This window comes from Oribacterium sp. C9 (assembly GCF_002007235.1).
In the GTDB taxonomy this organism is placed as follows: domain Bacteria; phylum Bacillota; class Clostridia; order Lachnospirales; family Lachnospiraceae; genus Oribacterium.
Map to the genome: position 1 here is coordinate 57,672 of NZ_MUHW01000013.1, position 57,671 is coordinate 115,342.

42 protein-coding genes and 1 tRNA gene (1 of these 43 only partly in view) are annotated in these 57,671 nt (G+C 45.8%); 2 read left to right on the top strand and 41 right to left on the bottom strand.

Features of this window, described 5'->3' with window-relative positions; translation table 11 throughout:
• From BXO88_RS09400 to BXO88_RS09525, 26 genes are all read right to left on the bottom strand, one after another.
• Positions 1-845: the 5' portion of an MBL fold metallo-hydrolase RNA specificity domain-containing protein gene (locus BXO88_RS09400; RefSeq protein ID WP_078037483.1), read on the bottom strand. The gene continues 784 nt to the left of window position 1, outside the view; only the first 845 of its 1,629 coding nucleotides appear in the window; the start codon lies at positions 843-845; its stop codon lies beyond the left edge, outside the window.
• A gap of 207 nt (positions 846-1,052) precedes the next feature.
• Complete coding sequence (locus tag BXO88_RS09405) at positions 1,053-1,766, bottom strand: ABC transporter ATP-binding protein (RefSeq protein ID WP_078037484.1); 714 nt, start codon at positions 1,764-1,766, stop codon at positions 1,053-1,055.
• Between the two features lie 12 nt (positions 1,767-1,778).
• Positions 1,779-2,540, bottom strand: a complete 762-nt coding sequence (locus BXO88_RS09410) for an ABC transporter ATP-binding protein (RefSeq protein ID WP_078037485.1) — start codon at positions 2,538-2,540, stop codon at positions 1,779-1,781.
• 1 nt (position 2,541) lies between these two features.
• Positions 2,542-3,621 (bottom strand): branched-chain amino acid ABC transporter permease, encoded by a 1,080-nt coding sequence (locus BXO88_RS09415; protein WP_078037486.1) that lies wholly within the window; start codon positions 3,619-3,621, stop codon positions 2,542-2,544.
• A gap of 6 nt (positions 3,622-3,627) precedes the next feature.
• Entirely contained in the window at positions 3,628-4,509 is an 882-nt protein-coding gene (locus BXO88_RS09420) for a branched-chain amino acid ABC transporter permease (protein ID WP_206099983.1), read from the bottom strand.
• Positions 4,510-4,731: 222 nt separating this feature from the next.
• Positions 4,732-5,958: an ABC transporter substrate-binding protein gene (locus tag BXO88_RS09425; protein WP_078037488.1), complete on the bottom strand. Its 1,227-nt coding sequence runs from the start codon at positions 5,956-5,958 to the stop codon at positions 4,732-4,734.
• Positions 5,959-6,347: 389 nt separating this feature from the next.
• A complete protein-coding gene (locus tag BXO88_RS09430; RefSeq protein ID WP_078037489.1) occupies positions 6,348-7,355 on the bottom strand; it encodes an NAD(P)H-dependent glycerol-3-phosphate dehydrogenase in 1,008 nt (335 codons plus the stop codon).
• 71 nt (positions 7,356-7,426) lie between these two features.
• Positions 7,427-8,071 carry a glycerol-3-phosphate acyltransferase gene (locus tag BXO88_RS09435; RefSeq protein WP_078037490.1) on the bottom strand — a complete coding sequence of 215 codons (645 nt, stop codon included), beginning with the start codon at positions 8,069-8,071 and terminating at the stop codon, positions 7,427-7,429.
• On the bottom strand, positions 8,071-9,405 hold the full coding sequence (gene der / locus BXO88_RS09440) for a ribosome biogenesis GTPase Der (protein WP_078037491.1): 1,335 nt from the start codon (positions 9,403-9,405) through the stop codon (positions 8,071-8,073). Before der ends, BXO88_RS09435 begins: the two co-directional genes overlap by 1 nt.
• Before the next feature lie 189 nt (positions 9,406-9,594).
• A complete protein-coding gene (gene nifJ, locus BXO88_RS09445) occupies positions 9,595-13,122 on the bottom strand; it encodes a pyruvate:ferredoxin (flavodoxin) oxidoreductase (RefSeq protein ID WP_078037492.1) in 3,528 nt (1,175 codons plus the stop codon).
• 469 nt (positions 13,123-13,591) lie between these two features.
• Entirely contained in the window at positions 13,592-15,634 is a 2,043-nt protein-coding gene (locus BXO88_RS09450; protein ID WP_078037493.1) for a VanW family protein, read from the bottom strand.
• A gap of 199 nt (positions 15,635-15,833) precedes the next feature.
• Complete coding sequence (gene uvrC, locus BXO88_RS09455; protein ID WP_078037494.1) at positions 15,834-17,753, bottom strand: excinuclease ABC subunit UvrC; 1,920 nt, start codon at positions 17,751-17,753, stop codon at positions 15,834-15,836.
• A gap of 204 nt (positions 17,754-17,957) precedes the next feature.
• A complete protein-coding gene (gene leuS, locus BXO88_RS09460) occupies positions 17,958-20,372 on the bottom strand; it encodes a leucine--tRNA ligase (protein ID WP_078037495.1) in 2,415 nt (804 codons plus the stop codon).
• Positions 20,373-20,682: 310 nt separating this feature from the next.
• Positions 20,683-21,924 carry a putative glycoside hydrolase gene (locus tag BXO88_RS09465; RefSeq protein WP_078037496.1) on the bottom strand — a complete coding sequence of 414 codons (1,242 nt, stop codon included), beginning with the start codon at positions 21,922-21,924 and terminating at the stop codon, positions 20,683-20,685.
• Between the two features lie 213 nt (positions 21,925-22,137).
• Complete coding sequence (gene rpmF, locus BXO88_RS09470; RefSeq protein ID WP_029200168.1) at positions 22,138-22,320, bottom strand: 50S ribosomal protein L32; 183 nt, start codon at positions 22,318-22,320, stop codon at positions 22,138-22,140.
• A gap of 311 nt (positions 22,321-22,631) precedes the next feature.
• Complete coding sequence (locus BXO88_RS09475) at positions 22,632-23,831, bottom strand: acetate kinase (RefSeq protein WP_078037497.1); 1,200 nt, start codon at positions 23,829-23,831, stop codon at positions 22,632-22,634.
• A 139-nt stretch (positions 23,832-23,970) separates the two neighbouring features.
• The gene (gene pta / locus BXO88_RS09480; RefSeq protein ID WP_078037498.1) at positions 23,971-24,966 is read right to left on the bottom strand and encodes a phosphate acetyltransferase; all 996 of its coding nucleotides are present in this window, start codon (positions 24,964-24,966) and stop codon (positions 23,971-23,973) included.
• Positions 24,967-25,269: 303 nt separating this feature from the next.
• Positions 25,270-25,602, bottom strand: coding sequence for a cyclic-di-AMP receptor (locus tag BXO88_RS09485; protein ID WP_078037499.1), 333 nt, complete (start codon positions 25,600-25,602; stop codon positions 25,270-25,272).
• A 56-nt stretch (positions 25,603-25,658) separates the two neighbouring features.
• Complete coding sequence (locus tag BXO88_RS09490) at positions 25,659-27,023, bottom strand: nucleotidyltransferase family protein (RefSeq protein WP_168171670.1); 1,365 nt, start codon at positions 27,021-27,023, stop codon at positions 25,659-25,661.
• Positions 27,024-27,227: 204 nt separating this feature from the next.
• Entirely contained in the window at positions 27,228-28,610 is a 1,383-nt protein-coding gene (locus BXO88_RS09495; protein WP_078037501.1) for a PFL family protein, read from the bottom strand.
• Between the two features lie 12 nt (positions 28,611-28,622).
• Positions 28,623-28,898, bottom strand: coding sequence for an ACT domain-containing protein (locus tag BXO88_RS09500; protein WP_036609193.1), 276 nt, complete (start codon positions 28,896-28,898; stop codon positions 28,623-28,625).
• 237 nt (positions 28,899-29,135) lie between these two features.
• The gene (locus tag BXO88_RS09505; RefSeq protein ID WP_078037502.1) at positions 29,136-29,957 is read right to left on the bottom strand and encodes an MBL fold metallo-hydrolase; all 822 of its coding nucleotides are present in this window, start codon (positions 29,955-29,957) and stop codon (positions 29,136-29,138) included.
• Positions 29,954-30,553 (bottom strand): dephospho-CoA kinase, encoded by a 600-nt coding sequence (gene coaE, locus BXO88_RS09510; RefSeq protein WP_078037503.1) that lies wholly within the window; start codon positions 30,551-30,553, stop codon positions 29,954-29,956. Before coaE ends, BXO88_RS09505 begins: the two co-directional genes overlap by 4 nt.
• An 82-nt stretch (positions 30,554-30,635) precedes the next feature.
• Positions 30,636-31,040 (bottom strand): hypothetical protein, encoded by a 405-nt coding sequence (locus tag BXO88_RS09515; protein ID WP_078037504.1) that lies wholly within the window; start codon positions 31,038-31,040, stop codon positions 30,636-30,638.
• Positions 31,041-31,159: 119 nt separating this feature from the next.
• Positions 31,160-33,940, bottom strand: a complete 2,781-nt coding sequence (gene polA, locus BXO88_RS09520) for a DNA polymerase I (protein ID WP_139355564.1) — start codon at positions 33,938-33,940, stop codon at positions 31,160-31,162.
• Between the two features lie 93 nt (positions 33,941-34,033).
• Positions 34,034-34,432, bottom strand: a complete 399-nt coding sequence (locus BXO88_RS09525; RefSeq protein WP_139355562.1) for a zf-HC2 domain-containing protein — start codon at positions 34,430-34,432, stop codon at positions 34,034-34,036.
• A gap of 62 nt (positions 34,433-34,494) precedes the next feature.
• Here BXO88_RS09525 and BXO88_RS09530 point away from each other — a divergent pair.
• Positions 34,495-34,575: transfer RNA gene (locus tag BXO88_RS09530), tRNA-Leu, on the top strand.
• 123 nt (positions 34,576-34,698) lie between these two features.
• On the opposite strand, the gene upp is transcribed toward BXO88_RS09530, so the two are convergent.
• From upp to BXO88_RS09600, 14 genes are all read right to left on the bottom strand, one after another.
• On the bottom strand, positions 34,699-35,343 hold the full coding sequence (gene upp, locus BXO88_RS09535) for a uracil phosphoribosyltransferase (RefSeq protein WP_078037506.1): 645 nt from the start codon (positions 35,341-35,343) through the stop codon (positions 34,699-34,701).
• Between the two features lie 109 nt (positions 35,344-35,452).
• On the bottom strand, positions 35,453-36,130 hold the full coding sequence (locus BXO88_RS09540; RefSeq protein ID WP_078037507.1) for a UDP-N-acetylglucosamine pyrophosphorylase: 678 nt from the start codon (positions 36,128-36,130) through the stop codon (positions 35,453-35,455).
• 65 nt (positions 36,131-36,195) lie between these two features.
• Positions 36,196-38,178, bottom strand: a complete 1,983-nt coding sequence (locus tag BXO88_RS09545) for a DNA topoisomerase (RefSeq protein ID WP_139355563.1) — start codon at positions 38,176-38,178, stop codon at positions 36,196-36,198.
• Positions 38,179-38,233: 55 nt separating this feature from the next.
• Entirely contained in the window at positions 38,234-39,295 is a 1,062-nt protein-coding gene (locus tag BXO88_RS09550) for an aldose epimerase family protein (RefSeq protein WP_078037508.1), read from the bottom strand.
• Between the two features lie 218 nt (positions 39,296-39,513).
• The gene (asd, locus tag BXO88_RS09555) at positions 39,514-40,596 is read right to left on the bottom strand and encodes an aspartate-semialdehyde dehydrogenase (protein WP_078037509.1); all 1,083 of its coding nucleotides are present in this window, start codon (positions 40,594-40,596) and stop codon (positions 39,514-39,516) included.
• A gap of 148 nt (positions 40,597-40,744) precedes the next feature.
• Complete coding sequence (locus BXO88_RS09560) at positions 40,745-42,982, bottom strand: DNA gyrase/topoisomerase IV subunit A (RefSeq protein WP_078037510.1); 2,238 nt, start codon at positions 42,980-42,982, stop codon at positions 40,745-40,747.
• A 133-nt stretch (positions 42,983-43,115) separates the two neighbouring features.
• Positions 43,116-45,041: a DNA gyrase/topoisomerase IV subunit B gene (locus BXO88_RS09565; protein WP_044995214.1), complete on the bottom strand. Its 1,926-nt coding sequence runs from the start codon at positions 45,039-45,041 to the stop codon at positions 43,116-43,118.
• A 322-nt stretch (positions 45,042-45,363) separates the two neighbouring features.
• Positions 45,364-46,002 (bottom strand): phosphoribosyltransferase family protein, encoded by a 639-nt coding sequence (locus tag BXO88_RS09570; protein WP_078037528.1) that lies wholly within the window; start codon positions 46,000-46,002, stop codon positions 45,364-45,366.
• Positions 46,003-46,190: 188 nt separating this feature from the next.
• Entirely contained in the window at positions 46,191-47,780 is a 1,590-nt protein-coding gene (locus tag BXO88_RS09575) for a UDP-glucose--hexose-1-phosphate uridylyltransferase (protein ID WP_078037511.1), read from the bottom strand.
• A 310-nt stretch (positions 47,781-48,090) separates the two neighbouring features.
• Entirely contained in the window at positions 48,091-49,107 is a 1,017-nt protein-coding gene (gene galE, locus BXO88_RS09580) for a UDP-glucose 4-epimerase GalE (RefSeq protein WP_078037512.1), read from the bottom strand.
• Between the two features lie 102 nt (positions 49,108-49,209).
• Complete coding sequence (locus tag BXO88_RS09585; RefSeq protein WP_078037513.1) at positions 49,210-50,391, bottom strand: galactokinase; 1,182 nt, start codon at positions 50,389-50,391, stop codon at positions 49,210-49,212.
• Between the two features lie 130 nt (positions 50,392-50,521).
• A complete protein-coding gene (locus BXO88_RS09590; RefSeq protein WP_168171671.1) occupies positions 50,522-51,469 on the bottom strand; it encodes an AEC family transporter in 948 nt (315 codons plus the stop codon).
• Between the two features lie 96 nt (positions 51,470-51,565).
• Positions 51,566-52,288 (bottom strand): sce7726 family protein, encoded by a 723-nt coding sequence (locus tag BXO88_RS09595; RefSeq protein ID WP_078037515.1) that lies wholly within the window; start codon positions 52,286-52,288, stop codon positions 51,566-51,568.
• Positions 52,289-52,311: 23 nt separating this feature from the next.
• Positions 52,312-54,105: an SGNH/GDSL hydrolase family protein gene (locus tag BXO88_RS09600; RefSeq protein ID WP_078037516.1), complete on the bottom strand. Its 1,794-nt coding sequence runs from the start codon at positions 54,103-54,105 to the stop codon at positions 52,312-52,314.
• Positions 54,106-54,320: 215 nt separating this feature from the next.
• On the opposite strand from BXO88_RS09600, the gene BXO88_RS09605 reads away from it, so the two are divergent.
• Positions 54,321-56,027 (top strand): SGNH/GDSL hydrolase family protein, encoded by a 1,707-nt coding sequence (locus BXO88_RS09605; RefSeq protein ID WP_168171672.1) that lies wholly within the window; start codon positions 54,321-54,323, stop codon positions 56,025-56,027.
• A 100-nt stretch (positions 56,028-56,127) separates the two neighbouring features.
• On the opposite strand, the gene BXO88_RS09610 is transcribed toward BXO88_RS09605, so the two are convergent.
• Positions 56,128-57,582, bottom strand: coding sequence for a hypothetical protein (locus BXO88_RS09610; RefSeq protein WP_078037518.1), 1,455 nt, complete (start codon positions 57,580-57,582; stop codon positions 56,128-56,130).
• Positions 57,583-57,671: the final 89 nt, after the last annotated feature.

Below are 57,671 nucleotides of genomic sequence, written 5' to 3' on the forward strand. Positions count from 1 at the left end.
ACCGCCAAAGGACTGTCCACATAAACCGGAAAATCTCCGTGACCCTTTATCAGCTTGTTGCACTTTATCTGCCTGTAAAGGTAAAGAAGCTCCTGAGTCCTGCCCACAGCAAAGGCAGGGATAACTACATTACCACCTCTGTCCAGAGTCCTCTGAGTGATATTGACAAGATCTGCCACATGGTCAACATTTTTATCATGAAATCTGTCGCCATAGGTAGATTCCATGACCACATAATCCGCATCTCTTATATACTGCGGATCTCTTATGAGCGGTTTGTCCGAATTTCCCAGATCTCCAGAAAAAACTATCTTCTTTGAAACCCCGTTCTCTCTGATCATCACCTCTATGGATGCCGAACCCAAAAGATGCCCCGCATCCGTAAAGCGAACCTTCACAGCGTCACTCAGCTCAACCACCTTGTTATAGTCAACGCCCTGAAAATGATCCAGAACTCCATTTACATCATTGAGATCATAGATAGGAACCTCATCCTCAAATCCGGCTCTCCGCCCCTTTCTGTTCTTATACTCAACCTCCTGCATCTGGATGTGAGCAGAATCTCTCAGCATGATGTTGGCGAGATCCTCTGTAGCCTTGGTGGTGATTACCGTTCCATGAAATCCGTTCTTGTATGCATAGGGAATCATTCCCGAGTGATCGATGTGCGCGTGGGTCAAAAGTATGTAATCCACGTCAGAATACTTGATAGGCAGCGCTGCAGTTTCATAATGCTTAACCCCCTGCTGCATACCGCAATCTATAAGTATCTTTAGTCCTGCCGCATGAAGATAATGTAATGAACCGGTTACTTCATGATCTGCTCCGATAAAATATAGCTTCATGTTGTTCACCTCCGGGTATTAAAAAACTCTGCTGATATAATAATTATATCAACAGAGTTTTTTGAATTCCACTTTTCGGGTTTTAATTTTAGAATGTTTTTTCTAATTTTAATTCTTTTTGAAAATATTTTGCGCAGCCGTTTTTTCCGGCCTCTCCTTCAGCACATCAGTCACTAAGAAAGCTGAAAAGCAAACAAAACATTTGCATCATTCGGAAAGATATGCCGCCTTTACCTTCGGATCGTTGGCAAGATCCTGAGCCGCTCCCTCTATGGTGATATTTCCGGTCTCCAGAACATATGCGCGGTCAGCTATGGACAGCGCCTTGTTGGCATTCTGTTCTACCAGAAGCACAGTAACGCCGGAATCATGGATCTTCTCAATGATGTTGAAGATCTCATTTACATAGATAGGCGAAAGTCCCATGGAAGGCTCGTCCAGAACCACCATTTCAGGATTGCTCATGAGAGCTCTTCCCATGGCGAGCATCTGCTGCTCACCGCCGGAAAGTGTTCCTGCCATCTGATTCTTACGTTCCAGAAGTCTCGGGAAATGCTCGTAAACAGTCTTAAGTGTAGCCTCGATGCCATCCTTGTCCTTACGGGTATAGGCACCAAGCATCAGATTCTGGTATACGGACAATGTTGCGAAAACTCTTCTTCCCTCAGGAACGTGAGCAAGTCCGTTTGCCACCAGCTGATGTCCCGGAGTATGGATGATCTCCCTGCCGTTATACATTACGCTTCCTGATTGTGCAGGAATAAGTCCTGTTATGGTCTGAAGCGTAGTTGTCTTTCCGGCGCCGTTTGCACCGATCAGCGTAACTATCTCTCCCTTGTTGACATGGAAGGAAACGCCCTTGAGCGCATGGATCACACCATAATATACGTTAAGATCCTTAACATCCAACATGATACTCATTTCATTTCCCCCTTAATCACCAAGATATGCCTTTACTACTTCAGGATCATGCAGAACGTCCTGAGTCTGTCCCTGCTTTAAGACCTGGCCGAAGTTAAGGACAGTAAGTCTGTCGCAGATACCTGAAACAAGCTTCATATCATGCTCGATAAGGAGTATGGTCATATCGAACTTATCACGAACGAGTCTTATGGTATTCATAAGCTCTTCTGTTTCATTGGGGTTCATGCCCGCTGCCGGCTCATCCAAAAGGAGAAGCTTCGGGTCTGTGGCAAGAGCTCTTGCGATCTCCAGCTTTCTCTGCTGTCCGTAAGGAAGGTTGGATGCCTTATAATTACAGAATCCGTCAAGATCAAAGACCTTGAGAAGACTAAGAGCCTTCTCATCCATCTCCCTCTCTATCTTACGGAACTTAGGTGTTCTGAAGATTCCGTCCAATGTTGAATACTCGTGTCTGTTATGAAGTCCCACCTTGACATTATCGAGAACGGAAAGCTGGGAAAACAGCCTGATGTTCTGGAAGGTTCTCGCGATACCCTTCTTGCTTATGGCCTCACAGTCTAGACCTGTGATATTGTCATCTCCGAGAACTATCTGTCCGCTGGTAGGCTGATAAACGCCTGTCAGCAGATTAAAAACCGTGGTCTTTCCCGCACCGTTAGGTCCTATGAGACCGTATAATTCATTCTTTTCAATCTCGACATTGAAGTTGTCTACTGCCTTTAATCCACCAAAGGAGATACCGAGACTGTCAACCTTGAGCATCGCAGCCATATCAATTACTCTCCTTTCCGTTTACTTTTTTGTTCTTTCCGAAACTCATCATGATCCTCTCACGGTACTGTATCCATGATGGTGCTGATGTACAGAGCATCATAAGTATGAGAACGACCGCATAGATCAGCATACGGTAATCGCTGAGACCTCTCAAAAGCTCAGGAAGTACAGTGAGTACCACTGCCGCCACAACGGAACCTCTGATATTTCCGATACCGCCCATAACAACGAATACAAGGATCATGATGGACTGGTTGTATCCGAAATTCTTCGGAAGCGCCTGAAGTGAGCTCAGGTTATGAGCATAAAGAACACCGCCGACTCCCGCTATTGCAGCAGAAATGGTAAAAGCCAGAAGCTTGAATTTTGTGGCATTGAGACCTACTGACTCTGCGGCGATCCTGTTGTCTCTTATAGCCATAACAGCACGTCCTGTCCTTGAATTGATAAGGTTCAGCACTATGAAGAGCACGATAAGAAGAAGGATCACACCGATGGTGAAGTTCGAGTTCTTAGGTGTTCCGGTGATTCCCTGTGCACCCTTTATGATGATGGTGCCGCCGTCCATATTTAAGTGCATACTGTCTTCCAGTGAAAAATGAAGACCGTTTGCATCGATACCGAAGTACAAAGCATTGACGAGGTTCTTGATGATCTCACCAAAGGCAAGGGTTACGATGGCGAGGTAATCGCCCTTCAGTCTCAGAACCGGGATACCTATGAGGAATCCGAAAAAAGCAGCTGTCACCGCGCCTATAACTATGGCGATGAAAAATCTGAGTCCCTCAGGCATGGATGTTGACTTCATGATCATTGACCATGTGGAGCTTGCAAAGGCTCCTATACACATAAATCCCGCATGTCCGAGAGAAAGCTCTCCCGAGATACCTACCACGAGGTTAAGACTCACCGCAAGTATGGAATAGATACAGAGAGGAACCAGAAGTCCCTTGAAAAGGGAGCTTACGTTTCCCGTATTTATCATTATCTCAACAATTACGTAGGCAATGATCACCATAGCGAAAGTGATCAGATTACTACGGGTGATCTTCTTCTTTTCAGCAATAACTTTATCCATCTGATGTCACACTTTCTCCATAATCTTCTTTCCGAGTATTCCTGTAGGCTTGACCAAAAGCACGATGATGAGCACAGAGAATACGATGGCATCTGAAAGCTTGGATGAAATATAAGCTTTCGCAAGGTTCTCAAGCACTCCGAGGATGATGCCTCCGATGAAGGCTCCCGGAATAGAACCGATTCCACCAAGAACCGCTGCAACGAAGGCCTTGATACCGGGCATAGCTCCTGTGGTAGGTGTCAATGTAGGATACGCCGAACAAAGAAGGATACCACCGATGGCTGCGAGAGCCGAGCCGATGGCGAAGGTAAGAGAGATCGTTCCGTTTACATCAACGCCCATAAGAGTTGCAGCACCCTTATCCTCGGAAACAGCCAGCATAGCCTGTCCTGCCTTTGTCTTATTGATAAAAGTAACCAGACACACAACTATGATCACGCATGTAACGATGGTGACAACAGTCTCGCCTGAAACTGTGAGCTGTCCTCCGGCAAGCTTTATAGGCTCAATGCCTACAAATGAGGTGAAGCTCTTCGGATTTGCCGTGAATATAAGCTGTGCCAGATTCTGAAGCAGATAGGAAACACCTATCGCCGTAATGAGAACAGACAGCGAATTCGCCTTACGAAGAGGCTTATATGCAATTTTCTCAATGGAGATTCCAAGTAAAGTACACACGACCATGCTGACCAGCACTGCGACAGGGACGGGAAGACCCAGGCTGTTAAGGGCAATAAAAGCCGCATAGCCTCCCACCATAAGGATGTCACCATGTGCAAAATTCAGCATCTTGGCGATACCGTAAACCATGGTATACCCAAGAGCTATGATCGCATATACCGATCCAAGACTCAATCCATTGAGCAGATATGAAATAAAACTCATCATCTTTGCTACCTCTTCGTTTCCTGCTTATAATAAAAATTCCGACTAAAACCTGTAATTATATAAAGAAAACCATCCTAGTCATTAAAGAATTCCTCATGCATCAAAGCCGCACAAGGAATCGGTATACTTATGCACTAAAAGGGCCGCTCCGGAAAGCAACCCTTTATGCTTAAAACCTATGCTAATGAATAACCGGGAAATCTTCCCTCAAGTCTGCGATCATTCTGCGGATACGTATGCGCCATCCTTAATAACTACAGCCTTTGGCTCCTTATCAACGTCACCGCCCTCGTTCCATGTCATACCGGCACCTGTGATACCGTCGTATGAAAGGCTCTTGAGCTGCTCTTCAAGAGCTGTTCCGATCTCATCAACAGACTTGTCAGGTGTGAGATTTGCTGCCTCTGCAGCCTTCTTCACGATATATACTGCATCATAAGCGTCTGCTGCAAACTGGATAGGTGTGCTTCCGAAAGCATCCTTATATCTTGTAACGAAGTTTACAGTTGCATCATCTGTTGCATCTGCTGCAAACGGTGTAAGAAGCATAAGTCCTTCTGCAAGTGATGTATCAAAATTATCAAGTCCAAGGATTCCGTCCATACCATCTACTCCGAAGAATATAGGCTTGAATCCCATGGTGTTAGCCTGAGTAAGAACGAGAGCTGCCTCTGTGTAGTAGAAAGGAAGGAATGCGAGCTCTGCTCCTGCTGCCTGCATCTTCTGAAGCTGTGTTGAGAAGTCGGTCTTTGAATCAGCAGTGAACTGCTCTGTATCTACGATCTCGATTCCCTGATTTGCCGCCTCTTTTGCAAATGCCTCATAGATACCGCTTGAGTAAACATCTGATGAATCGTAAAGCACCGCAACCTTTGTAGCGAGCTTGTGCTGTCCGATATACTGAGCTGACTTTGTTCCCTGTGCAGGATCTGAGAAGCATACTCTGTAAGCATTGGCAGTAGCTGTACAGTCAACTGCAGAACCTGAAGGTGTGATCATGAACATGTTGTCATTCACTGCCTCGGAAGCAACTGCCATGGTAGGTGAAGATGTTGTAGGTCCTACAAGCACCTGCATGCCCCAGTCCTTGAGTGAGTTGTAAGCATTGACAGCCTTCTCCTGATCATGCTCATCATCTGCAGTCTTGAACTCGATCTTGTATCCGTTGATTCCGCCTGCCTCATTGATCTCATCGACAGCAACCTTGGCACCGTTAACAACTGCCTCGCCGTATAATGCAGCGCCGCCTGTAAGAGGGCCCTGAGAACCGATCTTCCATGTAAGATCTGAAGAAGCAGAACCGCTGTCAGCAGATGTCTCTCCTGCTGCCGCAGTTGTAGCTGCTGATGTTGAACCTGTTGATGTTGAACCTGTTGATGAAGAACCACATGCTGCAAGTGTTGCTGCCATGGTTCCGGCAAGTAATACGCTTAATATTTTTTTCATACTATTCTCCTCCTGTGACTATAAAACGGGACCCGAAAACATCCCAACCACATATTTGGAAAGCGTAAAATCGGCTTATTTCCTAGGTTTTTTAAGCCACATCCCACACTTAAGCTCTTGAGTCGATTATAAAAAACAGGTAATTTAAAGTCAATCGCTTTTATAACGCAAATTAACATTATTTTTTATTTTAATAACCTATAGTTATATTCATTATAAGCAAAATCAAGATTACAGCGCGTTTTTAAGAATTTTCATAAGCAAAAAAAGCAGCTGCCGGAGAATGTTCTCTCCAACAGCTGCACTATTCTTGTTCAATGAAACTGTCGCTCATTGATCTCATATACCAGACCCTTTACTACAACTTCATTGCTTATTATAAAAGCAGATCATTTATCAAATTTCATTCCCGAATTCTCGAGCCTTCTGTCTCTCATCATCAGATCCTTTACGGCTTCCTCAGGAGATTTATCTCCGAAAAGGATCTCGTTTATCTCTTCAACTATAGGCATGGTTACTGAATACTTATCAGCCAGCTGCTTGGCAGCCTTTGCCGCATAAACACCTTCCACAACCTGACCGACCTCAGTCATAGCCTCCTGATAGGATTTTCCCTTTCCTATAAGTATACCGGCTCTTCTGTTTCTGGAATGCATGGAAGCACAGGTAACTATCAGATCACCTATGCCGCTCAACCCCTGGAAGGTCTCGATATCACAGCCCATCTTCACCCCGAGTCTAGTGATTTCCGCGATACCTCTTGTAATGAGGGCTGCCTTACTGTTGTCTCCGTATCCGAGACCGTCTGCCATACCCGCAGCAAGGGCTACAACGTTCTTCAAAGCACCGCCTATCTCTATGCCCTTGATATCCGGATTTATGTAAACCCTGAAACAATCGCTCATGAAAGTGTCCTGAATGAATCTTGCGGTCTTTTCAGAACGGGCTCCTGTAACTATGGTGGTAGGGATGAATCTGGAAACCTCCTCTGCATGGCTCGGGCCCGAAAGAACCGCCACATCCGCCTGAGGGATCTCATCCTCTATGATCTCAGACATTGTCTTCAGAGAATCACCTTCGATACCCTTTGATACAGAAACTATCACCTGCCCATGGCGAACGAACTCCGACATACGTTTTGCAGTTTCACGCACATATATGGACGGAACTGCAAGAACTATCATATCCTTGTCCATTAACGCTTCATGCATATCCGAGGTAATGATCATGTCATCCTGGATAACAGCTTCAGGAAGGTTTTTCTGCCTTCTGGTCTTTGACATCTCTACGGCACTGCTTTCGGATCTGGTCCAAAGTGTAACCTCATGTCCGTTGTGAGCCAAAAGAACGGCAAGCGCCGTACCCCAGGTTCCTGCTCCTACAACCGCTGTCTTCATAAACTCTCCTATAAAACATTAACTAAATTCACAAACAGCACGCTCATCTTCAGCGTGCTGTCCATCGTTTTTTATTTCTTGAAATGGAACTTACTCTCTGTTCCTTTTCTCAAGCGATCAATATTGCTGCGATGCTGCCATATGGCAAGTACAGAAAGAAAGAATATCAGTGCACATACCATAGGATAAATTCCCATAGACATCGGAAGCATCCCGAAATATCCAAAAAGCACCGTGAAAACAAAAAGCATCACAGCCGCTGTTATAGAACCAACGCTGACATAGCCTGTGGTTTTTACAACAACGACGAACACCAATACAAGTATCAGCGCCAGTTTCCACTCAAAAGCTATGACCAGTGCCCCTGAACAGGCGATTCCCTTACCACCCTTAAGCTTGGGTAATACAGGAAAGTCATGTCCAAGCACAGCACCTGTGCCTCCCCACAAGATGATAAGAGTAGTTTCATCTACCGTTGCAGGTTTCCAAATCATACTGAGGATCAGAATCGGAACTATGGTTTTTGCCATATCAAGAAGGAGCACAGTTGCTCCCGCTCTTTTTCCAAGCGTACGTGATATATTGGTGCTTCCGGGATTACCGGAGCCCACCTTATAAATATCCACACCCTGAGCCTTCCCGTAAAGGTAGCCGTTTGGGATCATGCCGAAAACATATCCCACCAAAAGAGCTATGATAATATGCTGAATATCCATTATTCCTCTTCACCACCTTTTCTTTCACGAATAAGGAATTTAAGCGGTGTTCCCATAAATCCAAATGCATCTCTTATCTGATTTTCGATATATCTTGTATATGAGAAATGCATAAGCTGAACATCGTTTACGAATATGACAAATGTTGGCGGTTCTACGGCTGTCTGAGTCATGTAGAACAGCTTCAGTCTCTTACCCTTATCACTAGGCGGCTGCTTCATGGCTGTAGCTCTGGTCATGATATCATTGAGCACACCTGTACGGATACGGAGTGTCTGGCTCTCTCTTACCTTATCAACGAGATCAAAGATCTTGTTCAGTCTCTGACCTGTCTCAGCAGAAATAAAAAGGTATTCTGCATATGGCATATATGCGAATTTCTCCTTGAGCTTTGCGAGGAACTCGTTCATGGTCTTGTCAGTCTTATCCGGAATCGCATCCCACTTGTTTACACAGATGATAACTCCCTTTCCTGACTCATGGGCTATTCCCGCGATATTGGCATCACCGTCTGTAACGCCCTGTGTGGCATCGATAAGAACGAGGCAGATATCTGCTCTGTCAACTGCAGCCACAGTACGAATAACCGAATATCTCTCTATATCATCGGTAACCTTGCCCTTACGTCTGAGTCCGGCTGTATCTATGAATGTATATTCCTTGCCATCATGAACTATCTTTGTGTCGATGGCGTCTCTGGTGGTTCCGGCAATGTCGGAAACGATAACTCTGTTCTGTCCGAGAAGCTTGTTGACAACCGAGCTCTTTCCAACATTAGGCTTACCTATGAGAGCAACCTTTATGGAATCATCATCAGTGTCATCCAGAGAATCTGTAGGGAAATGCTTAACCACTTCATCCAGAAGATCTCCCACGCCCATCTGGTTTGTGGATGATACTCCGAAAGGATCTCCGAGTCCCAGATTATAGAACTCATAAATATCATCACCGAACTTCTTGAAACTGTCCACCTTATTAACGCAAAGCACTATAGGCTTACCTGACTTACGAAGCATATCAGCAACTTCATAATCTGCATCCACCAGACCTGTTCTTACATCTGTAACGAAAAGGATAACATCTGCAGTATCGATAGCAAGCTGTGCCTGTGAACGCATCTGTGAAAGAATGATATCCTTACTCTCCGGCTCGATTCCGCCGGTATCAACCAATGTGAACTTATAATTAAGCCACTCTGCATCGGCATAGATTCTGTCTCTGGTAACACCCGGGGTGTCCTTTACGATAGAAATCTGCTTTCCTGCGATCAAATTAAACAATGTAGACTTACCTACATTCGGACGGCCAACCACCGCCACAATTACTTTTCTCATTATAATCACCTATCCTGGCAAATAGACATACTTTAACTTATATATCTTAACACGATAGGTTCGAAACGGCAAGATTGGTGATGTTTTTTCAAAAAGACCATGTCCGTGCCTCATTAGGCAACAAAAAATTCCCAACGCAAAAAGGAGCCGGCATAAGCCGGCTCCCCGTTTTAAAGCTTTTAATCTTTATTAGTTGTTGTAAAGATCATTGAGCTTCTTAAGATGCTCATATCTAGCCTCTGACTCAGCCTGGTTCTTCTCATCGAGTGCCTTAGCTCTCTCTGGGTTCTTGAGACCGAGTGAAAGGTAACGAACCTCTCCCTTAAGGAAGTCCTGATATCCTTCGAAGTTTGGCTCCTTAGAGTCAAGAGTGAACTTCTTGTCTCCGCCGTTAGGGTTGAATCTGAAGTTGTTCCAGTAACCTGTTGTAAGAGCAAGCTTCTCCTCATCCATAGCCTTAGCCATGCCCTTCTTGATACCATGGTTGATACATGGAGCATAAGCGATGATGAGTGATGGACCTGGGTATGCCTCAGCCTCTGTAATAGCCTTAACTGTCTGAGCCATATCGCCACCCATGTTGATATGTGCAACGTATACGTAGCCGTAAGACATTGCGATACCTGGGAGATCCTTCTTACCTGTCTCCTTACCGCCTGCAGCGAACTGAGCTACAGCACCGGTAGGTGTTGACTTAGATGACTGTCCACCTGTATTTGAGTAAACCTCAGTATCGAATACCATAACGTTGATATCCTTGCCTGAAGCAAGTACATGATCAAGTCCGCCGAATCCGATATCGTAAGCCCAACCGTCACCACCGAAGATCCACTGGCTCTTCTTTGACAGGAAGTCCTTATTCTTTACGAGATCCTTTGAAAGATCATCAGTCTTGTCTGCAAGAGCTGCAACAAGCTTATCTGTAGCTGCACCGTTTGTAGCACCTACTGAGAAAGTATCAAGCCACTCCTGGCATACATCCTTAACAGATGCATCCTTCTCTGCGAGCTGCTCAACTTCCTTCTTAAGTCTTGTACGGATAGCGTTCTGAGCAAGTAACATACCGTAACCGAACTCAGCGTTGTCCTCGAAGAGTGAGTTATCCCATGCAGGACCCTGACCCTTAGCATTTACTGTGTAAGGTGTAGAAGGTGAAGAGTTACCCCAAATTGATGAACATCCTGTAGCGTTTGCGATGTACATTCTGTCACCGAAGAGCTGAGTGATGAGCTTAGCATAAGGTGTCTCACCACATCCTGGACATGCACCTGAGTACTCAAGAAGAGGCTTCTTGAACTGTGAGCCCTTAACTGTTGTCTCCTTGAACTTGGCAATAACCTCTTCCTTCTCAGGAAGCTTCTCAGCATAATCGAAGTACTTCTGTCTGTCGAGCTCCTGTGCGATAGGCTTCATCTCGAGAGCCTTGTTGCCCTTCATACCAGGACATACGTTTGCACAAGATCCACAACCTGTACAGTCAAGAACAGATACCTTGATACCGAACTTGTAGCCAGCCATACCTGTCATATCCTTGCATACATCTCCTGCTGGAGCTGCTGCTGCCTCGTCTGCTGTGTAAGCGAATGGACGAATAGCTGCGTGAGGACATACATATGAACAGAAGTTACACTGGATACAGTTATCAGGATTCCAGTTAGGAACGTTAACTGCGATACCTCTCTTCTCGTATGCAGCTGTACCTGAAGGTGTTGTACCATCTACATAATCCTTGAATGCTGATACAGGGAGACCGTTACCTTCCTGTGCAGAAACAGCGTTCTGGATGTTGTTAACGAAGTCAAGAACTTCCTTCTTACCTTCTGTCTTATCCTTGAACTCAAGTCCCTCATCCTGTGCGTTAGCCCAGTCTGCAGGAATCTCGATCTTCTCGAATGCGTTAGCACCGGCATCAATAGCTGCCCAGTTCTTCTTAACGACATCCTCACCCTTACGGCCGTATGTCTTCTGAGCTGCATCCTTCATAAGCTTGTTTGCCATGTCGGCAGGGATGATATCAGCAAGTGTGAAGAATGCTGACTGAAGGATAGTATTGATACGAGTAGGACCCATACCTGTCTCGATACCGATCTTTACACCATTGATGATGTAGAAGTTGATCTTGTGATCATACATGTACTTCTTAACCTGTCCAGGGATGTGCTCAGCGATCTCATCCTTGCTCCATACGCAGTTAAGGAGGAATGTACCGCCATCAACGAGCTCCTGTACCATGTTGAACTTTGTCATGTATGCAGGGTTGTGGCAGGCTACGAAATTAGCTCTCTTGATAAGGTAAGTTGACTTGATTGGCTTCTTACCGAATCTGAGGTGTGACATAGTAACACCGCCGGACTTCTTTGAATCATAATCGAAGTAAGCCTGAGCGTACATGTCTGTGTTGTCACCGATGATCTTGATAGAGTTCTTGTTAGCACCTACAGTACCGTCAGCACCAAGACCCCAGAACTTACAGTTGATTGTTCCCTCTGGAGTAGTTGTAAGAGCTGGTCCGATAGGAAGTGAAAGATATGTTACATCATCGTTGATACCGATTGTAAATCTCTTCTTATCAGCGTTCTTGTAAACTGCAACGATCTGAGCAGGAGTTGTATCCTTTGAACCAAGACCATAACGTCCTGAGAATACCTTAACACCCTGGAACTTTGTGCCCTGAAGAGCTGCAACAACGTCAAGGTAAAGAGGCTCACCGATAGAACCTGGCTCCTTTGTTCTGTCAAGAACAGTGATCTGCTTAACTGTCTCAGGAATAGCTGCAACAAGTGCATCTGCAGCGAATGGTCTGTAAAGTCTAACCTTTACTACACCGACCTTCTCGCCCTGAGCTGCAAGGTAGTCGATTGTCTCTTCGATTGTATCGTTAACTGAACCCATAGCAACGATTACGTGCTCAGCATCAGCTGCACCGTAATAGTTGAAGAGCTTATAGTCTGTACCGATCTTAGCATTAACCTTGTCCATGTACTCCTGAACGATTGCAGGAAGTGCATCGTAGTAAGGGTTAGATGCCTCACGTGCCTGGAAGAAGATGTCAGGGTTCTGAGCTGAACCTCTCTCAACTGGGTGGTTAGGATTTAATGCACGAGCTCTGAACTCATCAACATACTCCCAATCAACCATGTCACGGATATCCTCGTAATCCCACTCCTCGATCTTCTGAATCTCGTGAGATGTTCTGAATCCGTCAAAGAAATTGATGAATGGAATGCGACCCTTAAGTGCAGCAAGGTGTGCTACAGGGGTAAGGTCCATAACTTCCTGAACTGAAGACTCGCAGAGCATAGCAGCACCGGTCTGACGGCATGCCATAACGTCTGAATGATCACCAAAGATGGAAAGAGCGTGTGATGCAAGTGCACGAGCAGAAACATCAAATACGCCCGGAAGCTGCTCACCAGCAACCTTGTAGATATCAGGGATCATGAGTAAGAGACCCTGAGAAGCTGTGAAGGTAGTTGTAAGAGCACCTGCAGCAAGTGAACCGTGAACTGCACCTGCAGCACCGGCCTCAGACTGCATCTCGGTTACCTGTACTGTCTCACCGAGAAGGTTCTTTCTGCCTTCTGTTGCCCACTCATCAACATGCTCCGGCATAACTGATGAAGGGGTAATTGGGAAGATGGCGGCTACTTCTGTAAATGCATAAGATGCATGTGCAGCAGCCTGATTACCATCCATGGTTTTCATTTTTCTTGCCATAAGAATTCCTCCTAAAAAATGAATATCATACATGAATGCGATATATAATATGAACCTTATAAAAAGGATATCATACTCTATGAAATTATAGCATTTCCGCTATAAAATGCAAAGAAATCGACTTTCGTACCCAAAAAAATACAACGAAAATGCACAAAGTCAAAAACATAAAAAGTTTTTATACAGTGTATAATGTACAAACGTGAAACAGGATCCAGACCGAGACACCCTGCAACTTTATACATCGTCGTTTTTAGTTAAAAATATAAGAAAAAAAGCGCCTCTTACCGCAAAAATGTTGTTATTATCGGTCACCCGCAATGGCTTTCGGGATAAGCTCACAGGATTCCGAAAAAGCAAAAAAGCCGAAAGCATTATACCAGTAATGCTTTCGGCTTTTATAAATTCAAATATCAAGATGTGAGTATCAGTCACGATACAGAAACGTTTCGCATATCCAGCCGAAACATCAGTTTCCGGCCACCGGGCCTTCTCCTATGAGACCGTCATTTAACTCACTGTCTCCCGGCTTCACATCAGGAAGTTCAGGTACATCCCTGTTGGTCTCGGCATTGGCCTCTGAATGAGTCTGAGACTGAGTTGTTTCCGGCTCATCATCAGGATCTGAATCCCTCTCCGGCTCGCGCTCTTCGTTGCTGTTCTCGGAAGACTGTGATCCTTCAGACTCGGAAGAAACCGGCTCACCGTTTTCGTTTGTGGCAGTGGCTGCCGCAGATTCAGCAGCGAGTGATGCCGCGATTTCCGGAGTATACTGCTTCGGAGTATGTCCGCTGTAGTGTGTATAGTGATCCTTGATCTTCTCAGTCGTTCCGTCGGCATTGTGGATGACCTTATATGCCTGCCACTCAGAGCCCGGAGTTCCTTCCGACTGCTCTCCCTCTGTTATGAGCTGAGGCTCAGGTATAGGAAGATCTGCCGCCTTCTCGGACACAAGCTCCCATGAAACTCCCTCTGGAAGTATCCTTATACCATAGATCTGGGCGTTCATGGTCTGATCCGCATACCAAGCCCTGATTCCTATGGCATGATCCGAATTGTTCACAAACTTGTAATCAGGTCCCGGCCATGAAACAGTCGCGTCCGTTCCAGGTGTTACATAAGTAGGTGCAAATGTATGTGATCTTCTGTAGGTGGTCGTAAGTCCGGCTCTGAACACGGCATTGTACAGAGTTGATGAAACCTGGCAAACACCGCCGCCGACCTCAGTAACGACCTCACCCTCATTATATGCAGGTGCTCCGCCATAGCCCTTTTCTGCGGTACGCTGTCCTACAACAGTATTGAAAGAAAACTCTTCTCCCGGCTGGAGGACTGTTCCGTTTATAGCTGCGGCAGCCTGCTTGATATTGCCGTTACGGATGGAATTCGCCGTGGTCTTCGTTGTAAAGGATCCTATGATCTCATACTTATCTTTAATAGAAGAAACAGAAGCTGATACAGTCTTTCCGTCCGCCTCTATGCTTGCTGCATAGTCGTGATCACTTATGGCCTTCATGACCCTGGCAACCGTTGCGTCAGCATTTATCTCATAGCCGTCAACCGATCCTCCGAAAACAAACTCACCGGTCGATGAATCAAATGAAGTTATATCTCCGTTCTTCGGGTTCATCTTCCAGACTGTGGCAAGCTGATTCATATAGTCTGTGACCTCAGCCGTAAAGTCAGGAAGTGACAATGCATAATCCGCAACAGGTGCAGCTGACTCAGCAGATTCACTGCTTTCTTCTTTTTTATTTGTTTCAGTCTCAGTCTCCTGAGCCTTCTTTGTTTCATAATCTGTGAAGATCTGATCGATCAGCTCTTCCAGCTTATCCGAAATCAGATCCGGAACTTCAAATTTTCCGGCATCAGGTCTGATCGTGATCCCTGCGTATGGGCTAGCTACCTCTGCAGTCTGCTCAGATCCGTCATTATCGCTGACCTCGGCATCCTTTTTTGCCTCAGTTGTTTCTTCAGCAGTCTCGCCCGAAGCGAGGTCCGGCATGGTGAAGTTCTCTAATGAAGGATTAGGGTTTGTAACCACCAGCTTCCAGTCATATGTAGCCATGATGGCGTTCTTCACCTGCTCACGGTTCATGCCCTTCAGATTCAGGAGTTCTGCTCCCGAAGCGAATGAACTAACATCCAGATATACATCATCACGTATACTGTTCGGATCATAGGCTTCTGTCGCAACAACCGTCTCCTCCTTCGGAGAACCGCCCATACCCTTGATCGCAAAAGCCACTCCTCCGATCACAACTACAAAAGCCACAGCCGCTGCAACGATCATGCCCATATTGTAGTCATTTCCACCGGATCTTCTTCCGTAATTACCGCCGTTTCGTCTGGAACCGCCGGAAGATGCCCTGCTGCCGGATGATGTTCTGCTGCCTGAGCCCGAATATCTGGCTCCGTTCTGTCCGGCATACTGACTTCCCCTCGCACGAGACTTGCCTCGTGATCTTGATGCAGCCCGACTGCGACCTAAATCATCATATCTATCTGTCATAGGATTATCTCCCTATATCTATATATAAACATAAAATCTCACAATGCATATAATCTTATCAGCAATAATTATGTTTGTACATTGTGATTTTTATTAAATACACGACAGAATTACGTAAGAAGGATGAACAGTTTTTCATTTTTTAATGCTCTCAAAAGCCTGTGCAAACAGCCTATTTTAATTGCAGACACTGCAGCGATCATTTCATCTCCTGCTTCAAAGTTCCGATAGCGGTCTTCGGATTATTATGGAAGAAATCATAAACCTGTCTTGCGGAATAGTCATCCATGGACGGACACTCTATAAGCTCATCGAGACTCGCCACACGTATATGGTCAATGTCTCCGAACCGCTTCATCAGCGCCTTCTTCCTGACTTCTCCGACTCCCTTTATCTCATCAAGCAGTGACTTTATCTGATTCTTGTCTCTCAGCGAACGATGATAGGTAATGGCAAATCTGTGAACCTCATCCTGAATTCTCGTAAGAAGTTTAAACGCCTCGCTGTTCTCGCTGACAGGCAGCTCTTCATTCTCATAAAGCAGCGCTCTGGTTCTGTGATGATCATCTTTCACCATACCGCAGACCTTCACAGAGCTTATACCCAGCTCGTCCAGTACCTGCTTGCAGACATTGACCTGCCCGCGGCCGCCATCCATACAGATAAGATCCGGGAAATTAGAAAATGAACCCAGCTCGTTATCCTTTCCGGTCGCAGCATTATCCTTCATCTCACTGAGTCCGTGCTCGAAGCGACGGGTGAGCATCTCATACATGGAAGCATAATCGTCCGGTCCCTGAACCGACTTGATGCGGAACTTTCTGTAGTCGTTGTTCTTCGGCTTGCCGTTCTGATACACCACCATGGAACCGACGTTCAGTGCACCCATGGTATTGGAGATATCATAGGATTCGATACGAAGCGGCGGATTCTCCAGTCCTATTATCTCCTGAAGCTCCTTTATGGCTCTTGCGCACTTCGCATCCTGCTCGCGATACTGCTGCCTGTAACGGTTCATAAGAATTCCGGCATTGGTCATGGCAAGCTCCACCAGCTTTTCCTTCTTACCTATCTGAGGTGTGACAATGCTTACCTTTTTGCCCTTCTCGCGACTCAGCCACTGCTCAAGGATATCCCTGTCAGGCAGTTCTGTCTGTACCCAGAGCTCATGAGGGATAAACGGGGTTCCATTGTAATACTGCTCAATAAAATCGTTAAGGATCTCCTCATCAGTCTCCTCCTGATCGATGTCTACAAACTGGTGATCCCTTCCTATGATCTTTCCGTCACGGACAAAGAAGATCTGAACGACACAGTCCGAAAACTCTCTGCGCATTCCGATGATATCCCTGTCTCCGGAATCGTAGGCAACGATCTTCTGTCTGTTCTGAATAGCCTCGATGGATTTGATGAGATCCCTCATCTCTATGGCTGTTTCAAAATCAAGATTGTCGGAGGCCCTCATCATCTTTCTGTTCAGTTCTTTTACGATGTCATCATACTTTCCATTAAGAAAATCTATGGCTTTATCCACCTGTATCCTGTAATCCGCCCGGCTTTGCCTTCCGAGGCACGGAGCATCACACTGATGGATGTCGTAATACATGCATTTCTGCGGAAGAGGTGAATCCTCGGTGAACACCTTATTACAGTTTCTGATATGGAAGGTCCTTCTTATGAGATCGATCACCTCATTCACCTGATCATTGGATGCATAGGGGCCAAAGTACTTCGCCTTGTCCGTCGCTCTCTTTCTGACCTTCAGAACCCTCGGATACTGCTCCATGGTCACCTTGATGTATGGATAGGTCTTATCATCCTTCAAAAGAGTGTTATATCTCGGCTTATGCTCCTTTATGAGATTGTTCTCAAGCATCAGGGCTTCAAGCTCCGAATCCACAACTATATATTCAAATCTTTCCACCAGACTCACCATCTGCTGGATCTTTACGGATTTTTTATAGGATTTCTGAAAATACTGTTTAACACGGTTTTTCAGAACCTTGGCCTTTCCCACATATATTATCTCATCCTTGGGTCCGTGCATCAGGTACACTCCCGGAAGTGCCGGCAGCTTCTTCAGTTCTTCGTCAAAATTGAATTTACTGTTATCTCGCATTTATTTTTTCCATTCTAATACAAAAACCAGCTTCGCCTCTCGTGGCCGGTTACCAGCCGGCCGGGCGGCATCCGTATTTCCTCCAGAAACACGGATATATAAATATCCGCCGAAAAACCGGACATCGGTTTCGCGGCGGATACAATCATATCACGCATGGCCACTGCTATGCGCCGGCCACTCATGAAAATTTTATGAATTAATTTACTTAACTACGAAGTTAAGGATCTTACCCTTTACGAAGATCACCTTCACGATGTTCTTTCCTTCAAAGAACTTGTTGATGGCAGGGTTAGCCTTTGCGGCTTCAACAGCGTCATCCTGAGTTGCTTCAGCAGGAAGGTCAACATTGCCCCTTACCTTACCGTTTACCTGAACGCCCATGTTGATCACTGCATCCTTTGTCTTCTCCTCATCGTACTCCGGCCACTCAGAAAGTGTAAGAAGTCCCTCGCCGCCGATCTCCTCATAGATCTCCTCTGTAAGGTGAGGTGCGAACGGATGAAGAAGCTTGATGAACACAACGAGATCATCCTTCGTGATAGCTCCGGCCTTTGTGAAGTCGTTGATAAGAGTCATAAGAGCCGCAATAGCAGTATTGAACTTCATACGCTCGATATCATCTGTAACCTTCTTGATGGTCTTGTGAAGCTTAGACTCAAGGCTTGGATCTTCCTTCTCAAGGGTTGCGATATCTGTAAGTCCTGCAACACGGTCAAGGAAACGCTTTACTCCGCGAACTCCCTCGTCGCTCCATGGAGCGGCTGCTGTGTAATCACTCATGAAAAGAACATAAGCACGAAGGGTATCTGCACCGTAAAGGTCTACGATGTTCAGCGGATCGATGACATTGCCCTTTGACTTGGACATCTTCTCACCGTCAGGTCCGAGGATAAGTCCCTGATATGTACGCTTAGCATATGGCTCCGGTGTAGGTACGAACTTGTTATCGTACAGGAACTGGTGCCAGAATCTGGAATAAAGAAGGTGTCTTGTAACGTGCTCCATACCACCGTTATAGTGATCTACAGGCATCCAGTACTTAAGCTTGTCCTGATCTGCAAATGCCGCATCGTTGTTGGCGTCGCAGAATCTCAGGAAATACCATGAGGAACCTGCCCACTGAGGCATAGTGTCTGTCTCTCTCTTGGCTGCACCGCCGCACTTAGGACATGTGCAGTTCACGAAGCTGTCGATCTTTGCAAGAGGTGACTGTCCGTCTGTACCCGGCTCGAAGTTCTCAACGTCAGGAAGTGTCAGAGGAAGCTCCTCAACAGGAACACCAACTGTACCGCACTCAGGGCAGTGAATAAGAGGAATAGGCTCTCCCCAGTAACGCTGACGGTTAAATGCCCAGTCCTTCATCTTGTACTGAACGCCCTTGTGTCCGATGCCTCTCTCCTCAAGAACTGTGAGCATCTTCGCGATAGAATCCTTCTTGTTTGTAAGGCCGTTAAGGATATCGGAATTTACCATCTCGCCATCGCCTGTATAAGCTTCCTTGGAAATGTCTCCGCCCTTTATAACTTCAACGATATCTACGCCGAAGGTCTTTGCGAAATCATAGTCTCTCTGATCATGAGCAGGAACCGCCATGATGGCACCTGTTCCGTATCCCATCATTACATAGTCGGCAATGAAGATAGGGATCTGCTTTCCTGTTATAGGGTTAGTAGCCTTGAGACCCTCGATCTTTACACCGGTCTTATCCTTGACAAGCTGAGTACGCTGGAACTCTGTCTTCTTGGCTGCATCCTCACGATACTTCAGAACCTCATCCCAGTTTTCGATCTTGTCCTTGTACTTATCAAGGGCAGGATGCTCAGGTGCAACTACCATGAAGGTAACACCGTAAAGTGTATCGCATCTTGTTGTATAGATCTCAAGCTTGTCGAGAGCTTCTGCGTTTCCGTCTGTAAGCTCGAAATTAACGAAAGCACCTGTTGAACGTCCGATCCAGCTTACCTGCTGCTGCTTGATGCTTTCAGGATAGTCTACATCATCGAGGCCGTTAAGGAGCTTATCGGCATACTGTGTGATTCTGAGATACCATACATCCTTCGGAAGCTGAACAACATCGCTGTGACAGATATCGCACTTACCTCCCTGGGAATCCTCGTTAGAAAGGACAACCTTACAATGAGGGCAGTAATTCACCAGAGTCTTGGCTCTGAATACAAGTCCCTTATCGAAAAGCTGAAGGAAGATCCACTGTGTCCACTTATAGTAATCCGCATGAGATGTAGCAATCTCTCTTGACCAGTCAAAAGAGAAGCCAACCTGTCTCATCTGATCCTTGAAGTGCTCGATGTTCTTCTCGGTAATGAGGTGAGGATGTGTATTTGTCTTTATAGCATAGTTCTCTGCAGGAAGTCCGAAGGAATCAAATCCCATCGGGAAAAGCACATTGTAGCCCTGCATCCTGCGCTTACGTGCAAGAACCTCTACGCTTGAATATGCCTTGATATGGCCAACGTGCATACCTGCACCTGAAGGATACGGGAACTCTACAAGTCCGTACCACTTCGGACGCTTGTCAAAGTCCACAGCCTTAAATGCCTGCGCCTCGTTCCACTTTGTCTGCCATTTCGGCTCGATCTTTTTAAAATTATACTTCATGACTAATTTCCCCTTGTGAAATTCAACTTACATTTCAACAAATTATACTGTGAGTGTCATTAAGTCCATCTCTCACCATCCTGTTTCCGCAAGCGGAAGATGGACTTATGACACCAATATCGTAATATTATATCAGAAACTGACGATACGTCAAAGAATATAAAATATACCGCTTTTATATGTCTGTCATGAACAGAAAAAGGCCCGGGACATGGAGCCCGGGTCTTAAATGCGCATTAGTATAGTAATATCTGAACGCTCTTACCATCGCATAGATCGATCTGAATCAAATCATGCTGTAAAGCCTTAATCACGCCGCAGGAAGAAATGCATCCCACGGGTAATCATTGGCAGCATTCCAGATAAGCCACTCATCATAGCCGGCATCATATACCGCCTGTATCTCCTGTCTCACTTCTTCCGCTCCATAATGTATATATGAAGGCAGATAGGAAGCCGTAAATCCCTGAAGCCAGGGGCGGACCTTCGCCTGGTGAATCCCTTCCTGATATTCCAGTGACAGATCCTTCTTTGAAGCATTGCAGGCGCCAAGTATGGCCTCATAATGATGGGTGTCAGGTACATCCAGTCCAAAATTACCGTTTCCGTAATGAGACGGATAGATCATCGGACACATATAGTCCACCGCACCTGCCATAACAGGATAATCCTGTCCTACAGAAACAGTATCCACATAGGAGCCGATGATGGTTCCAAATACGTCTGCAGACATGAACACGCCCTTTGCCGCCAGCCTGTCAGATGCAAAACGGACAAACTCTGTGATGATGTCCGTCTTGCCCATGCCGTTCGTATCCGATTCCGAATAAACGACGCTGTTCATACCTTTTTCTGTACAGAAACGCACATAGTCGAACTGAATTTCATCGAACCCCACATCAGCACACTGCTCAGCGACCTGTACCTTGTATTCCCACGCATCCCTGTTGTATGGATTTATCCAGGCCATGCCTGAATTATCGTGAAACACAGTGCCGTCTGCATTATGATTGAGCCACTCGGGCTTAACATTCTCAAGGTAAGGATCTCTGAAGGTAACGATACGCGCTATGGAATAAATATTATGTTCCTTCAGGGTCTTCATAAGCGACTGAATATCAGGGATAGCATGCTCAACCGAACCTATCTCCTCGATCAAGTCACCATGCATGTCATACTCTATGTGTCCCTGGTCATCAAGTATGTCAATGACTACCGCATTTAATTCTGTGGCATCGATCCTGTCTATAATCTTCTGCATGGTGGCAGATCCTGCCATCTTGGAACTGATATAAATGCCCTTAACCTTTACTGCCTCTTTTTCCGGTTTTTTCTTTGTCCACACTTCAGCCTGAGCTAAAGCCTGGCTTTCTGATTCCGCTAGAATTCTCTGCTGTTCAAGCGACTCCTCGAACTCCGATTCCCTGATGGACTCGGCTTCATATTCTCTGAGCTCGTCGGACTTGTTGACATTGTATACCAACGGTGTCTGACTCTGGCATCCGAGAAGTACGAGGCTCAGCAGAAGAATCATCGCTAAAACTTTTTTCATGTTTCAACCTCGTAATTTTGGCGCATTATTTAGATATTATACCACTTTCCTGCCATTTAACAACTTTTTGTAATGTTCAGGCGCCACCAGCAGGGTTTTTTACCGGTTTACCATAGCCTGGGGCGCATCCAACATTCCTGCGGAATGTTGGATAAATGCAAAAAACCCTGAAGCCGAAGCTTCAGGGTTCCATATCTAAACTGAAGTTAAAGATCAATCCTCAACCTTAACGATCTCACGCTTGTTGTAAGATCCACATGCCTTGCAGACTCTGTGAGGCATAACAAGAGCACCACACTTAGAACACTTTACAAGGTTCATCTTTCCCATCTTCCAGTTAGCTCTTCTAGAATCTCTGCGAGCCTTGGATGAATGATTCTTAGGACAAATTGACATACTTACACCTCCTTCGTCATACCCGGGTAATTATATCCAAACGGTTAATTTATGTCAAGCGAAACCCATAAGAGTTTTCGCGATTGCACACTCAATGTAAAATACCACGTTACTCGATTAATTGCAAGCAGAATTTTTGCTTCACGTGGATATTTTTGCGCAAAAACTGTCAAAAATTCCGGCGGGTAATTACTCGCCGGAATAATTCTGGTTTTTCAGTTAAGCATCGGGAATAAGCATATATTCCCGAAGACCCTTTAAGCCGCTCTGCCCTCTCACTTACAGATCGGGACAGCGACAGGTACAGCGAATCAAGCCTCAACAAGACGAAGTGTATCGCGAGCGATAGCAAGCTCCTCATTTGTAGGGATCATGAAGATCTTAACCTTAGAATCATCTGAAGAAATAAGAGCAGCCTTGCCGCGAACGTTATTTCTCTCGTCATCGATCTTAGCACCGATGAAGCCAAGATACTTCTCGATGATGTTCTTACGTGTTACCTTATCGTTCTCACCAACACCGGCTGTGAATGTGATAGCGTCAACACCGTTCATAGCTGCTGCATATGAACCGATATACTTGGCAACTCTGTACTCAAATGCCTCGAGAGCAACCTGAGCCATGTGGTTACCTTCCTCTGCTGCCTTCTCAACATCACGGAAATCTGATGAAACGCCTGAAAGGCCAAGTACACCTGACTTCTTGTTAAGGATGTTAAGAACCTCATCAACAGAAAGATTCTCGTGGTTAGCAAGGAACTGAACTACTGCAGCATCGATGTCGCCTGAACGTGTTCCCATGATAAGTCCCTCAAGCGGAGTAAGACCCATAGATGTATCAACGCCCTTTCCACCGATTGAAGCAGAAATAGAAGCACCGTTTCCAAGGTGGCAAACGATAACCTTTGCCTTCTCAGGATCGAGGTTACCGAACTTGATTGTCTCGTGAGATACAAAGTTATGAGATGTTCCGTGGAAACCGTAACGACGGATGCCGTACTTCTCATAGTACTCTGTAGGAATTGCATAGTAGAATGCCTTCTCAGGAAGAGTCATACCGAATGTTGTATCAAATACAGCAACGTTTGGCTTTCCAGGAACTACCTTCTCACAAGCCTCGATACCAAGAAGGTTTGCAGGGTTGTGAAGAGGTCCGAGATCGAAGCACTCACGGATGATATCCTTAACTTCCTGATTTACAACGATAGACTCTGTGATCTTCTTTCCGGCATGGAGTACTCTGTGACCGATAGCACCGATCTCATCAACAGACTTAACTACACCGTGTGCAGCATCTGTAAGAGCATCAAATACAAGCTTAACTGCAACGCCGTGATCAGGCATAGCTGTCTCAAGCTCGAAATCATCCTTGCCAGGAGCCTTGTGTGTAAGCTTTGAGCCCTCGATACCGATTCTCTCGCAAAGTCCCTTTGCAAGAACTGACTCATCCTCCATATCGATGAGCTGGTACTTAAGTGAAGAAGATCCACAGTTTAAAACAAGAATTTTCATTGGTTATTCTCCTAAAATAAATTACGGAGCTACAGCTCCTATTATAAACGGCTAAGAGCTTCATGCCCTGCCGAAGTTTTTAAAACAAACAGGGTCAAGTCCTTAGGGCTCGACCCTGTGAAAAGCAAAATCTGTTAGATTAAGCGTTCTGAGCCTGTACAGCTGTCATAGCAACAACGGCTACGATATCATCTGCATAGCATCCTCTTGAAAGATCGTTTACAGGCATTGAAAGTCCCTGAAGAACAGGACCGTAAGCGCCGGCACCTGCAAGTCTCTGAACAAGCTTGTAACCGATGTTACCAGCCTCAAGAGATGGGAATACAAGTGTGTTCGCATGACCAGCAACTGAGCTGTTAGGAGCCTTGAGAGCTGCAACTGTAGGATCAAGAGCAGCATCGAGCTGAAGCTCACCGTCGAGCTTGATCTCAGGGAACTTCTCGTTAGCGATCTTAACTGCCTCTGCAACCTTAGTTACATCATCGTGCTTTGCACTGCCCTTTGTTGAGTATGAAAGCATAGCAACCTTTGGCTCTGCTCCAACAAAGTTCTTGAAAGACTCAGCTGAAAGTGCTGCGATCTCAGCAAGCTTCTCTGAATCGAAATCTACGTTTACTGCACAGTCAGCAAATACGAATGTACCATTCTCGCCGTACTGAGTAGCAGCTGTCTCCATAAGGAAGAAGCCTGAAACAGACTTGATACCAGGCTTTGTCTTAAGAAGCTGAAGAGCCGGTCTGATAGTGTTACCTGTTGAGTGGCATGCACCTGAAACAACACCGTCAGCATCACCGCACTTACACATAAGACATGCATAGTACATATAGTCCTTCTCCATCTGCTCCTGAGCAGACTCAGCTGTAACACCCTTGCTGCCTCTGAGCTCTACGAACTTATCAATGTACTTCTGCTTGTTAGGATCGTTGTAAGGATCTACAACTGTGATACCTGTAAGATCAAATCCCTCACCGTTCTTGGCAATTTCGTCAGGAGTTCCAATCAGAACAACATTTGCGATTCCTTCCTTTGTAATCTTGACAGCAGCCTCGAAAGTTCTCTTATCCATTGACTCAGGAAGAACAATAGTCTTCTTGTCTGCTTTTGCCTTAGCCTTGATCTCATCAATAATAGCCATTGGTGTCATTCTCCTCTCAATATACACATTATAATTTAATCACCCGCCATGCCATCCGTAACATCCTGTACCGAAAAGGCCATGGAAAGTGAAGAGTTTATGTGATTCCGTATACAGTGTAAACCTGTATACAATACGACATACATAATTATTATACTCTATAAAATCCGCCGTTCAAGTCGCAAGACAAGTGTTTTTCTGCACAAAATCAAGGACAAAAAACGAATTTTTCATCCACTGTCACCTGCCGCATATCCCAGCTGTGTAACCGTCAGCTTTCTTTATAGAAAAACACTGTAAAGATCAATACTTCTCAAATCTCTCGAGATCTACCACCATGACTGTTGCGCCGCCTATCTCAACAGGTACCGGCATGGTGGAATAACTGTTCATGGATGTACCTGATACATACGGCATGTTGACAGTGATCTTCTGGCGTTTTCCGCACTCCTTCTTTATAGTCTCGATACAATCGTCAACTCTCTCGTCATCCGTTGCAATCATAAGAGTCGAGTTACCTTTTCGTAGGAATCCTCCTGTACTGGCAAGCTTTGTGACCTGAAAATGCTCGCTGTTCAGCGCATCCATCACATCATCCTCGTTGTCATTACGTACGATTGCATAAATCAGTTTCATATATTCTGCCTCCAATGTCTCAGACATGTAATTTTCGTTATTCATAATAACACACATCAACAGTCCATAACTATAAATTTTTGCGTAAATTCGTTGCCTGAACCGGCATTTTCACCATTCCCGGAGGCGACTCTGTATATCTGATTGTAAATATCCGCAGCATACATGTCCTGATGGAACATGATCTCCGCGTGGGAAGCATTGATACTGAGGATAAGCTCCTCGGTGGTCTCTATGGTCTCTCTTTTCCTGACTGATTCGAGCTGCTTTTTGTACCGCGCAGGAGAAGTCACGACCGTGGTCTCTACACTGCCCATCATATCCTTTGCTCTCTTTCTGACCCCAAGTACCCTGACATATGGCATCATATCCCCCTCGCCGAAAAAGCGTCCTCTCAGCACCAGAGAATCCCTCTTATGTATATCCAGAAGTATATGAATAAGAGCTCTCGAGATACGTGTGTAGGTATAGTTCTTTGATTTAATGCTCTTTATTCTTTCAGTAAAGGTCATCCTTTCATGAACCTGCTTTTTCAGAGCATCGGCAATCTCCCTTGAAACATCAAGATACTCGAGAAAAGAAGTCGGCTGTTCAGGCTCCATCTGATCAAGATAGTAAAGCTGCAAAAGCCTGTAGCTCAGCATGTCGGAAAGCATGTCCACATCCGCATACTCGTCTCTCCCTCTGTCTTCATCGCCGGATCTTATGGCGTCCCGAATACTGTGTGCGCTCTCATATTCCATGTTTCTGCGAATGCAATCGATCCGAAAGCAGTCGCCCTGCCTTTTTACAGCTTTTATATATTCGATCCCGAGTATGTCGTTTGGCTTAAGTCTTCCCGATGCAGCAAGTTCTTCCGCCCTGTCGGCCTCCTTGGGAAGCTCACTCTCTCCACCGGTACAGACATTATCAAGCATGTGCTGAAACGCCCTGTCATCATCTCCGGAAAGGACCAGCCTGATGGCCTCAGCTCTCGCCTTTGCATAACTCATGCCGGCCACCACGTTGTCCCTGATGGCAGAATTCAGCTTCGCGTTCCTGCTCCCGGAACTGAGCTCAAGCTCAGCCACCTTCATAAGCGCTCCCATATCACCGGACTCCGAGCCAAACAGTATCGTATCAACTATTCCGAGGGATCTCAGTGTTGCCACACCTCCCGCAGCGAAATCCTCTGCAGAAGACGTGGAAAAAATCTCCGGGATCTGAACCACCATGTCCACTCCGTTCCGAAGTGCATCCCGGCATCTCTCATACTTATCGAAGATGGCAGGCTCTCCCCTCTGAACAAAATCTCCGGACATGGCCGCAATAACATAACAGTCACCGTATCTTAACCTTATGCTGTCCACCAGATATCGATGCCCCTCATGAAACGGATTAAATTCTGTCACTATGCCTATTACGTTCTTACCGTTATACATATTCCCTCTAAAAAAAGATTCTTTATTTTCTGTGGAAAAAATTCCATTTTCTATTTTAAGATGCAAAAGAGGCTGCATCAAGACCGATGCAGCCTCCAGATTATTAAATAATTATAAAAACACTTAATTTAAGTATGTAATCCCGCTGATATTCAATGAGAGCAGGCGTATGCTTATGAAAATGCTGATATAATCAGTGCTTTCTCAGTTCTTAAAGCTGTGGATAGGTGCAGGAATACGTCCTGTACGGTTCACGAAACCTGAGCAGTCAAATGTATTGACCGACATAACAGGTGCGTGTCCGAGAAGTCCGCCGAAGTCAACGTGATCTCCCACTTTCTTGCCGTAGGCAGGAATGACTCTTACCGCAGTAGTCTTCTGGTTGACCATACCAAGGGCAGCCTCATCAGCGATCATACCGGAAATGGTCGATGCCGGTGTGTCACCGGGAATAGCGATCATATCAAGTCCTACAGAACATACGCAGGTCATGGCCTCGAGCTTCTCGATGTTGAGAGCTCCGGCTTCAACAGCATTGATCATTCCCTGATCCTCGGATACAGGAATGAAAGCGCCGCTGAGACCTCCGACAGAACTTGATGCCATGATTCCGCCCTTCTTTACCTGATCGTTAAGCATGGCAAGAGCCGCTGTTGTTCCGGGTGCTCCCACCTTTTCAAGGCCCATAAGCTCGAGAATGTCTGCAACAGAATCTCCGATAGCCGGTGTAGGAGCAAGAGAAAGGTCGATGATTCCAAACGGAACACCCAGCATACGTGAAGCCTCCTTGGCAACCAGCTGTCCGACTCTGGTGATCTTAAATGCGGTCTTTTTGATAAGCTCTGAAAGCTCTTCAAAATTAAGACCCTGAGCATTTTTAAGGGCATCGCGCACAACACCAGGACCTGAAACTCCCACATTGAGGATGCAGTCCGCCTCGGAAACGCCATGGAAAGCTCCGGCCATGAACGGGTTATCGTCAGGAGCATTGCAGAATACAACAAGCTTTGAGCATGCAGAAGAATCAGTGTCCTTTGTAAGCTCCGCAGCCTCCTTTATCACCTCACCCATGAGTCTCACTGCATCCATGTTGATTCCGGTCTTCGTTGAACCGAGGTTCACTGATGCACAGACGATATCTGTCTCCGAAAGAGCCTTCGGGATGGCTCTTATGAGCATCTCATCAGAAGGCGACATGCCCTTCTGACAGATGGAAGAAAAACCGCCGAGGAAATTGACACCGACAGCCTTTGCCGCCTTGTCCAGTGTGTGAGCCACCTTCACGAAATCATCAACAGACTTGCATGCCGAAGCTCCCGCGATGGCGATAGGCGTCACGGAAATTCGCTTGTTAACGATAGGAACTCCGTACTCCTTCGAGATCTCCTCACCTGTTTTAACCAGATCCTTTGCCTTTTCTGTTATCTTGTTATAAATATTGTCACAGAATGTATCAACATCCTGCGCAGCACAGTCCAGAAGACCGATTCCCATAGTGATGGTACGGACATCCAGATTGTTATGTTCGATCATGTTGTTGGTCTCATTGACCTCAAACGCGTTTACACCGTAATTAAATCCAGCCATCTCAGTCTCCTTTTAGATTCTGTGCATCATAGTGAAGATCTCTTCAAGCTGCATCTTTATGTCAACGCCTATCTTGTCTTTTCCGTACTTTGTAAGCTCTCCTGCAAGATTCTCAAAGGAATCTGTAGCCTCGGAAACATCTACGATCATCATCATGTTGAAAAATCCGCCTGTGATGGTCTGTGAAATATCAAGAATATTGATATTGGCCTCTGAAAGAAATGAACAAACTTTAGCAATGATTCCTACGCTATCCTTGCCTACAACAGTAATAATCGCCTTTCTCATAAATCCTCCTAGCTGTTTTTGCTTTCACTATATCTAAGCATTGAAAGCAGGAAAAAACAAGTTTTATCTTGTATTTCCTGCTTTCATTTTCCCATACAATTACCCCCGGCTATAAGTGCCATAATCAAGGCTTGTTTTTCACCTTGCAGCGACTTCGAAAACTCCTTCCATAAAGGTCGGAGTCCGTTGTTACGAAAGGCCGCAGCGAAGCATACCTTCCATGGTTATGGACCAGCATCAAAGCTCCACCACCTCGGAGATTCTGTCTCTATGGGCAACACTTATGCTAATGTCTCCCGCCCTGTTCTCTGAATCGGAATTATCGATCTCCTGCTGCACAGTCTTCAAAGCGAGATCCGGAAGATTGTTTTCCTTACTGAGGTGTCCAAGAAATACATGCTTTATGCGTTTCGACAGAATGGAATCCAGAAGACGCCCGCAGTTGTCGTTGCTGAGGTGCCCGTGATCGCTGAGTATCCTTCGCTTGAGAGACACAGGGTAAGGTCCATTACTAAGCATCTTTATGTCATGATTTGATTCGAGCACCATGGCGTCCAGATCCCTGAGATGCCCGGCGATATAATCATCATAGTGGCCGATATCCGTAGCTACCGCCACATTCTTCGATGCAGAAGCCTCGGCATCAGCCATTTCCGTTTCTATTCTGTAGCCTACAGGATCCGCCGCATCATGATATATGCTGAAGGGCAGAACCTGAAGATCTCCTATATTGATCCTCTTGTCCGGAATAATGGGGAACAGCCTGTCGTGAGCGAAGTCTCCCAGAGTCTTGTTCAGCATGACCTCCCTGAGGGTACCCAGGGTCCCGTAGACCGGAATATCATATTTTCTCGCAATAGTGCCCACGGCTCTTATGTGATCTATATGCTCATGGGTCAGAAATATGGCATCTATATCCTTTAAATCCAGATCAAGTTCGTGAAGTCCGGCGTTAACAGCCTTCATGGTGACTCCCACATCCACAAGTATGTGGGTGCTTTCCGTGCCTATATATGTGCTGTTTCCGCTGGATCCGCTTGCAATACTGGTAAATCTCATATATTAAAAATCCTTTGCTCCTTCAAATTAAAGTGTCTGTCTATCTCCATGATCGCTTCTGCCGGAGTTCCGCTGTTGTCGATGATAAACGTCGCCATCCGGGAATACTCCTCGTCTCCGATTTGCGAAAGAATCATATCACGAGCCTTTTTTTCTGTATAGCCTCTTGTTTTCATGAGACGTTCAATTCTTACCTCGCGCTTTGTCAGAACAGCCCATATCTCATCGCACATTTGAAGGAATGTCTCATTGGGAAGGGCAGTCTCCACCACTACATCACCATCGGAAGCTTCCACCTGTTCCCTCACATAGTCCCATACTGCAGGATGGACGATGTCGTCCACTTTTTTTCTGATGCTATCACTGTCATCACCGTACAGTTTTTTTGCAAATGCCGGAATATCTACAGTTCCGTCTTCCCTTTCGATATCATCCCCCAGAAGCTCCTTCAGCTTCTCAAATACAGGATTCCCGGAAATGTAGAAAGACTTCGCTATATCATCCGTTTTCATCACCTTAAAGTCATACTTTTTTTCCAATGTCTCAAGCACCGTGGATTTTCCGGCACCCACTCCGCCTATGACTCCGATAACCATCTTCACACACCTCTAATACCGTTACAAAAAACCAGGAGGAAAAACTGCCGTAAAGCAGCATTCCCTCCTGACGGAAAAGACCTTACAGTTCCTTCCAGTCCTTCCAAGACATCGAAAGCTCTCCCCAGTCGTGAGACTGCTTCTGCTCATTTATCCATCTAAGACCTTCCATAACTCCGTCTTCTTTGAAATCAAACTCCTTAAAGATCTTTTTTTCTTCAGGCGTCTTCTCATAGGAAAAAGGCTCAGGCCACACCCACACCCCGAGAGTGTATCTCTCCTTGATGGGGTTCATGATCTTTTCTCCTGTCTTCTTGTCTACAGGATAATCAGCCTCACCGGCTTCTATCTTCTTTAAAAGCTCGGTATCCGGGTCCTTGTAGACAACCTTAGAGAAACGATATCTCATCCCCTCCGAAGAGCCCGCAAAGGTCTCCTTCTTCAGAAATGCTATATGCATTATCTCCGTTGCTTCTATCAGTTTCATATAACTATCTTCCTTTATACGATATAGGCTTCGTTATTCCGCTTCGCACTCGTGCCGAAAAAACGCACCTCGAAATGCGAACCGCTCTCACATCAGGCTCCGAACTTCACGGCCGGATATCAGTGTGCTTCATCCCAGTTGTAGCCTTCGCTGGCATCTGCCACCAGAAGTACGGAAAGCTTTGCCGCATTCTGCATCTTCTCCACAAGAAGTGCCTTGACCGCATCCTTTTCACAAAGAGGAGCTTCGATCAAAAGCTCATCGTGAACCTGAACCACGATCCTTGACTTGAAGCCTCCCTCACGAAGAGCACGATCCACATCATTCATCGCCTTCTTCATTATATCAGCAGCAGTTCCCTGGATAGGGCTGTTCATGGCTACACGCTCACTGAAGCTTCTTCTCATAAAGTTTTGGGCATTGATATCAGGAACCGGTCTCCGTCTTCCGAAAAATGTCTTTATATATCCGTTCTCTCTTGCGAACTCGACCTGAGCATCAAGATACCTCTTAACATCAGGATAGGTCATAAAGTATCTTTCGATATACTCCTTCGCCTCGTTTCTGCTGATGGAAAGACCTTCACTGAGTCCGAAGGCAGAGATACCGTATACTATTCCGAAGTTAACCGCCTTGGCATTACGTCTCTGCTGATCAGTGACCTCGGAAAGCGGAATATGGAACACCTGTGATGCCGTTACGGCATGAATATCCTCTGCATCCCTGTACGCCTCGATAAGCTTGGGATCTCCCGACATGGAGGCAAGTATACGAAGCTCAACCTGAGAATAGTCGGCATCCAGAAATACACAGCCCTCCTTAGGAACAAATACCTTTCTGAATCTTCTTCCAAGCTCTGTACGGATAGGAATGTTCTGAAGATTCGGATTTGTGGATGAAATACGTCCTGTAGCCGTTACCATCTGATTGAACTCTCCATGGATACGGCCGTCTTTTCCGATGTATCCGAGAAGTCCCTCTGCATAAGTGGAATTCAGTTTACTGAGAGTACGGTAATTCAGGATATCATCAACTATCTTGTTATCCTCCGCCAGCTTTTCAAGCACATCCGCAGCGGTGGAATAACCGGATTTTGTCTTCTTTCCACCCTTCAGTCCGAGCTTTCCGAAAAGTATCTCTCCCAGCTGCTTCGGAGAGTTAATGTTAAACTCCTCACCCGCCTGCTCATAGATACGCTTCTGAAGCTCCTCTATGCCTGCGCGAAGCTCCACTCCGAAATCAAGAAGTGCAGCCTTATCTATAAGGATACCCGCAGTCTGCATGTTATAGAGTGTATATACAAGAGGCATCTCAATCTCTTTATAGAGCTCCATCTCCTCAAGCTCGGAAAGCTTTTTCATGAGGTCTTCGGCAGCACAGCAGGAAACGATGGCAGTATATGCAGCCATGGTCTCTTCAACAGAATCAATTCCTGTACCGGAAGTCCCTTCTGACTTCCCGCTGTTTTCCTTCTTTTCCGCCTTTGATCTGTCTCTCAGCTCCTTTTCGGAAGGAAGAGTCTCAGACATGAAATCTCTCGCGATATCCTCATAGGTGTAGGTATCCTTCAGAGGATTTACGACGTAAGCCGCAACAGACAGGTCGTAGACATTGCTGTCCGGAGAAAACTCACATTCATAAAGCTGGGACTTCAGATTCATGGTGTAAAGAGTTACACCCTCTTTAAGAGACAGCTCTCTGAGCTCCTCTCTCCAGTCAAAACCGCTGAATCTGTAGAATCTTTCGCCGTTCAGAGCAAAGAAAAGCTCGGCAGCTCCAGTTTCAGCACCGCTTTCAGAAGTCTTTTCTCCCATCTCATCAGGATCCGGAAGCATCATCTCCATCTGTCCTGATTCAGACTCCGCTATCTCTGCCTTTCTAACGATGGCAAAGCCCGCAGCTCCCTGACTCGCCGCATCCTTAAAAGCGATTTTGGCCATATAAGGATCATCCACACACTTTATTTTCGAGAGGTCCAGACTCTCCTTCTGTGAAAGGTCAAGGGATGTGACATCAAAACGCTTGATAAGTGATTTAAGCTCCAGTTTCTTGATGATCTCGAATGATTCCTCGTTGAACATGCCTTCGACCTTTGCATCGTCATACTCAAAATCTATAGGAGAATCGATGTTGATGGTGGCTAGGGTCTTCGAAAGCTTTGCAGACTCCCACTCCGAAATGAGCATCTGGGCAGCCTTAGGCTTTCTGGGCACCTTGAACTCAGGGTCGCCGGCGAGGGCCGCTTCATGAGCAGCCTCTATGGTATGATATCTGTCAATGATCCATTCCGCAGACTTGGGACCGAGTCCAGGAACTCCCGGGATGTTGTCGGAGGTATCGCCCATAAGCGCCTTAAGGTCTATAAACTCCAGCGGAGTAACATTCCACTCATTCTTCACATCCTCAGGATAATAATTGTATACGGTGGTCACACCCTTTGCGGTCTTCGGAAGACAGATCTTTATCTTCTCGTCGCAAAGCTGCAGAAGGTCTCTGTCACCTGAAACTATGGTAACCTCCACGCCCTTCGCCTGAGTTCTCTTCGCAACTGTTCCCAGAAGATCGTCAGCCTCATATCCTCCCTTTGAAAGAATAGGGATATGCATGGCTGTAAGAACTTCCTTTATCACAGGGATCTGTTCATGAAGCTCCTCGGGCATAGGCTTTCTGGTGCCCTTATACGCTTCAAACATCTTGTGTCTGAAGGTAGGCTCATGCACGTCAAATGCAACGGCGAGGTGATCTGCCTGCTCCTGATCCAGTACCTTGAACAGAATGTTCAGAAATCCATAGACTGCGTTCGTATGAAGTCCCTGAGAATTTGTGAGCTCGGGAATACCGTAAAACGCTCTGGACATAATGCTGTGACCATCTATAAGTAAAAGTTTATCTGCCAAAATGTATCTCCTTATAATGCTTCTGCCTAAATTGCTGTGGCTATGATTCAAGTCTCACTCTGCCGGTCATAAAAACCGCTCAATGCGGTCAGGTCCCTAAAGGAACCAGACTCTGAACTGCATGAAAAGCATGACCAGAACCGCCCAAAAAACTATGGTATCCACCACCATGATCATGATCTTTCTGACAAATCCTCTGAGAAGGCGGAATTTCGCGTCGGAAATACTCTTTTTCAGAGCTCCGTCGATGTCGATATCCGAATCCTTGTCTGAATCAAGCTCCGCAACACCGCTGTAGACCATGTGGGTTATCCTGAGCTCTTCCATACACTCTTTACAGCTTCCCACATGGGCTATAAAGGATTTTAACTCTTCATCCGACAATTTGTTGTTCAAATAATCATATATTCTTTTTCGTGCATCAAGACATGTCATACTTTGATTCACCCATCGGTAGTAAAGCCGATATGAGAATGCTACGCGCTTTGCGTTCACTTGTTCCTCATAACATTCGACTTGAAAACCTTTCGATAATGTGCTAATTTATATAAGTCTTAGCCGCCTTGGCGGAATTGGCAGACGCACGCGACTCAAAATCGCGCGGTTTATCCATGCCGGTTCAAGTCCGGCAGGCGGCAGATATGAAGGTGAGTTTGTTTTCGAACAGACTCACCTTTTTTAGATATTAAGACGCTGCGCTGCAATCACCGGGAAATCAAGTCATCCTGATTTCCTGCGCGATTATAGCGCAGCGTTTTTTATCACTTTGTTCCGAAGATACGGTCTCCTGCATCTCCGAGACCAGGACAGATGTAAGCATTGTCATTGAGGCAACGATCAACATTTCCAACATAGATCTGGATGTCAGGATGTGCAGCAACGAGCTTCTTGATTCCTTCAGGAGCTGCGATGATACAGATGAACTTGATCTTCTTTCCGCCATGTCTCTTGATCTGGGAAATAGCATCAACTGCAGAACCGCCAGTTGCAAGCATAGGATCGCAGACAACGATCTGACGCTCCTCGATAGGATTTGGAAGCTTGCAGAAATACTCTACAGGCTGATGAGTTGTCTCATCTCTGTACATACCGATATGTCCGATCTTCGCACTCGGAACGAGGGCTGTAAGACCTGATACCATGCCGAGACCTGCACGAAGGATAGGAACGATGGCAAGCTTTCTTCCTGCCAGCATCTTTACGCTTGCTCTCTCGATAGGTGTGTCGATCTCAACATACTTTGTAGGAAGGTCATGTAAAGCCTCAAATCCCATAAGCATAGCGATCTCTTCTACCAGCTGTCTGAACTCGTTTGTACCCGTTGACTTCTCACGAAGAAGTGAGATCTTATGTGTAAGTAAAGGGTGGTCAAGTACTGTTACATTCTCTCCAAAATTGTTTTCCATTATTAAATCTCCTTTATAAGAACCCCGGTCTTTAAGACCATAAAGTCCTGTCGGACCGGAGTCAAACTCATATATAAACCAAACTGTTGCCGATTTTTAAACCTTCTTATCAATCACCGGTTTTTCTGACGATGTCATCCTTTGCCTTGTAGATAGAGTCGGCATCCACACATCCGCGCACTGAGCTAAGCGGATAGATATTGGAATTATGTCCTATCACAGTTCCCGGATTAAGCACAGAGCCGCAGCCCACCTCAACATGGTCGCTGAGCATGGCTCCAAACTTCTTAAGACCTGTCTCGATATCTCCGTCCTCAGCATGTACCTTTACAAGCTTTTTGTCAGACTTCACGTTGGAAGTCAGTGACGCAGCACCCATGTGGGACTTGAATCCGAGAATCGAGTCTCCCACATAATTATAATGCGGGATCTGAACATTATCAAAAACAATAACGTTTTTAAGTTCGCAGGAATTACCGATAACGCAATTCTTACCAGCAATTATGTTTCCTCTCAGGAAAGCACACTGTCTCACTTCTGTCTCCGGTCCGATGATGATGTACTCGGCAAAATATGCTGACTCAAAGACCTTTGCAGTCTTGTGTACCCATACATGAGGCTTTATCTCGTCATACTCGTCCTTTGACAATGTCTCGCCGTATGCTGCTATAAAGTCATGGATCTTCGGAAGCACCTCCCATGGATATGTGCATCCTGAAAATGCCTCGCCGGCTTCTGTATATTGAAGGTCATACATGGCCTCAACAGTCATTTCACTCTTTTTCATTCTTTCCTCCAATCCCCATGGAATACATCCGGATTCGGGATCGTTTTAGTTTTTTAAGACCGAAGCTACATGCTCCGTATCTTTTCAGTTTTTTCTCTGACGAACTGTTCAAGCTTGTCCATATATTCTCTTTCTGTGATCTTTCCCTCGGCAACCGAGCTTAAGCCCATTTCCCATGAAGCCGTAAGCTTCGGGTTCAAAAGATGTGGTATGGAAATCTTCACATAATAAGCAATGTGCTCTCCAAGCTCCGTCGGAGTGAGCACCTGTGTCTTTTTCTGCAGAGAAATATATTTATCATCCACAAGCTTCGTGAGGATACCCGCTCTTGTGGCACTGGTACCGATTCCGGCTCCCTTTATCTGGGCTCTCAGATCCTCATCCTCAATGAGATTTCCGGCATTTTCCATGGCCAGTATCATGGAACCCGAAGTATATCTCTTTGGCGGCGAAGTTTCCCCCTCCTTGACTCTCAGAGTAAGAAGGCTAAGGGTCTGCCCCTTTTTAAGCTTGAGAAGTGCCTCACTGAGATTGCCGCTCGGGTCATCCTCTGCCCCGTCAGCATCCTTTTCGGTCTCCTCAGTCTGTCCGCCCTCGGTACTGCCTGAAGGCTTTTTAACATTGGCAACCTTCAGATAGCCCTCCTCCTTCAACGCTCTGGAGCTTGCAGAAAAGCATTCTCCGTTGCACTCTATGGAAAGGGATATCTTCTGATATACGGCAGGCGGATAAAAGATAGCAAGAAATCGTCTGCAAATCAACTCATATACCTTTTTGGCGAGAGGTTTTAAAGACTGATATTCCTTCTGACCCTGTCCTGTAGGTATGATGGCATAGTGATCCGCGATCTTCTTGTCATCCACATATCTCGTTTTTGAGATCTGACTGTAAGAGCCCTTTGCCAATATCTCTGCCGCACATTCTGCAACAGGCTCATAAGTTGAAAGCCCCTTTATGTTTTTCGCTATCTCCTTCGATACCGCTGTGGACAGAACTCTCGCATCAGTACGAGGATAGGTCGTAAGCTTTTTCTCATACAGCTCCTGAGCGATGGCAAGAGTCTCATCAGGACTGATCTTGAACATCTTCGAGCAGTCATTCTGAAGCTCCGCAAGATTATACAGTAAAGGAGGGTTCTTTGTCTCCTTTTTCTTTTCGACAGCAGTTACTGTTGCTTCCCTCGGGAAAGGCATGAAGCTCTTCATGAACTCCACAGCTCTGCCCTGTTTGAGAAAACCCTTACCGTCATAGATTTCAGTAGGAGCGTACAGCCGTGAGCCCTCTGTCTCCTTCCAGTCGGCAGTAATCCTTGCACCCTCTCCGATATCGAAATCTCCGAGGATACGATAGAAGGTGGTCTTCTGGAAAGCTCTTATCTCCTGTTCCCTCTTTACGATCATCCCGAGAACACAGGTCATGACACGGCCTACTGCCACCACCATCTTGTCCTTACGGTCCATGTTCAGCTCACGCCTGATGCGGTTACTGTATTTCAGAGACAGTGCACGGCTGAAATTTATGCCCATGAGATAATCCTCCTTGGCGCGTGAAAATGCCGCTGCAGAGAGATTGTCATAAGCACTGTCGGGTTTTGCCTCTCTGATACCTCTCAGTATCTCTTCATTGGTCTGAGAATCTATCCAGACTCTCTTCTTTTCCTTACTTTCGGGAACCTGTGCCATTTTCTCAACGAGACGGTAGATATACTCTCCCTCCCGGGCACTATCGGTACAGACATATATGGTTCCCACATCCTCTCGGTTCAGCTGTCTGGAAACCACCTCAAACTGCTTTTTGGTGTTCTTGCTGACCTCGTATTTCCACTCCGTATCCTTCGGAATAAACGGCAGGGTGTCAAAGCTCCACTTCTTAAGAGCTATGTCATAGGTTTCCGGATATGAAAGCTGGACCAGATGTCCCACGCACCACGTGATGACATACTGGTCGTCCTCCAGAAAACCATCCCCCCGCCGCGCATTTTTCATGCCCAGTGCCTGGGAGAACTGCTGCGCAACGGAAGGCTTCTCTGCTATAAATAAACTTTTCAAAAATACCTCTCTATAATTTGATGCAGGTCCCGTGTTAACAGAATTTTCCGCATCCTTACTTCACTTCCCACTTGTATATGGTGGTAGTCTCATATTCTTCTCCGGCCTTCACCAAAGCTGTCGGCCAGTCTTTTTTATTGAGACAGTCAGGATAATACTGAGTCTCGAAACAGTATCCGTGTCTCGGACCGAAATGAACTCCGTTCTTGCCCTCGAAATCCGAATTCATGTAGTTTCCTGTATAGAACTGGATTCCCGGAAGATCTGTGTATACAGACATCTTGATGCCTGAATCCTCTGAATAAGCTGTTGCAGCAAGTCTCACATTTCTGTCATAGTCATTGAGCACCCAGTTATGATCGAAGCCTCCTGCGAAATTCAGCTGTCCGAAATTGCTGCCAATGTCTCTCTTTATAGGCTTTGGTGCTGTGAAATCCATCGGTGTTCCCTGAACGGAATCGATACTGCCGTAAGGGATGGACTCGGAATCTGCAGGTGTATAGTGAGAAGCATTGATCCAGACGATCTGGTCTGTGGCATCGCCGCTGTCATATCCGCTCAAATTAAAATAAGCGTGGTTGGTCATATTGAAGACTGTATCCTGATCTGCAGTTCCGGTGTAGCGGATCTCCAGACTATCGTCATCGCTCAATGTATAAGTTACGGAAACATCGGCATTTCCCGGGAAACCCTGATCCCCGTCAGGTGAATGGAGTGAGAACATCACATAGCTTCCGAGACCTGCATTGTCATACTCGGCATCCCAGACTCTCATTCTCCAGTAATCCGGTCCTGAATGAAGGTTATTCTTTTCATTATCGTTTTTCTGAAGCTCGTACTTCTTTCCGTTTATCTCAAAGCAAGCCCCACCGATACGGTTAGCGTTTCTGCCCACAGGCTCACCCATATGTCCAGGATTCTTGAGAAGCATGTCAACCGAGTCAACGCCGAGAACAACGTCACGAACCTTGCCATCTTTATCCTTCACAAGCATACTGAGCCAGATTCCGCCAAGATTCGTAAAGCTCGCCTCCGTGCCGTTTCCGTTTGTCAATGTATATCTCTTTACCTCTGTTCCATCCTGAAGCTTTCCAAAAACCGATTCTTTTACCGCCATTTTTACCTCCATGGGTCATGAGCAAGTCGAATTTACCCGAACTCGTTTATGACACTAAAATAAAGTTTGAAAGTTCTATTTTTCGCTCCGACCATTATACAATAAAATCCCCCCTTGGAGTAGGGGGGATTTAAAAAGCCGATTCAGAGGTGATCTCATGTAACCCTACACTTTTGTGCAAGCACAAGTGCAGGAAGACTTATGACACTTATATCTTATTATTTCTTTGTGATGTAGCCCTTTGCTGCGAGATACTCTGCTGCCTCAACTCCGCCGCCTGCTGCGCCGCGAAGTGTGTTGTGGCTGAGACCTACGAACTTCCAGTCATAGATGGAATCCTCACGGATACGACCGATGGAGATACCCATACCGCGCTCATAATCCACATCAAGAGCGATCTGAGGACGGTTATCATCCTCGAGATACTGGATGAAATGCTCAGGTGCTGATGGAAGCTTAAGCTCCTGTGGCTCACCCTTGTAATCTCTGAGAGCCTGAATGAGCTCTTCCTTTGTAGGCTTCTTATGGAACTTAACAAATACTGTAGCTGTGTGACCGTTGAGAATAGGTACACGGATACACTGAGCAGAGATCTTTATATCCTCGCAAAGATCGATGTGATCTCCCTCAAGCTTTCCGAGAACTCTCAAAGGCTCCTTCTCCGACTTCTCTTCCTCACCGCCGATGTAAGGGATGATGTTATGCTCCATCTCAGGCCATGACTCAAAGTTCTTTCCTGCACCGGAAATAGCCTGATATGTAGATACGATAACCTCATAAGGCTCGAACTTACGCCATGCAGCAAGTGCCGGTGTATATGACTGGATAGAACAGTTAGGCTTAACTGCGATGAATCCGCGGGTTGTGCCGAGTCTCTTCTTCTGAGCCTCGATGAGCTGATAATGGTCAGGATTGATCTCAGGAACTACCATAGGAACATCAGGTGTCCATCTGTGTGCAGAATTGTTTGAAACAACAGGTGTCTCTGTCTTTGCGTAAGCCTCCTCAAAGGCACGGATCTCATCCTTCTTCATATCCACGGCAGAGAATACGAAATCCACGTCCTTAACGACCTCGTCAATCTTGGAAACGTCCTTGACGATCATCTTCTTTACTGACTCAGGCATCGGAACATCAAGTTTCCATCTGCCGCAAACTGCCTCTTCATAAGTCTGTCCTGCAGATCTCGGTGAAGCTGCGAGTGTTGTAAGCTCAAACCATGGGTGATTCTCAAGAAGTGTGATGAATCTCTGTCCAACCATACCTGTTGCACCGAGAACGCCAACCTTTAACTTTTCCATAATTGATATCTCCTCTCTCTGGGAACGGCATCATATCAAATGACGCGCATTAATATGTAAGATGATATATCCAATCCCGCTTTAAAGCAATAAACTTTTACTTATATCTGTTCTAACCAAAATCTCTTCCATAATCAGCACTTATATCTCAGTGTTTTGTTCCCTTTCCTGCTCGGTTAGCTATCTTAAGTCTGTTAAGTGAAAGCATCTTTCCGCTTACCTTAATCTCAACAGGATCAACTCCAAGAAGGTAAACGTCTGTGAGCTCATCACCTGTTCCAAGCTTGATTGCAGCTACACCCTTACTGTTCTTCTTCTGGAGCGGAATATCACTGAGTGAACATCTGAGGAAATATCCGTCTCTTGTTCTGAATACTACCTCAGTCTCATAACCCATCTCAAGGATGCTGACTACCTTATCACCCTCATTAAGCTTTGTAGCAGCAACAACTCTGTTGGCTGTCTCAAACTCTGAAGATTCAACCAGCTTCACCATGGCATCCTTTGTAGTGAAGATAAGTGTCTTGCCCGTAAGCTCAGACTTAACATTTACAAAGACGATCTCTTCGTCGTTGGCATTGAACTTACTGATGTTGTCGATAGGAACACCCTTGTCCTTGAACTTGGAAAGCGGAATATCCTGACACTTGATCTGGTGCATGTTGCCCTTATCTGTAAAGAGAAGGACTCTGTCGGTGTTCTTGCACTTAAAGATATATCGGCTGTCAGTGTTCAGAGCTTCCTGATTTCTCTGATATGTTGCCTCATCAAGGAGCTTGCAGTAACCGAACTTATCCTGAACGTAGTAAACGTCCATCTCCTGAACCTCGTTCTCGTTAAATACAGCTTCCTTTCCGTCCTCTATAAAGGTCCTTCTGGGCTTTGAATACTCAGACTTAATGAACATAAGGTCTTCCGAAAGAACCTCATTCATACGGTCACGGCTTCCGAGGATGCCTCTGTACTCCTTTATCTTCTTAAGTGTCTCTGCATGCTGCTTTTTCAGTTCTATAAGCTCGAGACCAATAAGTCTGGAGAGCTTCATATCGAGGATGGCCTGAGCCTGACGCTCTGTAAATGCAAAATCCTTGATGACATCCGCAAATTCCTTGTCTCTGTCACGGAACTTGACTCCGGCGATATCACCTGTCATAAGTGCTTTCTTGGCATCAGCCTGAGACTTGCAGCTTCTGAGAAGGGCGATGATGGCATCGATGAGATCCACCGCCTTTATGAGACCGTCCTGGATCTCCTTCTTATCAAGCTCCTTATCAAGCAGGGCCTTGTACTTCTTGCCCATGATCTCGTACTGGAACTTGAGATATGCCTTGAGTATGCCGCGAAGTGACATGGTCTCGGGACGACCTTCGTTGATGGCGAGCATATTGACGCCAAAAGTATCCTCGAGTCTCGTTTTCTTATAGAGGATGTTTGTGATCCTCTCTATATCGGCACCGCTCTTAAGATCAAGTACGATACGGATACCATTCTTATCTGACTGGTTGGAAATATCTGTTATCTCAGGAAGTACCCTGTTCTCTACGAGCTGGGCAGTATCCTGCATGAACTTCATGATACCCTGTCCTATCATGGTGTAAGGTATCTCTGTCACAACAAGCTTGTCTCTGTCGGATCTTCCGTTCTTTTTCTCGAATTCAAGCTTTCCTCTTAACTTAAGCTTTCCTGTTCCCGAACGATAGATATCAACAAGCTCTGACTTGTTGGCAATGATTCCTCCGGTAGGAAAATCCGGTCCCTTCAGGTAAGTCATCATCTCAGCTGTTCCCATGGCAGGATTTCTGAGATATGCAAGTATGAGGTCAACTATCTCCCCGAGATTATGGCTCGGTGTAGATGTGGTCATACCTACCGCGATACCCTCGGAGCCGTTCAAAAGGAAATACGGTACTCTCGCAGGAAGAACGACCGGCTCACGAAGAGTCTCATCATAGTTCGCCTGAAACTCAACCGAAGTATCAAGGTCTGCAAGCATGCAGTCATCCGTGAACTTCTCAAGCTTTGCCTCTGTATATCGTGGAGCCGCTGCCGAGTCACCCTCTATGGAACCGAAGTTACCCTGTCCGTGAATAACCGGCTGCATACGCTTGAAATCCTGCGCCATAACAACCAGTGTATCGTATATGGAAGCATCTCCGTGAGGATGATACTTACCCATGGTATCACCGACGATACGTGCCGACTTATATGTTGGATGGTCATGAGTCGCATGGAGCTGATCCATGTCGAAAAGAACTCTTCTCTGTACAGGTTTGAGACCATCTCTGATATCCGGAACCGCTCTGGAGGTGATGACACTCATGGAGTAATCCAGATAGCTCTTCTGCATCTCCTCCGAGTATTCCGTTGTTAAAATCTGTTCTGCCATAATTCTATCCTTACTTGCTTTTATTCTGTTAAGCTTTCAAGCCTTAATATAGAGGATCATCTTCCGATACCGGAAGATGAAACCTCAGAATCCTGTCTCGCAGGATATATGTATTTTAAATATTCAATTGAAATCATGCATCAATCACTGCTTCATCCGCATGATCATGTATGAAATCACGACGTGGTCCTACTTCAGAGCCCATCAGCATGCTGGTAACTTCGGATGCAAGACGTCCGTCCTCTATCTCAACCCTCTTCAAAACTCTGTTCTCCGGGTTAAGTGTCGTTTCCCAGAGCTGCTCCGGGTTCATCTCTCCGAGACCCTTGAATCGCTTCAGATCATAGGTTCCGGCCTTGTGGTTCTTCTGATACTTCGTAAGTGCGGATTCATCATAAAGGTACTCAGACTGCTCCTTCTTGTTATGAGGAATAGCCTGATAGAGAGGCGGCATGGAAACATAAACATGACCCTCTGTAATGAGATCCGGCATAAAACGATAAAGGAAGGTAAGAAGCAATGTATCAATATGGGATCCGTCAACATCCGCATCGGTCATGAGGATGATCTTGTCATAACGGAGCTTCGTGATATCGAAATCGTTGCCGTAGCCCTCTGAAAATCCGCAGCCGAAGGTGTTGATCATGGTCTTGATCTCAGCATTGGCAAGAACCTTATCCATGGAGGCCTTCTCAACGTTAAGTATCTTTCCTCTCAGAGGAAGGATAGCCTGAGTACGTCTGTCTCTGTGGTTCTTTGCCGAACCGCCCGCAGAGTCTCCCTCTACGATAAAGATCTCGCACTCCTCAGGATTCTTGGAAATACAGTTGGCAAGCTTTCCGTTGGAATCAAAGCTGTACTTTGACTTGCTGAGCATGTTGGTCTTCGCCTTTGCTTCCTGCTTTCTGATCTTTGCAGACTTCTCCGCGCAGGCGATGATGGCCTTTACAACTTCCACATTTCTGTCGAAATAATGCTGAAGCTCTGCATCAACTATGGATGCAACGTGCTTTCCGGCTTCCTGGCTGGCAAGCTTTGTCTTTGTCTGGCCCTCAAATATAGGCTCCGGGTACTTTACAGCAACAACCGCCATGATACCGTTTCTGGTATCGGCACCGGTAAAGTTCTCATCCTTCTCCTTCAGGATTCCAAGCTGTCTTGCATAACTGTTTATGAGCTGAGCGAACTTGGTCTTGAAGCCTGTGATATGGGTTCCGCCCTCCTGAGTGAATATGTTGTTACAGAAACCGTGAACATTCTCCTCAAAAGCATCGCAGAACTGGATACAGCACTCAAGAGTCGTACCCTCAGACTCGCCCTTGAAATAGATTTCAGGTGTGACCTTCTCTTTTTCTTTGTTAACGTCCTTGACGAAGGCAATGATTCCCTCCGGCTCATGGAACTCCTTGATAACAGGAATCTCGTCTCTGTCATCACGATAATGTATGGTGAGCTCGGGATTCAGATATGCTGTCTCATGAAGTCTGGACTGAAGCCAGTCCTCCTTGAATCTCGTCTTCTCGAATATCTCCGGATCCGGGATAAATGTTGTCTCTGTTCCTGTCTCCTTTGTCTTTCCGACAACAGGAAGAAGACCGTTTACAAGCTCTGTAGTAGGCTTACCGCGCTCATAGGTATCCTCTGAGATCTTTCCGTCCTGATAGACCCTGATCCTGAGATAAGATGACAGAGCATTGACAACGGAAGAACCTACACCATGAAGACCGCCCGAGGTCTTGTATGCCTTACTGTCGAACTTTCCGCCGGCATGAAGTGTTGTAAGTACAACTCGCTCTGCGGATACTCCCTTCTGATGCATACCTACCGGGATACCACGTCCGTCATCACGTACTGTACATGATCCGTCCTTGCCCAGAGTTATCCATATGTTTTTGGCATATCCTGCCAGATGCTCATCCACTGAGTTGTCCACGATCTCGTAGATGAGATGGTTAAGTCCGCGTGAACCTACCGATCCGATGTACATACCGGGTCTTACTCTGACCGGTTCCAGTCCCTCCAGGACCGTGATACTCGACGCATCATACTTCTCTGCCATTTAAAAAACTCCTCACATATATTACAATCTATATCTTTTGATCCCACTGCACTAAAGAACATGCAGGAATATATAACAAAAAGCGCCAAACATAACAAGTTTACCGCATAATCGTTTGAAACTATACCATAATCCCCACAAATTTATCAAGTTAATGACATCCAGCCTGCTCATTCACCGCAATATACCTCTTAATATAATCCCACTTGCCGCCAAATGCAATACATATGTTCTTTTAAATTCTACTCAAACCTGCCCAAAAAAGAGCCGATGCCCTATCCGGCACCGGCTCTACAAAGATTTTTCGCTAGATTTTTATCGCTTATATCATCGATACACCAAAGGAATTAACGAGTCCGTCTATCGGCTGTCCTGCCTTACAGAACGGGCAGTCGTTGTAGTCATTGTATACATAATCAGGAAGTTCATTGAGGCCATATACCGAAACTACAGGAACACCGTTATAGGAAGTTATGGCGCTGAAAATCGCAGAAACTCCACTAAGCTTGCCGCCATAATACTTAACCGCTTCCATGACCTTGTTTATGGTCTTTCCTGTTGAAACCGATCCCTCAACGATAAGGATGTTCTTGCCCTTGATCATAGGCTTTATGTTATCTCTGAAGATGATCTGTGAGTTTGTATTGAACTCAGGCTTAACTATGTAGATGGTCTTGTGCGCGTTTGTGTTGATGTAGCCTTCCTTTGTAAGCTCCTCAGCGATAAAGGCTCCTACTACTTCGGTTCCCTCATCGCAGATAATGGTATCAACCACCATTCCGAAAAGGTACTGCTCAACCAGCTTTCTCGCAACACTGTGAGCCTCGGAAGCACGGGCTTTTATTGTAGTAAGGTCAATGTAGTAATTTGTGTGTGAGTGATTGGTCGCAAAATGTCCCTTGGTAACCTTAAGAGGAACCGAAATTCCTGAAGCTTCGATTTTCTGATAACCTTGCTGCATATTTACTCCTTTTCCGGTTTCCCAGTTCACGAACCTGCATACCGAAAAACCTGTCTCAAAAAACATCCTGCCCTGCAGGATGACACGCTACTGATAGCTTCATTATAACATTTTAGCCTGCAAAATGAATAAATTTTCCGAGAATATAAAAAAAGAAAATTTGCATTTATGATTTTTAGAATCTCCCGTCAAAGTGTCTTTATAAATCTGTCAAACGCAGCCTGGCCTTCCGGAGTCCTCTTGTAAACTCCGGCATCCTCAAGCACATGCATGAAGACCTTTCCGATCTCATCCTGAAGGATCTGGTCGATGTTACTCTCGTCAATGTCAATTCCGCGCTTATAGTAGTCGTCCTCGAATTCCTCCACCCAGTCGGCGTGTTTCTCGATGGACTCGATACTGCGAATGTCTTTGCCGGAAAGCATAGCGTCCTTAAGCTCTGCAAGCTCTGCCTTCAGACGGCTCGGAAGCACCGCAAGACCCATAACCTCGATAAGTCCGATATTCTCCTTCTTAATATGATGGAGCTTTGCGTGGGGATGGTAAACTCCCAGAGGATGCTCCTCTGTTGTGATGTTGTTTCTGAGAACGAGATCAAGCTGGAACTCGCCGTTTACCTTTCTCGCAATCGGAGTAATGGTTGAATGAGGGACTCCGTCAGTCTCTGCAAATATAAATGCACTCTCATCGGTATAGCCTCTCCACTTTCCGAGGATGTGATCCGCAAGCTCTGCGATCCTTCCTGTATCCTCACCGCTAAGTCTGATTACAGACATAGGCCACTTCACAACTCCGGCCCTAACATCCTCGAAGCCCGGAGCGGTAAACTCTCTCTCCACCGGTGCCTTCGCCATAGCGAACTCATAGTTTCCACCCTGGAAATGCTCATGCGCAAGGATCGAGCCACCTACGATGGGGAGGTCAGCATTGGAACCCACAAAATAATGAGGAAACTGGGCCACGAAATCGAAGAGCTTCAGAAAAGCGCTCTTGTCGATCTTCATAGGTGTATGATGAGTGTTCAGCACGATACAATGCTCGTTATAGTAAACGTAAGGTGAATACTGGAAGCCCCACTCCTGTCCCTGAATCTCGATAGGGATGATTCTGTGGTTCTCCCTCGCCGGATAGTCGGCCCTTCCGCTGTAGCCCTCGCACTCACAGCAAAGCTGGCACTTCGGATAACCTGTCTGCTTGGCCTTTCCTGCTGCGGCGATGGCCTTCGGATCCTTCTCCGGTTTACTTAAGTTTATGGTAATGTCTAAGTCACCGTAATCAGTGGCGGTCTTCCACTTGAGATCCTTCTTTACTCTGTAGCGTCTTATATAGTCTGTATCTCTTGAGAAGGTATAGTACCAGTCTGTAGCGATTTTCGGATCCTCCTCATAGAGAGCCGAAAACATATCCTGAACCTCTGAAGGTCTCGGAGTAAGAGCCCCCATAAGCTTTGTATCGAAAAGATCCCTGTAGACTACTGATTCTCCATCTGTAAGTCCCTCGGAAACCGCATAATCATTGAGCTCCTTCAATACATTTTCAAGATATGAGCCGTCATCCACGAATCCCTCAGCCACATTCTCACCGATTTCAGAAGCCTCCTCCGAATCGAAGGCGATCCTGTCCGCTTCCGCTATAACCAAATCCTTAGTCGAAGTCACTTCATCAAGCTTCAGATTCAAAATGATAGAATTCAAAGCCCAGATTATATCGCTTTCCTCTATCATTCCCGTCTTATAAGCATAAGCCACAAGACATTTAATTCCATTCTGTATATCCATATATTCACTCTTTCCACAATCCCAATCCTATGACGTGAGCGTCAAAAGTATTTGTCACTCAAGCATAATGTACAGAATTCACAATAGTGCTCAATGTGCCACTAAACGTCATTGAATTTATAATTTAAAGAAAATGCAAGGGATGGGCGCCAAGGCTTGCGAGTTGAAAGAACAGATTTCGAAGTTATGTTCGTAACAGGTTGTACCATGTACAACCTGTGCGAACATGACGAGAAAGATGTACTTTCAACCGAGTGAGCCGGCGCCCGCCCTTGCAGTTTCTGTACCATTTAAAACACAAGCAAATGCCTTATGAATTATACCCATTCGGATTCTTCTGCTGCCAGTTCCATGAATCACGGCACATGTCGATGAGATCGAACTGAGCCTTCCAGCCGAGCTCCTTCTCTGCCTTCGCAGGGCTTGAGTAGCAGGTGGCAACATCGCCGTCACGTCTCGGACGCATAACATATGGAAGCTCCTTTCCGCATGCCTTCTCGAAAGCATGGATAACATCCATTACCGAATAGCCGTGGCCTGTTCCCAGGTTGCAGACGAAAACGCCGTCCTTCTTCTCGAATCTCTCGATAGCCTTTACATGGCCCTTTGCGAGATCCACTACGTGGATGTAATCACGGACTCCGGTTCCGTCAGGTGTCGGATAGTCGTTTCCGAAGACATTGATCTCCTTGAGCTTACCGATGGCAACCTGTGCAACATAAGGAAGAAGGTTGTTAGGAATTCCCTTAGGATCCTCACCGATAAGTCCTGACTCATGAGCTCCGATAGGATTGAAGTAACGAAGAAGGATAACATTCCATTCAGGATCCGCTGTGTGAAGGTCTGTAAGGATCTGCTCCTGCATCCACTTTGTCCAGCCGTAAGGATTTGTACATGTTCCCTTAGGGCAGTTCTCTGTGATAGGAATCTCTGCAGGATCTCCGTAAACTGTAGCTGAGCTTGAGAAAATGATGTTCTTTACACCATGAGCACGCATCTCATCAACAAGGTTAAGAGTTGAATCAATGTTTGTACGATAATACTCAATCGGCTTGTGTACAGACTCACCTACTGCCTTGAGACCTGCGAAATGAATGACAGCATCTATCTCATTCTCATCGAAGATCTTCTTGAGTGCTGCTCTGTCAAGCATGTCATCCTGATAGAACTTCACCTTCTTGCCTGTGATCTCTTCGATCCTGTCAACCGCCTTCTGGTTTGAGTTGTAGAGGTTATCAACGATAACCACCTCATATCCCTCATTAAGAAGCTCTACACATGTATGACTTCCAATATATCCAGCACCACCTGTTACAAGTATTCTCATAATGTCTCCTCTCTGCTTTAGGCTGTTCACCTTACGTCAACCAAGACAAAGCTCTCCTGGGACGATATTTCCACCATCCTGATTCAAGCCTTTATCTCTGTATCAAATCTCTCTCGGGCCATCGCCGATGCTCACCTCATAGAAAGTGCAGTCATATCCGACACGTGCCTTATAGGCTTCTCCCACCTGCTTCTTAAACGAAGATATAGCCTCATCCTTAACGATAGACACTGTACAGCCTCCGAATCCGCCGCCTGTCATACGGGAACCGAGAACTCCCGGAATCTTCCATGCCTCCTCTGCAAGGATATCGAGCTCCTCGCAGGTAACCTCGAAATCATCACGAAGAGATACATGGGAAGCATTCATAAGCTTTCCGAACTCCTCGATATCGCCCTTCTTAAGAGCCTCTACAGCCACAAGTGTACGGTTGTTCTCATAGACCGCATGCTTTGCTCTCTTAAGAACTATAGGATCCTTGATGGCATCCTTGTACTTTTCAAAGTCTTCATTTGAAAGCTCACCGAGCTCCTTTATACCTGCCACATCAGCAAGTATCTCTCTTGCCTTCTCGCACTCGTTTCGGCGGTCATTGTATGCTGAACCCACCAATTTGTGCTTCTTGTTTGTATTGGTAACCACCAGCTTCATTCCATCGAGAACTACCGGTGCGTATTCATATTTTAATGTGGCACAGTCAAGGAAGATGGCATTGTCCTCTTTACCCATGGAACTTGCGAACTGATCCATGATACCACAATTCATACCGCAATAGTTATTTTCTGCATCCTGTCCGATGACAGCGAGGTCAACATTGGAAACCTCAAATCCGTAGAGGTCTCTCAGTATAAATCCTGTAAGAACCTCCAGAGATGCGCTTGATGAAAGACCTGAACCATTCGGGATATTTCCGTTTATAACGATGTCGAGACCTGCATCCATCCTGAAGCCTCTCTTCTCAAAGGCCCACATAACTCCCTTTGGGTAGGAAGTCCATCCGTTCTCCTTGAGGGGAGCGAAATCATCAAGAGTTGTCTCAACAACTCCGGTCTTATCGAGATTTACGCTGTAAAAACGAAGCTTACGGTCGCTGCGCTTTCTTGCTGCGGCGAAGGTACCGATGGTAAGTGCACACGGGAATACATGTCCACCGTTATAATCAGTATGTTCTCCGATAAGATTTACACGTCCCGGTGCGAAATAGCACTTAACGCCCTCTGTATTTCCATCTCCGAATTTTTCGGCAAATGTCTTTAATGCGACTTCTTTGAATGAAAGATCCATAACAATCCCTCCAGTTGACAATCTTTGAACAATCAAAAAACATTATAAAAAAGAGGTTTTTCACAGTCAACGCGAAAAACCTTTCATTATCTTTGAAATCCTTTTGTGCTTATATGATGGTCGAAAATGCTTAGAATATACCCAGAGATGTAAGCCCCACTATCCAGAAGAAAATGGTAAAGAGGGACATCACAGTGCTTATGGCGAGAAGCTGACCCTGGAGAGCCGCATCCCCGCCCATGCTCTGAGCCATAGGGAATGACGCTCCGGCGATAGGCGTTGCGTAAAGGATGAAGGCTATGAAAAGCTCTGCACCTCTGTAGCCCGCCATATACATTATCACTGTGACAACAGCAGGAACTATGACGAGTTTAAGGGAAATCACAGATACGATGTACTTCATATTCTTTCCGATATCCGGTATGTCCAGTGTCGCACCCAGTATGAAAATGGAAAGCGGTGTGGTCATATTTGCAAAGCCGGAAATAGGGTTCATGACGGAGGACGGGATCTGCCATCCTGCCAGTTTAAATACCGCTCCGACTACGGCACCAACGATCAGTGGATTTGTGGCGATGTTCTTCAGTATCTTCTTCACATCGGTCTTCGAGCCGCTCTGTCTGTCAAATATGGAAAAAATCACCACAGAGCAAATGTTGTAGATGGGAACTATGGTGGCGATAACCAGAGACGCAACGACTCCCGCCTCATCTCCGTACATGCTGACACATAGAGGATATGCGAACATCAAAGTATTGCTTCTATATATAGACTGTATGACAACGCCTCTTTTCGGATTTTCCTTTACGATCAGCGGCACCAGCAGAACACAGATCAGGATGATGACCATCATGACTCCTGAAAAAACACCTATCATGGAGACATTGGCACCGAAATCTATATCCGCGGTATAGAGATTGTTGAACATCAGAAGCGGAAAGAACGCCTTGAACACTATGGTGTTCAGCTTTTTGTAGAACTTCTCATCCCCGAGTCCCACGACTCTCGCGATGTAGCCGTACAACATATAACAAATAAACGGTACAACTGCATTGGCAGCGATCACAAAACTATTCATGTCATTCTCCATTCCGCCGCCCAGATCATGCAGCTCTATCAGTCTGATTCATTCCAAAAACCGGCGGCCACGAGAAACATCCATAGCCGCTCAGCTCTATCCCTTTTTAGTTGTCTTTTTTCTGGTCTTTACCACATGGGATACCATCAGGTTCGGTTTTTTCAATGTCTTTCCCGAAGCGCTTATGGAGACGGCGCTCTTACCGATACGCCTTTTCCTTCGAGGTTTCTTGTTCTCCTTCTCGACCCGGTACTTATTTATGACATCTAATATGGTATTGTAATCCCTCTCAAACAGTTCTGTCGACATCTCTTTTCTGAGCGTGTCATAATCCATCTGAGCCGTAAGCCTCTTGATGACCTCTTTCTTACTGAGATTGTCATACTTATGTTTCAGATTTCTAAGTACAATATGCTGAAGCTCAGGTCTCCACAGAAGGCTAAGCTTATCTTCATATATTATATGAGGATTTTCCTTCGGACGCCTGAGAATATAGAAATCCGGCTGCCCCTCCACCTCATCTATGGTGATGATGCCCCAGAAATCAGGCACATGTTCTTCTATATGCATGGCGTGGCTACTCCCCACCGCGATGATGTTGTAATCAAAGAATCGGTTATAGTCCGAGACCTGACCGGCGAGTCTCACGTAGCTGTCGGCATCGGATTTTATTTCTATACCGTAAATGCTTTCCTCCGTCACCATCACAACGTCCGCGCGGCTCCCGCCCATGATCTTTTCTTCTATTATTCTCGTTTTGCCGTAGGTCTCCTCCAAAAAAGAGAATAACGGCTCTCTGATATCCTTGTCGTATAGCATGCCTGCTCCTACAGTCTTACCGACTAGCCGACATTTGGTCCTGCGGCATTCCACTGATCAATGTCTATGCCCTGACCCGGCTGAACTGAATATGCAGCACTTGTGGCAGAAACATTTGCCGAATCGGAAGGATCACTGATGACAGCTCCCTCTATAGACTGTGTCTCAGGTGAAGCAGCCGCAGTTTCCACAACCTGCTGGCTCGTGGTCTCTTGAGCCTGAGATGCAGCAGTTTCCTGAACAGTTTCCGGAGCAGCTGTCTGCTGTGCCGCCGTCTCTCGAGGTCTGGAAGCATTTGAACTCTTCTTTTCGTCGTTCTTTTTCTTCTTATCAGAAGACTTGGTCTCCTCTGCCTTAGTCTCAGAAACCTTTGATTCATCAGAAGCAGCGGCAGTCTCAACTACCGATTCCGCAGTCTCAGTCTCAGCCTCAGTCTCCGGCTCAGTCTCTGGAGCTGTTGTCTCAGGAGGCAGCGGAAGCTTGTCGTACTTCTCTTCACTGCGGTGAAGGTTGAGATTTCCTGTAATGATGATTCCATGGAAAGCATCAGCCTGCTCCTTTGTAGCGAAGCTCACTGCAAGCTCATCATAGATAGCCGCGTTGTTGTTGACTATGCGGATATGTCTCTCAGGAACAGCACCCTGATACTCCCTTTCCCAGCCGGTAAATATGTTCTTATCTATAACGACCTGAACCGTATTCTTCCCATTCACATAATCATAGTCGATTCCCAGCATGCCGATATTCTCAACCGAAAGTTCCGCAAGCTTGCTGATGTTTATAAGATAGTTCACATCGTCTGCACGGTAAAAATCAGAAGCCTCTATATAATAGTAATGATCATAAAGCTCTGTATCAGGATTTACAGGAGCTGATGCCGCAAGGGCCTGCTGAGAAGACTCAGCTCCCTGAGCCTCTTCGCCGGAAAGAGCGACCTCCAGCTTTTCCTTTATCTTCTTTACTATCCAGTCTGCATAGATCCTCTGTCCCTCAGCATTCGGAAGTATACCGTCTGAAGTCAAAGTGCTGTATTCCTGTCCTGATACTGCAAATGCCTCTCCCATGTTGGCAACGATCCCATCGTAATGCTCCAGAAGATTTCGCGCATAGAGAGCAGTCTCATCAGAATATCCGTCTGTGGCTGTAACCGACGCCGACTCAATAAGTCCGATGATCTCAGCAGAGGCGTAGCATCTCTTTACGGAACGAAGTACTCCCTCGTACTGAAGGTCAAAGTCAAAGGGCGCATCATAGTATCCCAATGATACGATAACTCCGTCATAAACCGCGTCCCTGTTTCCGGCAGCTTCATTCATGAGAGAAACGTAAGCTGAATAGGCATTGTTACCATTTGCCATGGAAAGATTGTTAACTGTCACATCCGATCCGAAGCTCTCCTTCAGCTCTGCCGCCATAAGATCTGTCCAGTTGGTTCCATCCTGAGCTCCTGCTCCCGTACCGAAAACATCTCCTACAATAAGGATAGAAACCGGCTCTCCTGAATTGAGCTTTTTAAGCAGAGTACTGCTGCCCTGAAGCGCAGAACTCACATCTACAGCAGCTGTTCCTTCAGTCTCAGGCTGCATGCGCTTACTGTACTCATCCATCCTCTCCGCTGCAACAGACTGATCGATGGCATCCTCCTTCATGGCTACGCTTACCATGTAACCAAAAACTCCGATTATGGTCATTATCAAAATGATCAGAATAAAAAGAAGCACCTTAGGTCTTCTGGATGCCGCCTCTTTCTCTGTCAAAGGCTCCTTCGGATCAAACTTCGTGCTGTCATTTTTCTTATTGTTAGCATCACTATTCATACTCTCATAATTCCTTCTTGTATTTATGTATCTTTAAATTATAAAAAAGACTATTTTATTTTACTAGAACTTTTTTCTGAACCTTCCTATTCATAAACAATTTTCAAAGAATCTTAATTGATTTTTATACTTATAAAAAGTATCATAAAGCGGTGTGTTTATTGAGGGGATAGCCCTGCACTATTTATTATCCTATGGGATTTAAGGAGAAACTTATGGATTTCAAAACATTTTATGAGCAGAATAAGAAAGCCTGTCTCGGCGGTCTTGCCGGCGCAGTTGTCGTTCTTATAGGTATTGCCGCAGTAGCAGGCAAAGGCCATAATGCTCAGGTAGAAACTACCGCTCCGGCAACAGAAGCGGTCGAAAGTGAAAAGAAAGCAATTACTGTTGATAGAAACGCCGGCAGCTTCTATGCAAAGATAGCCGACAGTCAGCCTGTATCTGTTCTGGTTCTCGGAGACAGCTTCGCGAAGGGAAACAACCTTTCTGATGTATCCGAATCATGGGCTGAACTTCTTTCAGAAAAGTTCCAGACAGAATTTTCCGCAGACCTTCAGATAGAGAACTACGCTCTTCCTTCTGACAACGGTGTTTTCTCAGGCTTTGTAGAGGCAAACGAAATACCTGACGGTTCAGAGTATGACGCCGTTATCCTCAGCTTCGGCGAGTATGACGATCCTGAGACATTTGCAGTATTCTATGAGGGCATCATCCGCAATCTTCAGAAAAAGTGCCCGGAGATCTCTATCATCTCTCTCATCGAGCCATCTTCTGAGACAAATCCTGATGGTCACGCTGCTGCCAATGCTTCCGCAATCCAGAACATCACTGATCACTACAATGGTCTCACCATCGATGTAGCTAAAGAGATGGCTGCCAACGGCGGAAATGCAAAGGATACTGCAGATTCCGACAAGATCGGTCAGAACGATGAAGGCAATGCAAAGACAGCTGACATAATCATAAGCTCTATAATGAACTTCAAGGCTGCCAAAGACGCAGTTGATGCTTCTTCTATCGAGGCACTTGACGAAAACGCAGCAAAGCTTGAGAGCTATGCATACATCACAGCATCAGATTTTGCCAAGGTCAATGATACTACCTATGAGCTTCCGGCAGAACTTATCCTCGACGTAAACGGTGAGCCTGTTTCAGGAATCCTCGGTGTTGACTTTAACTACCAGCCGGGTGCAAATGATGTGTACGTAAGCGTAGACGGAACTCCATTCGGACGTTCAACAACAGAGTTCCAGAGAACTGAAGCCGAGCAGCACGTTGTTCTCATCAACGATAACTTCGCTCCTTCAGAGTACGTTACAGTTTCCTTCGGTACTGCTGCAGAGGCAGAGTCATTTGCAGGTATCATAGTTTCAGGCGATATCACTCTTCCGGATTCTTATGACAAGTTTGAATCAAAGGAAATTCAGGAGCTCGATGCTGCCGCTCTCAGTGAGCTCATGGGCGATGCCGCAAACGGTGGTCCGGGTTCAGATGATGTCGAAGAAGAAGTTGAAGAGCCTGAAGAGAACAACGGTCCTCAGGATGGTGATACAAAGACTGTAGATGGTGTTCTTTACGAGTATTTTGAGGGCGAGTGGTATGAGGTAATCAACGATGATACCGGAAACCCTAACGTCGGCGTAAAGCAGGAAGTTGTTGAGACACGATCAGCCGGACAGGTCATCACAAACAAAGAAGTCGTTCGTTCAGAAGGTCAGGACGCTGCTACTGCTGAGACAGAGAGCGTTGCTGAAACAAGTGCCGAAATGACTGAGACAAGCGCTGCAGAAGCTGTTGAAACCGCTGCCGCTGCAGAAACTGTAGCCGAAACTGCTGCCGCTGAAGTTAATGCCGATGCACAGGCTGCTGAGTCTTCTGATATGGCAGCTGCCGATCCAAATGCTGTTCCTGTTCAGTAATTATAAATGGATATAAAAAATGGTCGTACCCACTTGGGCGCGACCATTTTTTGTTTCTTCTCTTATTTTCTATTGTATTTATACACCGTGCAACGCACAGTCACCCTGTCAGCCTCTGACTGAGGAGATTCTGTTCCTCCAGATGCTTCTCCAGCTCATGAATAATCTTTTGTATGTTTCGATGGGCGGATCTTATAGGCATTACCTGATCTGACAACGGAAGGCTTCCCATGAAATCAGAAAAAACATTAATGAGATTCTGCTCTTTCATCGCCATCACTTCTATCTTTCCACAATGTACCATAGCGAGAATATGCCCCTCTACGATCGTGAAAATCCAGTTCTTAATTACGGGAACCTTCGCTTCGTCTAAGACGTAGTACCCCTCACCGAGAGAGCCATCGATCTTTTTTAAGATATCTATGCGCTCCTCCAGCGAAAACCGGTACTCAGACGGAAACGGAAAACTGAAACCGGTGCCTTCATCAGCAAACCTTCGCAGTCCATCCATGGACAAAAAATCTGTCATCAGCCCTTTCTGTTCCATATAATTCTGAATTTTCAGAATACGCGAGGTATAAGGTCGTAATTCCGGAATACTGTTCATTGTTTTCTCATCGATCAGCATCAGAAGATTTGCCATACCACCATAAGTCCAACAGTTTACCCCGAGAAAGACATATTCCTCTATCACATCCACTACAGTACTCATATCATCAGATTGTACGCTTGCTTCGTGGGCCGAAGCAAAAACTCCGTCTATCTGCTTTCTGAATTGTTTCACAAGCACCGGATCCTGAATACGCACTGCACTGGAACACTCTTTACTCACCAGAATGACTTCAGAATCATCTGCGATAAAATATGGATATAACACCCCATGGTTATTCTCTATCATATTGTCATCATAAAAATAAAAGTTGCGGAACCCGTTAAATCCACATACGGCAAATAACAGCATACTGTTATAGCTTGTCACGATCCTATATGTAGATGAATCTCCTTTACCCTTTGGGAACTGCTGCAACATCCGGACATCAGCATTACGAATATCACTATGAAGCGCCATCATATTTATGCGGGCGTAAAATGTCTCCTCCATACGCGGGATAAATGCATCAAATCTAGGCTCACCTGATGCATAATGACGCGCAAAGAAGTTCTCAATCAAATTGAGAACTTCATGTTTACGATCAAAAACCAGTTTATGTTTCTGAAAAGCACAGATATTTTGTCCGCTAACGGAACTTGTTTTCTCCGAGTCTTCATAATCAGCTACCGTTCCCAGACACCTGATGACCGATTTACGGTTGAGTGTTACATCGACACCCATAGACTCTAATGCATATAACTCATCCAGTCTCTTAACATCCGCCACTGAAAGTGGTAATACTCTTTTTATTTCCTTATATTGGAAATTTGTCGGGATCCTGGAACCATTCAAAAATTTATAGAAAGTAGAACGATTTATTCCTGTGTTCCTGATGATGCTGTTTTTTCCTAACCCACTCTCTTCTATAAGACTGGCAAGAAATGATGAAAAAGGGCTGTTCATATCGTTTTGTCCTCGCTGTACCCAATAAGTCTGTAATCAAACCGTATTCCATCAGAATTCTATTTTAATTTAACGCATCTTACAAGACC

Bases quoted from the DNA above. Each gene is read 5' to 3' on its own strand.
- BXO88_RS09405 (WP_078037484.1), bottom strand. From the start codon at position 1,766: ATGAGTATCATGTTGGATGTTAAGGATCTTAACGTATATTATGGTGTG.
- BXO88_RS09410 (WP_078037485.1), bottom strand. From the start codon at position 2,540: ATGGCTGCGATGCTCAAGGTTGACAGTCTCGGTATCTCCTTTGGTGGA.
- BXO88_RS09415 (WP_078037486.1), bottom strand. From the start codon at position 3,621: ATGGATAAAGTTATTGCTGAAAAGAAGAAGATCACCCGTAGTAATCTG.
- BXO88_RS09420 (WP_206099983.1), bottom strand. From the start codon at position 4,509: ATGAGTTTTATTTCATATCTGCTCAATGGATTGAGTCTTGGATCGGTA.
- BXO88_RS09425 (WP_078037488.1), bottom strand. From the start codon at position 5,958: ATGAAAAAAATATTAAGCGTATTACTTGCCGGAACCATGGCAGCAACA.
- BXO88_RS09430 (WP_078037489.1), bottom strand. From the start codon at position 7,355: ATGAAGACAGCGGTTGTAGGAGCAGGAACCTGGGGTACGGCGCTTGCC.
- BXO88_RS09435 (WP_078037490.1), bottom strand. From the start codon at position 8,071: ATGGATATTCAGCATATTATCATAGCTCTTTTGGTGGGATATGTTTTC.
- der (WP_078037491.1), bottom strand. From the start codon at position 9,405: ATGAGAAAAGTAATTGTGGCGGTGGTTGGCCGTCCGAATGTAGGTAAG.
- nifJ (WP_078037492.1), bottom strand. From the start codon at position 13,122: ATGGCAAGAAAAATGAAAACCATGGATGGTAATCAGGCTGCTGCACAT.
- BXO88_RS09450 (WP_078037493.1), bottom strand. From the start codon at position 15,634: ATGACAGATAGATATGATGATTTAGGTCGCAGTCGGGCTGCATCAAGA.
- uvrC (WP_078037494.1), bottom strand. From the start codon at position 17,753: ATGCGAGATAACAGTAAATTCAATTTTGACGAAGAACTGAAGAAGCTG.
- leuS (WP_078037495.1), bottom strand. From the start codon at position 20,372: ATGAAGTATAATTTTAAAAAGATCGAGCCGAAATGGCAGACAAAGTGG.
- BXO88_RS09465 (WP_078037496.1), bottom strand. From the start codon at position 21,924: ATGAAAAAAGTTTTAGCGATGATTCTTCTGCTGAGCCTCGTACTTCTC.
- rpmF (WP_029200168.1), bottom strand. From the start codon at position 22,320: ATGTCAATTTGTCCTAAGAATCATTCATCCAAGGCTCGCAGAGATTCT.
- BXO88_RS09475 (WP_078037497.1), bottom strand. From the start codon at position 23,831: ATGAAAATTCTTGTTTTAAACTGTGGATCTTCTTCACTTAAGTACCAG.
- pta (WP_078037498.1), bottom strand. From the start codon at position 24,966: ATGGCTATTATTGATGAGATCAAGGCTAAGGCAAAAGCAGACAAGAAG.
- BXO88_RS09485 (WP_078037499.1), bottom strand. From the start codon at position 25,602: ATGAAACTGATTTATGCAATCGTACGTAATGACAACGAGGATGATGTG.
- BXO88_RS09490 (WP_168171670.1), bottom strand. From the start codon at position 27,023: ATGTATAACGGTAAGAACGTAATAGGCATAGTGACAGAATTTAATCCG.
- BXO88_RS09495 (WP_078037501.1), bottom strand. From the start codon at position 28,610: ATGGCTGGATTTAATTACGGTGTAAACGCGTTTGAGGTCAATGAGACC.
- BXO88_RS09500 (WP_036609193.1), bottom strand. From the start codon at position 28,898: ATGAGAAAGGCGATTATTACTGTTGTAGGCAAGGATAGCGTAGGAATC.
- BXO88_RS09505 (WP_078037502.1), bottom strand. From the start codon at position 29,957: ATGAGATTTACCAGTATTGCAAGCGGATCCAGCGGAAACAGCACATAT.
- coaE (WP_078037503.1), bottom strand. From the start codon at position 30,553: ATGGTTATCGGAGTCATAGGCGGAGTGGGTGCCGGAAAATCCACGGTG.
- BXO88_RS09515 (WP_078037504.1), bottom strand. From the start codon at position 31,040: ATGAAACTGATAGAAGCAACGGAGATAATGCATATAGCATTTCTGAAG.
- upp (WP_078037506.1), bottom strand. From the start codon at position 35,343: ATGGAAAACAATTTTGGAGAGAATGTAACAGTACTTGACCACCCTTTA.
- BXO88_RS09540 (WP_078037507.1), bottom strand. From the start codon at position 36,130: ATGAAAAAGAGTGAAATGACTGTTGAGGCCATGTATGACCTTCAATAT.
- BXO88_RS09550 (WP_078037508.1), bottom strand. From the start codon at position 39,295: ATGGCGGTAAAAGAATCGGTTTTTGGAAAGCTTCAGGATGGAACAGAG.
- asd (WP_078037509.1), bottom strand. From the start codon at position 40,596: ATGGAAAAGTTAAAGGTTGGCGTTCTCGGTGCAACAGGTATGGTTGGA.
- BXO88_RS09560 (WP_078037510.1), bottom strand. From the start codon at position 42,982: ATGGCAGAACAGATTTTAACAACGGAATACTCGGAGGAGATGCAGAAG.
- BXO88_RS09565 (WP_044995214.1), bottom strand. From the start codon at position 45,041: ATGGCAGAGAAGTATGATGCGTCGAGTATCACGGTCCTGGAGGGACTG.
- BXO88_RS09570 (WP_078037528.1), bottom strand. From the start codon at position 46,002: ATGCAGCAAGGTTATCAGAAAATCGAAGCTTCAGGAATTTCGGTTCCT.
- BXO88_RS09575 (WP_078037511.1), bottom strand. From the start codon at position 47,780: ATGGATATACAGAATGGAATTAAATGTCTTGTGGCTTATGCTTATAAG.
- galE (WP_078037512.1), bottom strand. From the start codon at position 49,107: ATGAGAATACTTGTAACAGGTGGTGCTGGATATATTGGAAGTCATACA.
- BXO88_RS09585 (WP_078037513.1), bottom strand. From the start codon at position 50,391: ATGGATCTTTCATTCAAAGAAGTCGCATTAAAGACATTTGCCGAAAAA.
- BXO88_RS09590 (WP_168171671.1), bottom strand. From the start codon at position 51,469: ATGAATAGTTTTGTGATCGCTGCCAATGCAGTTGTACCGTTTATTTGT.
- BXO88_RS09595 (WP_078037515.1), bottom strand. From the start codon at position 52,288: ATGCTATACGACAAGGATATCAGAGAGCCGTTATTCTCTTTTTTGGAG.
- BXO88_RS09600 (WP_078037516.1), bottom strand. From the start codon at position 54,105: ATGAATAGTGATGCTAACAATAAGAAAAATGACAGCACGAAGTTTGAT.
- BXO88_RS09605 (WP_168171672.1), top strand. From the start codon at position 54,321: ATGGATTTCAAAACATTTTATGAGCAGAATAAGAAAGCCTGTCTCGGC.
- BXO88_RS09610 (WP_078037518.1), bottom strand. From the start codon at position 57,582: ATGAACAGCCCTTTTTCATCATTTCTTGCCAGTCTTATAGAAGAGAGT.